Raw genomic sequence first — 56,273 nt, 5'->3', positions numbered from 1 at the left:
CGGACTTAAAAACCCGGAATGCCGCGAACCGCGCTCCCGGTGAGAGGCTGCGCATTCAGTACAGTAGCGGTGGCCGTTCTTCTGCCGATCCACGACCCCAGGCAATCGGTGGACACCGGCGTTAGTGCGAGCACTTGATTGTGTCAGCGAGACAGCAGTACGCCGACCTGGGTCCGGATGTCCTGAACAATCTCGTCGATGCTCAATGCGGCGTTCACGGTCGCTGCCATGCTGAGGAACATGATGGCGCTGACGATGCGGGCCGTCGTAGCGGCATCCTGCGCACGAGGCAGCTCCTGCCTGCCCAGGACGGCAGCGATGGCCTCCTCGGTCTGCGCGACGATGGAGAGGGCCTCAGCGTGACGGGGCTCCGCGGGATCACCGAAGACCATTTCCCGCAGGTACGTGCGTCCGTTGTCGACCTGGACGCGGTTGCATTCCACGATCGGCCGTACGATTGCCAGCACCGCATCGAGGATATCCGGGGTGGTTTCGGCATCAGCCCGACCTTGCTGAAGCGCTTCGGCGTAGTGTGCGTTCTGCACGAGGAGGAGGAGTTCGCCTTTGGTCTTCGCGTAAAGGAACAGGGTCCCGGTGCCGATGTCCGCCTTGTCGGCGATCTGCTGGGTCGTGACATCCTCGATGCCGTGCTCGGCCAGCAGTTCGCTTGCCGCGGCCGTGATGCGGTCCAGCTTCTGCTGCTTGTTCCGCTCGCGCCGTCCGACCGGCTGGGAGGCGAGAGACATGGTGATGGATCCTCCGGAATAGATTATGACTGCACTCAGTTATGAGTGTAGTCACTACTGTTTGTGGGTTTGAATGTTCCTTCGTTCATTCTCCCACGCAAGGGCCGAACCCCGGTGTTCCGTCCCGGCGGAGTGGTGGCGCTATTACCCCGCGACGAAAAGGACCGCACACATGACTTCCTCCCTCTGGCAACCCTTCACCCTCGGCAATGTGGAGCTGCCGCACCGGCTCGCGCTGGCCCCGCTGACCCGGAGCCGCGCAAACCCGGACGGCACCCCCGGGGAACTGGCCGCCGAGTACTACGGCCAACGCGCCTCGCTCGGGCTGATCATCACCGAGGGCACACAGCCGTCCGAGGACGGCCAGGGCTACCTGAACACCCCCGGCATCTACACTCCCGAACACATCGAGGGATGGCGAAGGATCGCCGACACGGTCCATGCCGGCGGCGGAGCCCTGTTCATCCAACTGATGCACGTCGGCCGGATGTCGCACCCGGATAACACCCCGCACCACCGTCAGCCCGTTGGCCCATCGGCGATCTCGGCCGAGCAGGACATGTTCACTCCAACGGGCCCGCAGAAGACGCCGGTGCCGCGTGAGCTGACTGCCGAAGACATCCAGGCCACCATCGCCGGGTTCCGCCACGCCGCAGCCTCCGTTATCGCAGCGGGAGCGGACGGCGTGGAGATCCACAGCGCGAACGGGTACCTGCTCCACCAGTTCCTCTCGCCCAACTCGAACCACCGCACGGACGAATACGGCGGATCCGTGGAGAACCGGTCCCGGTTCGTCGTCGCGGTCGCCCGCGCGGTGGCCGAGGAGATCGGGGCAGACCGGACCGGCATCCGCATCTCACCGGCGTTCCCGCTGGGCGGAATCAACGAAGGGGATCCCGCCGACGTCCGGACACAGTACCGCCACCTGGTCGGCGAACTCGCCACACTGGACCTTGCGTACCTGCACGTACACCACCTCGGTGACGACGAACTGCTGCGGTCCTTCCGCGACGCGTGGCCTGCAGCCATCCTCGTCGTCCGCTATGGGCGCGACCGTGAGCAGATTGCCGACGACATCGACGCCGGGCTCGCGGACATCGCGCCGCTGGGCCGCTTCGCCCTGGCGAACCCCGACATTGTTGAGCGACTGCGCACTGGTGCGCCACTGAATGAGGTGGACCCGGCAACCTTGTATGGCGGCGGCGCGGCCGGGTACACCGACTATCCGGCCCTGGCACACGCCTAATCGTCTGCCGCGGGCCGTCCGCCGCCGACCTTACATACCCCGTACCGATCAGAAAGAAGAAACAGCCATGCCCTCACTTAACGGAGCAGTCGTCCTCATCACCGGAGCCAACGGCGGAATCGGCACGCAGTTCGTGCACGAAGCCCTCGCCAGGGGAGCTTCAAAGGTTTATGCGTCCGCCCGCACCCCCCGCACTTGGAACGACGAGCGCATCGTTCCGCTCGCCCTGGACGTCACCGACCCGGCCTCCATCCAGGCAGCGGTCGAGGCGGCACCGGATGTGACCGTGCTGATCAACAACGCCGGCGCGTCGGTCTCCAGTGCCGGGATCCTCACCCACACGGACGAGGAGATCCGCAGGAACGTCGAGACGAACTTCCTCGGGCCGCTCTTCGTCGCCCGCGCGTTCGCTCCGGTCCTGTCGGTGAAGGACGGAGCGATGATCATCGACATGCACTCGGCCCTGAGCTGGTACGCCGTCGCCGGCATTTACAGCGCCACCAAAGCCGCCCTCTGGTCCGCGACCAACTCCCTCCGCCTCGAACTCGCTCCCGCCGGCGTGCACGTCGTCGGCGTCCACGTCGCATACGTTGACACCGCGATGGCCGCGCACGCCACCGGCCCGAAGCTCGACCCGGCCGTGCTGGTGCGGACCGTGTTCGACGCCACTGAGGCAGGGGAGTACGAGGTCCTCGCCGACGGCACGTCTGTCCAGCTCAAGGCCGGACTCAGCGCACCCCTCGAAGCGGTCTACCCGCAGTTGGTGGACACAGACGCGTAAGGGAACAACCGGTGCCACCGCGTTCACCAAAAGTGAGCGCGGTGGCACCGATGCTCTCACCCGAATCGATCGCCTGGTGCTTGGCCTTCACGTCACATGCCGGGATAGTCACGCTAATGGCTGTGCCCGCCCGTATTCACGGGCGGGCACAGCCACAGCGGCTCTCTGCTCTGTTGGCGGGATCTTGTCAGGTAGGTGCTGGTCAGTGGGCGAGGAATTCTACGGCGACGGGGGAGAACCTGTCGTGGAACTGGAAGATTCCGCCGTGGCCCGAGTCGGGGTAGATGATCAGCTCGGATCCCTTGATGCGCCGGCGCAGGTCCCCGGACAGGACCGACGGCACCATGCGGTCGTTGTCGCCGTTGGCGATGAGGGTGGGGTGGGTGAGCCTTGACAGGTCCGACGGCGCGGAGCGGCCGAACTTCCGGATTGCCTTCAGTTGAGTCTGGAAGGCTTTGGTGCTGATCGGCTTGTCGCGGTCGACAGTGCGCTCCTGAAGGCGCTTGATGAACGCCTTCGCGGCCAGCTTGCCGGTCGCGGTGCGGTTAAAGAACAGAAACTCCTTTGGGTCCGAGCGCGTCAGGGTCGCACGGAGGACGTCCCAGTAGGTGGTGCCGACGACCTTGTCGATGTCCTTGCCGCCCCGCGGCCCGGTACCGGCCAGCACGAGCTTGCGGACGAGGTCGGGATGCTTGAGGACCAGGTCCTGGGCGATCATGCCGCCCAGTGAGAAGGAGAAGACGTCGATCGTGTCGAACCCGAGGGCCTTGATGAAGGTGTAGGCGTCGTCGGCCATCGCCTCGATGGTGTCGGGAACCTGCCCGGTGGAGGCTCCGACACCGCGCTGGTCGAAGGTGATGACGTGGCGGTTCTGCGCGATGGGCTCGATGATGCGCGGGTCCCAGTTGTCCAGGGTCGCGGCAAGGTGCACGAAGAACACGACGGGGATGCCGGTCTTGGGCCCCAGCTCGCGGTAGGCGTAGGTAACGCCACCTGAAGTGATGGAACGTGTGGCGGCCTTCGCGTACGAGGTGGCGACGGAGCCATTCGGGGTGTCAAAGCTGCTCATGCTGGTAGTCCTCTAAGTGGTCTGTGAGGTGAATGGCTGCCGGCGGCTCAGGAGGGAAGGGTGACGACGGCTTTGCCGCGGAGGCCGCCCTTGGCCAGCGACTCGAGCGCCTGTGGGGTCTGCGCGAAGTCGAAGACCTGCCCTACGACCGGGCGCAGCACGCCGTCGTCAACCAGGGCGGTGATCTGGCGCAACTGGTCGCCGCTGGCACGCATGAAGAGGAACTCGTAGCTGACGCCGAGCTTCTTCGCCTGCCGCCGGATCCTGCTGCTGAGCCCCGCGATGGCCAGGCGCAGCACAGGGTTGAGACCGGCTTTGCGCGCGAACGTCGGGTCCGGCGGACCGGCGATTCCGATCGCCTTCCCGCCGGGCTTGAGGATGCGCAGTGACTTCACGAGGTTCTCCCCTCCGAGGCTGTCGAGCACCAGATCGTAGCCGGCGAGGAGCTGTTCGAAGTCCTGCGTACGGTAGTCGATCACAGTGTCCGCGCCGAGGTCGCGCACAAAGTCGGCGTTGGAGGCACTTGCGGTGGTCGCGACGGTCGCGCCGAGGTGCTTGGCGAGTTGGATCGCGATCGACCCGACCCCGCCGGCCCCGGCGTGAATGAGAACTTTCTGCCCCGGCCCTACTTTGCCTTGCTCAACGAGGGCCTGCCACGCCGTAAGTGCAACCAGCGGTAGTGAGCCGGCCTCCTGCATGCTGATCGATGCGGGTTTCAGTGCCAGGTCGGCCTCGGTGATGGCGATGCGCTCGGCGAACGTGCCGATGCGGTCTTTGTCGGGTCGGGCGTAGACCTCGTCACCGGGCTTGAAGCCGCGCACCTTCGCCCCGACACGGATGACTGTGCCGGCGACATCGTTGCCAAGGATCAACTGGAGCTTGTACGGGAGGATCTGCTTGAACTCACCCAGGCGGATCTTTTCGTCCAATTGGTTGAGGCCAGCTGCCTGGACCTGGACCAGCACATCGCGCTCGCCGACGGTGGGCTCAGGGACGTCCGCTGCGCGCAGCGGCTCCTTGTACTTGGTGACGACGAATGCCCTCATGGCGTGCTGCTCCTCTATGACGTAAGGCTTGGTGAAAAATGAGTCTAGTCAAGTTTGAGTTGACTCAGAAATATTGTCAAGTGAACCGTGAGGTGCGCGCGTTCATTTGAATGTTCCCAAAAACGTGGGATAGGAGGTTTCGGGTGAGCATCACACGGGCCGTCAACTCCCGTGCGCGGTGTAAGGTGACGTCGTGCTCGCGATGAAGCTGACGGTGCAGATAGGCTGGATCTGCCTCGCGATCGTTAGCTTGGCCATCCTCGTCTTTGGTGTCGTGGTCGCGGTCGTTCCGACGGGTGGGGACGCCGCCTTGTATCGTGCGGACGGTCTCGCCTCGACCGGACTCGGCCTTTTCGGGACCCTGATCGTGCTTGTGCCATATCGGCGCATCGAGCGGTGGGCGTGGTGCGCGCTCTGGTTCTACCCCGTTTTCTGGTGGCCCACCTGCTTGGAAACCTCCCACCCGGTACGGATCACATCCACCAGGTCGTCTATATTGCCCTCTCGTTGATCGGGCTCGTACTGCCTGTACGCGTCTTCTTCCCGCCGCGTCGCAACCCGGCCGCCCCCCTGAGTTCTTCCGTATCGTTACCGATCACTCTCCTAGGATGTGAAGGCACCCTTGGCTTCCGGGAGGAATCGTTCGAAGGGCAAGGTGGTTTTCGGTGACTCTTATCCGCGGATGCACCCATGTGCCACCGTTCGGCTCGACGGTTCGCCGAATACTTTGCACATGGGCGAATTGCTCGCCCGGTCAAGCAACCAACGAAACCGGGTTCAGTTTCGATGTTGGCCTTGCGCAGTCAGGAGTAACCTGTTATACGTCACCAGCAATGGTGCTGGTGTTGACCAAGGAGTCGTGCCATGAGTGTCGAGTCAAGCTCCGCGGCGGGGACCGTCCCGGCGGGAGGTGGTCGCAGGGCTGTAAATCCCGTACCAGCCCAAGACGCAGTTGTGTCTCCACAGGGGAGCGCCAGCCCACCCTTTGCCGATCCGGCAGCTTTAGGTCTGGGCGCTTTCGCAATGACCACGTTTGTCCTCAGTGTCATCAATGCCGGCCTGATCCCCAAAGCAGTCGAACCCGTTGTCCTGGGACTGGCACTGTTCTACGGCGGCATGGCGCAGTTCGCCGCCGGAATCTGGGAATTTGCCAACCGCAACGTTTTCGGTGCGACGGCGTTCTGCTCGTACGGAGCCTTCTGGCTGTCCTTCTGGTTCCTGAGCCAGTTCAGCGCGGGCAGTCTTCCGGCAGCGGACGCCGGCAAAGCTGTCGGCCTCTATCTTCTGGGCTGGGCAATCTTTACCGCCTACATGACCGTTTCAGCTTGGCGCGTCAGCATGGGTGTCTTTGCCGTTTTTGTCTTCTTGACCCTGACCTTCATTGCGCTGTTTCTCGGCGCCTTCTTCGGGGCAGCCGGGCTGTCGATGCTGGGCGGCTGGCTTGGCATCGTGACGGCGCTGATTGCCTGGTACTGCTCCCTCGCGGTGGTCGCCAACTCCACCTACAAACGGACTGTGCTTCCGGTGGGACGACGGTGACAGGCCATGGCAGCAGACCCAACAGAATCGGATGAGACCCTCGCAAGCCTATTGCACGAGCAGCGGCGCTTTCCTCCGGACGCCGGCTTCGCGGCGCAGGCCAACGCGACGTCGTCGGACTATGACGAAGCCGCCGGCGACAGGCTGGCGTTTTGGGCGCGGCAGGCGGAGCGGCTGGACTGGTCCAAAAAATGGAGTGAGGTCCTGGACTGGTCAAATCCGCCATTCGCCAAATGGTTCGTCGGGGGCAGGCTCAACGCTGCGTACAACTGCCTTGACCGGCATGTAGCTGCCGGACGCGGAGACAAGGTCGCCTATTACTTTGAAGGAGAAGCCGGGGACACCCGTGCCATCACCTATGCCCAGCTCACCCACATGGTCTGCCAGGCAGCGAACACGCTGACCGATCTGGGCGTCAAGCCGGGAGACCGGGTTGCCATTTACATGCCGATGATCCCGGAAACCGTCGTGGCGATGCTGGCCTGCGCACGAATTGGAGCACCGCACACCGTTGTGTTCGGCGGGTTCTCCGCGGACGCGCTCCGGACGCGGATCCACGACTGCGACGCGCGCATCGTCATAACCACCGACGGCGCCTACCGCCGCGGCAAGGCCAACGGGTTGAAGCCCGCCGTCGACGAGGCCCTGCTGGAGTGCCCGGACGTTCGCAACGTCCTGGTGGTCCGCCGTACAGGCCAGGAGGTCGACTGGACACCGGGCCGTGATATTTGGTGGCACGAATCGGTTGAGCTGGCTTCCCCCGAACACGTGGCCGAGACCTTCGACGCCGAACATCCCCTCTACGTGATGTACACCTCCGGCACCACGGGCAAGCCCAAGGGCATCCTGCACACCACAGGCGGCTACCTCACAGCATGCGCCTACACCCACTGGGCGGTGTTCGACCTAAAGGCCGAGACCGATATTTTCTGGACAGCCGCCGACATCGGCTGGGTCACCGGGCACAGCTACATCGTGTACGGTCCCTTGGCCAACGGTGCCACCTCCGTGCTGTACGAGGGCACGCCGGATACCCCGCACCAGGGCCGCTGGTGGGAAATCATCGACAAGTACAAAGTCTCGATTCTCTACTGTGCCCCGACCGCCATCCGTACGTTCATGAAATGGGGCGCCGAGATACCGGCCAAGTACAGTCTCAGGAGTTTGCGCGTAATCGGCACCGTGGGCGAACCGATCAACCCGGCGGCATACATCTGGTACCGCGAGAACATCGGGCACAACCAAACGCCCGTTGTGGACACTTGGTGGCAGACCGAGACCGGAGCCATCCTGATCAGTCCGCTCCCGGGAGTCACAGCGGGCAAACCGGGAGCCGCCATGAGAGCACTGCCCGGGGTCGTGGCCGACGTCGTCAATGACGCGGGCGCGCCGATTGCTAACGGCTCCGGCGGCTATCTGGTACTCAGGGAACCCTGGCCATCCATGTTGCGCACCATCTGGGGTGACAACGACCGGTACGTGGAGACGTATTGGTCACGGTTCCCGGGCCTCTACTTTGCGGGGGACGGCGCGAAGAGGGACGAGGACGGGGATATTTGGCTTCTCGGCCGGGTGGACGACGTGATGAACGTGGCCGGACACCGGCTCTCGACGACGGAGATCGAATCCGCGCTCGTCGCCCATCCGAAGGTGGCCGAAGCCGCCGTTGTCGGCGCCCTTGACGAGACCACCGGGCAGGCCATCGTCGCCTTCGTCATCCTGCGCAGCGATGCGGGCGACGGGGGACCGGAGGTCGTGCAGGAGCTGCGCGAACATGTAGCCAAGGAAATCGGCAAAATCGCCCGGCCCCGGCAGATCATGGTGGTAGCCGAGCTGCCTAAAACCCGGTCCGGCAAGATCATGCGACGGCTCCTCAAAGATGTGGCGCAGGACAGGCCCATCGGGGATGTCACCACGCTGGCGGACTCGTCAGTTATGGAGCTGATCAAGGCGGGCATGCCGGGCGGCGCCGGCGGGCTGCATTAGTTGGCAGTTTCCCAGCAGGGATCAGCTAGTCCTTGTCTCCGTCGATCGCCTCGGCCGGGAGTGGGCTGCGGCCTTGATGGCTGCCGGGCCGTTCGTCACCCACCCGACGGATCAACTGACCAACATGTTTGACGCCCTCGCCGGGGCGGACATCCCGGAGATGGCCGGCGTGCCGGGTTCCTGCGGGCTACCGCGGCCAGAGAAAGAATTGCCTAACGCGCCAACCGGCGCCCGGGACAGACACTTAATATTGGTGAGCCTTGGCGATCTTCGGGTCTACCGCGTCTGGGTTCCCTTGTGGAGAGCCGGGCTGTAGGCGATGTAGCCCTCGCGGAGCCGGACTGATTTCGGGCCGATTTGGCTGATATCTGCCCACAGAACGAGAAACGATCCGCGATGCCGCCAGAGTCGGCGAACCTCCACCACGTCACGACGTCTCTACGTTCGGGTCCGGGAGGGTGCCCTTCAGCTTCGGCCCATTTCCTTGGAGGGATCCTCGTCACCCTCTAATGGGTCAGCGCGGAGCACGTCCGGGTCCGGGCCGGGCAGGCCTGCCGGGCCCGGCACGTCCCGCGGAACCTCACGGACCGCACTGTCTGCATCCGAAACCTCGGGGTCGCCGGTTTTCGCCTCGCCGCCGGGGGCTGCGTTTTCGTCCGGTAGCTGCTGCTCGTCTTCGCTACGGCGGAGTGTCTCCTTGGCATCGTCCATGGCGTTGGACCCCTCGCTGATGGACGAATGAACCCGGATGTCCTCGTCGGGTGCGCCCGGCTCGGGCACATGCGCGTCATCGGTCGACCTGGAGGTCCCGGCCAGGTCCTCCATGGCGTTTTCCGCGGCTTTTTTGATGCTGTCACCAATTCCCATCGCTTTGCTCCTCACATCGCTTGACTGTTTCGGATTCCCCGCCCTTGACGGTTCCAGAATTATCAGCATGCTTACAAATAGTCCAGAGACGCCACACGAGGGAAAGGAAACAATCATGAGTACGTATCATCCCGAGAGTGACCCGGCCAACCCGGATCCGCTTCAGGAGGCGGATTACGGGGAACATGCAGCGCATCCGGACACGGGGGGTGATCCGGCCGTCGAGCCGGCTGCCTCGGCCAACCCGGATCCGCTCAGCGGAAAGATCACCGGGCTGGAGCCCGGCGGGGGAGTGCCTCCGGGAGAGACGCCCCCGGCCGAGGACCAGATGAGCCGGGACCAGGGCCACGACGAATAGGGGCCCGCTTGGTCATGGGGTGGTGCTGCCCCCGTTGACGTTGAGGGTTGCGCCCACGACGAAGCTGGATTCCGTGGAAGCCAGGAACGAGTAAGCCGGTGCCAGTTCCGCGGGCTGGCCGGCGCGGCCCAGCGGCGTGTCCTTGCCGAACTCGGGCAAAGCCTCCTTCGGCTGGCCGCTGCCGACCTGCAGTGGCGTCCGGATCGGCCCGGGCGCCACGGCCTTGACCCGAATGCCCTTGGGGACCAGCCGTTGGGCGAGCCCCTTTGTGAAGATGTTGATGCTGGCTTGGGTAGTGGCGTCGTCCACGAGTGTTACGACCGCCGGTCCAGCATTTCCAGCATGTGTGCCGACGTCGACGTCGTCGGCCGGAGCCTTGGCGGCATCCGCGCGCGGGCCTTGGAAGGTCGACGGAACATGCTCAGGCCGTCGCGGGGTAGCTGGCCAGGATGTAGTCTCTTGCGGCCTGTCCCGTAATCCGCCGATGGCTGTTGCGCAGATCGACGCCACAGCGCTGCATGGCTGACCGGAAGGTGACATCCTCCACGGGGGTGATGTTATGAAGCAGGCACCAACTTGTGTACAGGCCGTAGAGACAATCTGGCCCTAAGGGATGGTGCGTTTCGTCGGGGATGGTGGCTTCAAGGAGGAATCTTTCGAAGTGCGAGGTGGCCATGAGGGGCTCTTCTCCGCGGGTGCATTCTTATGCCGCCGTTCGGCTACAGCGGCTCTCTTTGCGGCCGTGCACCCGACGGCAAAGGGTCCCAACCCGGAAGGCCTGTCTAGGACTGTTCCGAATCTAACGGAGTTCCGGCGGCCCTGTCCAGAGCACGGGCCAAGCCCGATTCGACGAAACTCCGCGCGTCGGCGAGGTGAAAAGCGTTAAGGACTTTGGGGGGAGTGGTCGGCGAGGCAGCCACGGAAAGGGCCGGCACAAATTGACCTGCGTGCCAAAAGTTGGAACGGCAATTATGCGATGGTTTCTTGCTTAGGTCTCTGGAGGTGGGGTATCGCAATACTGGCTGCAGAAAGGCTCCGTTCCTCTTGAGGAAGGAGCCATTCCTGTCTCCCGGTACGAGCGCGGAGGAACAGGGCGCGTCGATCATCGAACAGCTGTCTTTCGTGGAGGGCCTGTTGCTGGTCGGGGGCTACTGACCAAGGAGGGAGACGGCGTGGGCGATGACGAGTGCGAGCAGCACGAACCCTCCGAAGGCCTCCACGCCCATCAGGGATTTTGCCCTTGGCGAAAGGGGCATCGTGTCGGTGGGGCTGAAAGCCATCGAGTTGGAAAGCGAAAAGTAGACGTAGTCGACAAAGGAAGCCGTCCAGTCCGTCTTCACGGAGGACCGGGCGGCAACTTCCTTCACTGCGTCGTGGTCTTCGTCCTGGGGGAACCGGAAGTCTGCCAGGGGCAGCTCATGGCGCGGGGCGTGGCGCCGGATGACTGGACCGCCCCGGTCAAGTTCCCAGTAGACCAAGGCGAAGGCGATGACGTTTGTAACCCAAACCTGGAGAGCCGCGAGCAGCAGCGTCGGCCCGTTGCTGTTGCCGGAGTTCGTCAGGAGAATGACGAGTTGGACGAGTGCTGCCTCGTTGGCCACGACAAGCAACAGGGCCTGGCCGACAGAAAGGTACCTAGACCAGCGGGTTTCACGGACCAGCCTGCGTGGATTCAGGACAATAAGCGGAATCAGCAGCGCCAGGCCGACGACGACAACGGAGTAGCGTACTGCCGGCAGGAACGTTGTGGGCAGCGTGGCGTACAGCGCCAAGGCGATGAGAAGGCCGATGACGGCGGGCCAACGGTGTTCCGCTCGGGCCCGCCGTTCGTTGTGGGTGGTCATGGTCAGGAGTGTAGGTCCTGACCCGGGACGGGAGCCGCAGAGTCAAGTTATGGTCCGCCCGGCGCGTCAGGCCAACGATAGATCCACCGCCGTGGCCTGCGGCGGCCGACGGGCGTCGGGAGCGCGCCGCTGCCGTCGGTCCAGGATGGACCAGTCCTGCCACGGCCAACGCACCAGGTGGGCGGGCGCCGCGGGACCAAAGCCGCTGCTATTGCACCCGCCCCGATTGTGTTCAGGCCGCTTGAAAACCGTCCTTACGCGTCAAAGTGCGTCCGGACCCTCGGGTCCTGAGAGACTGAAGCGACCACTGATGCGGCGATGTCCCGGAGTTTGACGTTCCGGGTGTTGGAAGCGATCCTCAGTATCTTCATGGCCGTGTCCTGGCTGCACCGGTTTTGCGCCATGATGGCGCCGCACGCCAGGTCGATGGTGGTCCGGGATTCCATAGCAGCAATGAGGTTGGTTTTCGCCTCGGCCAGCTGGCTGATCCGCACGGCCAGGCGAAGTGCTTTGGACACATGATAGGAATATGTTTCAACCGTGCTGATGTCCTCACCGGTGAATCCATGGGAGCGGGTGGAGTAGAGGTTAAGGCCCGCTTCCGCCTCGCCCTCAAGGATCAGCGGTATGGAGAGGCTGGATCCCACTCCGGCCTTCAGCGTGGCCGCGGTGTAGGTGGGCCAGCGGTATTCGTTTGTCAGATCAGGCACATGCACGACGACCTGCTGGCGGATCGCTGACAGGCAGGGCCCATCGCCAGAACTGTATCGAGTTTCATCCAGCCGGATGGCGCGTTCTTCGCTGCTGGCCACGGTCACTGGCTTCTTTCGCTGAATCAGCGTGATGCTGCAGAAGGCGATGGCGGGGTCGGCCAAGGTGACGGCGGAGAACTCGGCGAGTTCATCCAGCATCTCCTTCACGCCCTCAGTTTTCAGGACAAGATCCTGCAAGTGGTCGACGAGGAGATCCGGGAACAACAGATGTGGATCATCGGCCATGGGCACATTCCTCAATCGGCCCTGACAACGACCCTTGACAGGGGGCACCGGAGGACGGCAAATCAGCACGACCGGCAGTTCTTCGAGTATGCTCCGCTTCTGCTGCGATAACCAGTAGGTCCCGTCACACCCGCCTCGGGTCGCGGATGAGGCGAGTCCAGCGCGGAGAGCGGCATCGTCATCGCTGCGTCCAATGGTGCCGTGCAGCAGGCGGGACTGGATGAACTCACGCAGTTGTGCGCTTGCTTGGTCATTGACGATCGCACCACGGAGCATCGCCATCAGTGGTTGGGAATCGGTGGCAGGGCCCTCCCAAGCGTCGAGGTAGGCGCGGACGACGCGCTCCCCGCGATGCTCGTCCGGGCCCTCGAAAGCCGTGCTGAACCGTTCAAGGGCCGACGCCGGGACGGACATGACGGCCGCGAACAGCTTGTCTTTGGAGCGGAAGAACTGCATCACCTGGGACGCGTCCACGCCGGCATCGGCGGCGACGCGCCGGATCGTCGTCGCGACGAAACCGTCAGTGGCGAACCGGGCCGTGGCAGCGTCGAGCACCGCGGACGCGTTGTGCTGGTCGTCGGAGGGACCGGGGTGATCGGCGGCGGAGTGGTCGACCGTCTTCGTGCGGAGGGTGCCGTTGCGGTGGTTGCGTCGCGCAGCGGGAGCGGGGTTTCGTCCTCGATGCCCGCGACGATGCATCCGTCTCCGAGGGGGTCTCCACGCTGCTCGAACAACATGGTCGCCTGGACGGCGTCGTCGTCGCGGCGGGGCCAAGCGCGCAGACCCTCGATCCGGCGCGCAATTCTGACCCGAGGGAGGTGCTTGAAGCCCATGGATGCCAAGGTGCTCGGTTTTCTCAGAGTCGCGAACGCCGCGCTGGCGGTCACGACCGAGTCGGGCTATGGGCGCATCATCGGGGTCTCCGGTCAAAATGCTTTCGTCACCGGGAATGTGACGGGGGCGGTGCGAAATGCGGCGCTCATCATCACAGCGAAGAACCTTGCCGACTGCCTCGCCGGCACGGGTGTCACGGTCAACACCGTGAGGCCCGGCGTTGTCCGCGAGGACGCCGCTGCAAGGGGGGAGAGGTCCGGCCCTCCGACGTTGCTGCTTTGATCGCTTTCCTCGTGTCTCCGATCGCTGGAGCCATCTCTGGGGAGTCGATCGCCGTTGGCCACCGTGTACGCGGCGTCACCTCCATGTGATTGTCCGAACCCGCGGGCGAAGACATAGCCGCGTTCGATGACTGGATGTCGCTACGGCGTTCGTTCCCGTTCGGGGCCACCGCCTCCCGCGCGCGGTGTGCGGGACATGCGAGCCGCAGCCGCTACCCGGGAACTGCACCCTGGTACAGGGTGAACTGGTTGGCCTGCTCCATGAACGCGTGGCCGACAATCGGCCCGTCGACCGAGCCGGTACGGACCCACATCGCGGATTCAACAAAGCTGTAGGGATTGTTCCCGTAGGGCGGGTAGCCCCAAGGCATCTCGTAGTTGTCGAAGACGCTCGTGAGGTACCAGATCCCGAAGGTGCTGGTCAGTCGTACCTGAGTGGCGATGTTGCGCCCGCTCACCGGAGATTTCCAGGTCTTCAACGCTTTCCACTCCGCATTGTTCCCCACATGAAAGGTAAGGCTGCCCTGCGGTGTGCCGTTGGGCGTCCCAAACGAGTTGCGGCCGATCTCCAGAATCGGTTGGAGCGGAGCCGATCCGTTGGGCGCGCCGTACCACTGGCGCCAGGTGAAGACGGTGCCATCGTTGAACGTCAGCGCCCCCCAGGTATACGCAGTCGTCCACACCTGCTGCCCGGAGTTGAAGTTCCCCCACTGGTGCTCAAACCAGATCGTGCCGGTGAGATGGCGGGTCTTACCGCCGATGGTGACGGTGCCCTTACTCTTCGAAATCGGACCGGTGTAATAGTAGGACAGCGCGTACATGGTGGCGGGATCCAGGTTCTGCCCGTTCCAGGGGATGTTCTGGTTCTCAAAGCCGCCCAGCCCGACCGGCATGTAGCCGTACGGTGACTGGGCCGTGTTCTCCATGTCCATGGCGATGGGCGAGTCCCCGTTGTTTGCGGCGACACCCGTGAACTGGAAGCGCCACGTGTCCGGCTCGGCACGGTACACCGTGGTGATTTCCACGTTCTCGCCCTTGGCGCTGTACTGGAAGTCGTCCGGCGAGGTCGAGTCCGGCGGCTGTGTCGCGTGCAATGAGCCAACAGCGGTCGGCTGGTGCGCCCAGATCAACTCCTGCTTGGCGAAGTCCCCGAACGAGAAGCTGACGCCTTGCTGCCACAGCGAGGGCCCTCCGGGCGCACTCGGGTTGTTCGTGAGGTTATAGAAAATGCCGAACTTTTCCCCGGTGTCGTCATCGGTGAAGAAGCCGGTCCAGTAGTGCCACTCCTGGAAATGGCCGGTGTCGAAGATTCCGCCCGTGTGCCATTTGTGGTCCTGCGGCAAGAGGTACAGGGCATGGCCGCTGACTTCCTGGAACGGGCCAGCCTCCCCGGGGGCTGCCGCGCTGGCCCGAGGGGCGGCACCGGCCCCCAACAGACCCGCCGTGGCGGCCATCGCCAGACCCGATCCCAAGACCCTGCGGCGGTCAATTCCTGGTCCTGACGCGCGGGCGACGTCCGCACGTTCACCTCCGCCCTCGATCACCGGGCGCGATGGTTCTGCTCTTTACTCTCATACATGGCTAAACCTCCTGGTGGACCCCCACGGTTTTCGTCGTCTGCGGTCGACAAATCGAGGATCCGTCGCGGGTCTGCGGCGCTGGTTGGCCGGTTCGAACGCCGCGCATCAAACGCTCCGTACGAGAGAATGGCTGATCCGGCCCTCCGGTTCGAGCCTTTCCCGCGGAGGTTGGTGCGGCCACTGAGGGGTGGCCGCCGTTCACCATTCCGTACCGGCTTGGGATTGTGGTCAACGTCGGGGTCGCACTTAGGAATCCAAGCCTCAATCCTGCCTGGTGCGGCCGGGACCGGTGCGGCCACGCTCGCAACCGTCACGTGAGGGTTCGCCCCGACCACCATCAATCCAGTAATACTTGCGGCGACGAGCGGGCCAGCGCTTCGTGATTCACGTCGACCTCGGCTTCGCCACGCTTCCACTTGGCAATCTGCCGGGAACCCGTCAGTTCGAAGTCTGCTCGGATCCCTTCGTCCAGCATTACCCCGGATGATCTCGCAGGGCAAGACCCGCAAATTCAGAGTGGACCAGTCCGAGGACCAGACAGAGGCTCCGAGTCCGACGTCGAGGGCGTTAAGCCATTGCAACAGCCTCATCAACCGTGCTGTAACGGACGATCGGCAGGGCAGGGCCGAACTGCTCCTCGGCCACCAGGAGGTTGTTGTCGTCGATGTCGGCTATGAGCGTGGTGGGGTAGAAGTAGCCGGGCTGGTCGGTGTCCGGGTTGCCGCCGAGCAGGACACGGGCCCTGGAAGCCTTAGCCGCTTCCACCAGGTTGTCGACGACGTCGTACTGTCTGCTGCGCGGGAGGCCGGCAGCGTGTTCGGAGTCAGCCGACGCGGCGGTAACGGATGTGGGTGGCCAGCGGTGAGTGAAGCACCTCGGCGGGCTCGAAGCCGAAGGATTCAACGCCGTCGAAAATACGCTCGCCCGAACCGAGCAGGACCGGTGCGATGTCGAGGGTGAGCTCGTCGATGACGCCGGCGATCAGTGCCTGTCGGACGGTCGAGGCCCCACCGGCGATGTCCACGCCTTTGTCGCCGGCGGCTCGGCGCGCTGCTGAGTAGGCCCCGTCGAAGCCCTCGGTGACAAAGTGGAAGGTCGTCCCGCCCTCCAGCTGGATCGGGTCGTGTCCGTGGTGGGTCAGCACGAATACCGGCGCGTGGTACGGCGGTTCGGCTCCCCACCACCCGGTCCATTCCTCATCCCAGTCCCCGCGGATCGGGCCGAACATGTTTCGACCCATCACGTATGCGCCGCGCGGGCGCATGAGCCACTCGTTCGCGACCTTGTCGGCATCGTTGGCGCGCGGGTCGCCGATGTGCCAGCCGTGCAGTTCCAGCCCCCGCTTGCCCAGGGGGTTCTCGCGGCTCTGGTCCGGCCCGGCGACGAAGCCGTCCAGCGAGATCGACATGTGGCAGGTGGTGTCCGGCATCGCGAACCTCCTGAGTGATTGCGACCTGCGTGCGGTCGTGTGGGGGATTCTGGGGATCGTAGCAGGTGATGGCTTCCTCGACCACCGTCTCCGGCGAATGGTCGCCTCGTTCAGCTGGAGGAGGCAGGCCGGTCGGGGCGGGCCAAGTCGGCCTGGATCGTGCGGATGATCGAGGCGAGGATTCCGGATGCGAGAAGTCCTGGCCCCAGCGGACCGGCGGAATTCGCGCCCAGCGGTGGCAGGCGCCGGAGCGCGGACCGGGCTTCGGCACTCATGTGCTCGAGTTGCCAGTGGATCTCGTCGTCGATCGTCTGGGGTCGATCGGGCGCCGCGAGTCCGGCCGCTTTCGCGGCATACGCCGCTGCCCCCAGGGCGTGCGCTCCCATGTGGGCGACGGCGGCGGCTTGCGTGGCGGACCGGGCGGCAGCCACCGCAGCAGGGCTGGTAACCTCGCCTGCGGCACGGCCGGCCACAAACCGCCGGCGGATCTCGTCGGCGGCACCGAGCTCACCGCGAGCGAAGGCCCGGGCCCGGGAGATGGCGTCGCGGGGGCGACCATCTGCAGGAGCCTCGGCCTCAAATAAAGCCACCACCCGCTCAGCGCAGTCTGCGGCCCAGCCCGCGACGACGCGGCGCTCGGGCTCACTTAGCGTCTGCGGAGAAGCCATATCAGCACCATACACACGCCTTGCAGACCGATCGGCTTACGGGCATTGCGATGCACGCGAATCTCGGTCTCGATACTTGGGCATGTCTGGATTCCCGGCCGGAACCCTGGACATGACTTGGGTGGGCCGGAGCCGCCCCGGAACGCAATGCAGCCTGTTCCGGCTGGAGGCCTCTACCGGGTGGGGTCGCAGTCTGGGTTCCAAGCCCAGGGATTTCGCGCCGGGCGCCAGGGTAGTGGGGCTCGGTTATCTCCGAGCCCCACTCGTCCAGGTGCTGGCATTCGGAGCAGACCGTCCACTCCGGGTGATGTCAGTGCTGCCCCAAGCTGCCTCCAGCCGGCGGGATGGCGCCTGGTCCGCCTCCCGTGCCTCGCTCCCGCTCCCGGTCGGGCTCACTCAGGCCATCGCTCGCGGGGGTCCCGTCACCATCACCGTCGGTATCTATGAGGCCATTGGTCTGATCGAAAGGCTTCTCGGTGGGTCGGTCAACGACCGTGTCATTCGCCGCCCTGCTTGTGCCCTGGGCGGATCCCTCACCCGGGAAGACGCTTCCGGTGGTTCCTGTGGGCGGCACGGTTGAGGCTGCAGTGTCATTCCTGGGCGCCGATTCGCCGGCTGCTTCGTTTTGGCCGGTTGCTGCCGCAGCGACACCCGCGGCGGCCGCAGCAGCTAGTCCGGCCCCGGCAATCACCTTGCCGGATACGCCCGCTTTGCCGCTGTCCCCCCGCGAGCCGGCCGCCGCGTCGATGCCCGGAGTATCGGTCGAGGCCCCCTCGCTGACAGTTCCCCGCCAGGCTCCGGTGGCGTAGCCCTCGTCCTCGATAAAGGTTTTGAACCGGTTGAGGTCCGCCTCGGCCTGCTTGGCCACAACATCAAGTTTGTCGCCAACCTTTTCCACGATGCCTTCGGGCTCGTAGTCGAGGGTCAGCATGACCGACGTTTGGCCGCCGCCGACATCTTCAAACATCACCACGCCGGCATTGGTTGCGCCCTCTGTGGCTGCCCAGGCCACCTTTTGGTCAGGTATCTGCTCGAGGATTTTGGCCTGCCACTGCCGCCGTACCCCGGCGATTTCCGCAACCCACTCCAGGCGGTCGTCGCTAAGTTGTTTTACGCTCTTCACCGCACCCATGAAATGCGGGAAGTCTTCGAACTGGGTCCACTGGTTGTAGGCCACGCTCACGGGAACGTTGACCAGGACACGCTTTTCGACTCGAGTGCTCACGTTATCTCCTTCGGTTTCGTCCACACTTGCTGAGAGCGAATTGATCAGCATGCTTATTATATTCGCTGTTGTTCGCAACTGCCAGAGGCTCCGGTAGAGACCACCCAGAACGGGGTTTCCCATGAGCTTCTGCCAAACGCAAGGCGTCCCGGAGTTTCAGCCGGATTTCCGAGCGCCGAGCTGGTCACCTGCGGGGGCGTTGCGGCACTGGCATCCGCCTGGACCGGCATGAAAGCCATGCCGCCAGCAAAGAGGAACGAGACCACGGTGGCGCGCACGATTTTCGCCATTGCATTTTGTCTCTGTTGCATGATGTCTCCCTTTTGCGATTGAGAGAATATTCAGTTTTAGTCGGCGGGTCCGGGGGCGTCGGGCTGCGTGGACCGTTACCGCGGCGCGAGCGGGGGCGAAGTCTCCCGGCCTTTGCCGGACCCCAGGCCGTCCAGCATTTCGGTCAATGACTCGAGCGAGGACCGTCGTGGGGTCCATCCCAGGAGGTCGTGCGCCCGCGCGGTATCCATGACGGGTGCGCCGGACGCCATGTCAATCCACCCGCCGTCGGTCGCTTGCAGCCGCAAGCGCCAACTGACCTCGACGACGGCGCGCAGTACCGGAAGCGGTAACGGCATCACCCGGCGAGCATTGAAAACCCACCCCAGCGCATTGGGATCCAGGAAGGGTTCGGCCGCGATGTTGAAGGCACCGCGAGCCCGCCTCTGCAGCACGCGCCAGTAGGCGTCCGCGACGTCGGCGGCGTGCACCGCCTGGAAAACCAGCTCCTGCGGAATGGGCACCACGGGCAGCCGCGGCCTACGGGGAACGAGCCGTGCCAGGACACTGCCAAGAAAATAGCGGCCCACCTCGCTCCCGGCCTCTGCGCTGAACGTCAGCGCGGGTCGGAGCCGTGCCACGACGACGTCGGGGTTCTCCTTTGCGAAGCCGTCCAAGAGCTTCTCTTGCGCAGCCTTGTCCTCGCTGTAATGGGAGCCCTGGATGCCGCCGGCCGGCCAGCTCTCCTTGGTCCTCGGGGATTTGGGAGCGGGGGAGTAGGCGCCCACTGACGATGCGCACACGACCTGCCCGGTTCCGGCGGTACGGGCTGCCGCAAGGACCTGGGCAGTCCCCGCCACGTTGGTCCGGCGAAGGAGCTCCCGATCATGATTGGGCTGGATCAGCCACGCCAAGTGGACCAGGGCGTCGGCCCCGGCGAGGGCCGTCTCCAAGGCGGACTGGGCACTGGGGGTCCCGAGATCTATCGAATGCCACTCCACGTCGCGGTACGGGGCCGCGTCCTTCTCGGGTTCGCGGCGGGCAACACCGACGAGGTCAAGACTGGCGTCCTCCTCGGCGCGGGCTTCCTGGAGGCGCTGCAAGAGTGCCGTACCGACGTGTCCCGTGGCTCCGGTTATGACAATGCGCATGCGTTCTCCTCAGTGTGATTTGAGGGGGATAACTCACCCTTGCTCTGGAGAGCAGGGCCTGAGTACAACCGTGATGCAGCCATCTTGTTTCTTCTGGAACTTCTCATAGAGTTCTGCCGCCTCTTCCAGTGAACCCCTGTGGTGACTGGATGCATGACTCCCAGCGGATCACGGTCGGCTTCCACCGGGGGGAGCAGATCGTCGGTCCACCTGCGCACATTGCTGGGCCGCTCCACCTGCTGAGGGAACTCGTGGATACCACCCACCCAGTCGTCCTAGGGGCCGGGACCATCGGGGGCCATTTTTCTCCTCCTTATTGAGGCGTCGCCGACGTACCCTCGAGGAGTCGGACCCGTGCGCCGGGCATACCTATCAACGCTGCCGATGCCTTGTCGTCTGTCTCCAGGTCGAGGTGGACAAGCCGGTCCTGGCGGCGCTTGGCTACGACTGCGAAGTTGGCGCCGGCCAGGCATAGGACCTGCCCCTGAAGGACATCGCGGAGCCTGTACTTAACTGTGCCTGCGGCGTCTTCCGTTTTGGTCATCTACTCCTAAACCTCCCGTTTGGACGCGAGTGCGTGCCCCGTGTTGGGCAGAACCCGAATTGGTGGCCCTTTCCGTCGACGTCGAACCCGATCGTCACAAGTATTTAATCAGCATGCTTAGTAGTTCGCAAGGCGAAAAGGGAGCGCCGACTTCGGTCCAAGAAAGGGGCAGCCGGGTGCTGGAGTGAATGCCGCAAGCTGTGTTCTTCGGCGGCGGAGCCGAGCCTCGACACGCTGGGTGGGAAGGCCTAGCGTGGGGTCATGAGTGAGGTTCCTGAAAATGATGCGCCCGCACCGACGAAACGCGAATCTACTGAAGCCGACGGCGCTGGCATCGATGGTGAGGCGTTCTCTCCGGTGGTCGATCCGGACCATGCCCCGGCACCGACGCCCCGGGGCGGCGAGGCGGCCACAGGTGGAGAGCCGATCGTACCCGGCGCAATGAGTGTCGGCGGAAGCGGTGGAGGCCGTCACATCGCAAGGGACCCGAGGGAGGATCAAGGTACTGTCGCGGGTCCCGCGCCGGGACCTGAGGTGTCCCCGCAGCCCTGACGTGCAGGAATTCCTGACAGGGCTGGCAACGATGGCCGCAAGGCAGGTCTCCACCTCGCGAACGGAGAGCTGTGCGGCGCCGCCACGGGCCGGAGGGAACACCCCGCCGCGGTAGCCAGCAGCGATCCGCGTAGGTGAGCGGCCCAGCTGGGCCGGCGCAAGCAGAGGGGATCAGGCCGCGGACACGTCGACCAGGACCTTCCCGACGAAGCCTTGTTCTACGGCGTCGTGCGCTGCCGCGGTTTCCTCGAGTCGAAAGCGGGTGAGGGGCAGTCCGTGTTCATCGCCGACCCGCAATGCCCCCGCTTTCAGGGCCTCGGCGACGGCGGCAACGGCCGCCGCCTTCTGCTGCTCCGTCACGGTGTACGTGAGGATGAACTGGAATCGGACGTTCTTGCCCATGCTCTCGCGAATGGGAATGGCCAAGGATTCGCCGGGGTTGGCAGCATAAATGGAAATGGTTCCCCCCGGCTTCACCACCTTGAGGTCATTGCCGATGTTCGCCGGAGCATTGACGTCGACGATCGTATCAACGCCGCCAGGGGCTGCCTCATGCACGGCCCGCGGGACGTCGGCAGTGCGGTAGTTGATCACACTGTGCGCGCCGGCCCGGCGGGCAAGTTCACCTTTCCGCTCCCCGCTCACGGTCGCGATGACGGTTGCCCCGGCCCAGCGGGCGAGCTGAATGGCCGCGTGGCCCACCGCACCCGCGCCACCGGTGACCAGCACCACCCGCCCTCCCAGGGCGCCCGGCGAAAGCCTGGCCGGCCCGTCCTGGCTGGCGGTCAGTGCACGATGTGCCGTCAGTGCCGGGATCCCCAGGGATGCGCCCGTGTCGAAGGATTCCATGTCTGGAAGGGCAACCGCCTGCGCGGCCGGCACCGTCACGTACTCCTGGGCTGTGCCCTCGGTGCCGCCCCAGGCGACGTCCCAGAGCCAAACACGATCGCCGACGGACAGCCCCGGCACGCCGGATCCAAGCTCGTCGATAACGCCGGCACCATCTTGGTTGGGCACTTTTGGTGCCCCCAGCCTGCTTCCGCTCCCGCCGCCGGCCCTGGACTTCCAGTCGGTGGGATTGACGCCGGAGACCACCACCCGGACTCTGACCTGGCCCGGTCCGGGTGCCGGCAGTGGCCTGTCCTGAAGGGTCATCACGGACGAGGGTCCTGTCTTTTCGTACACGATGGCCTTCACTGTTACTCCGCTTCTTCGGCTTTCATAGGGGGACGGGATGGGTGCGCCGTAAGAACCCGGGGTCCTCCTGTCGCCATGATGGCTCGGATACCTCTGACGTCTATTGCGGCGCTTGATCCCACGCTAACGCAAAAGGGGAAATGGACTGATCAGGTCAAATGGTCGAAGTCGCCGCGCGCCCAAGCAGCGTGCCGTTGTGCGGAATCGTGCAGAATGGCCTTGGCGCCGGACGCGATTACATTGTTGAAGTTGCCATAGATTCGGTCGAACTTGAGCTCTCCCAGTTGTGCGGCGATTCGCACCGCCACCGCGCCGGATAACGGCACGTGGTTCGGGTAGCTGCGCATGAAGGCGATGGAGCGACGGTCTGGATTCGGATACACGCTGTCACCGGTCAGCAGAACTCCTTTGCCGCCGGCTCCTGCAGCCCAGTGCACCACCGCGCTGCCCGGGAAATGGCCCCCGGTCTGGTGCAGGGTCAACCCTTCTGCGATGGTTTGACTGCCGGACCAGTATTCGATGATCGGATCATTGCGCCCCAGCCATAGCCGGTCTGCGTCGGCCACGAGTACGGGGACGCCGCCGAGCCGATGCGACCATTCGACCTGCACGCCGAACATGTGCGGATGGCTGGCAGCGATCGCCAGGACCGGGCCCCGCTCGAGCACTGCCTTCACAGCTCTGTCGTCGACATATCCGACCGGATCCCACAACAGCGAACCCTCGTGTGTCGCCACAAGCTGGGCGGTCTGGCCGATCCCGACTCTTGGCTCCGTCCGGATCCCGACAAGGCCCGGCTCGTTCTCCTTCAACACCGTTTGCTGGCCCTCCTGCGCCAGCCCGTCCAGTGTGAGCCACTTTTGTCCGTCATCGGGCACATACTGCCGCTCATCGGCGCAGATCGGGCAAACCCCCGGGGCAGGTTCGTCGTGTTCCACGGCGCAAGTTGCGCAGATCAGCATGGTGGGTCCCTTCTAAGGCCTTGTGTCCTGCTCCTCTTGCCCACCGTAAGCGTGCCCGACGTCGTCGGGAAGCCTATGCCGCTATCAACCGCCCGCGATGGCAGCCGCAAAATGAATCCCGCAATCCGGGTGTGCGTCGAATTGGGTGTCAGCAGCGTCGAGGCGTATTCAACGCACCGACGGGGACAACAGGGCGGCTATGACGTTCACCGCATACCAGCCCAATGCCCCAAGTGCTCCCAGAACGGCAACGGAAACCACCCAAAATAGGGCAGAGAGTTTCCTTCTCGGTTTCTCATCCATAACAACCACCCCGCAATCAATTGGGATACTCTCGGACCGAATCTTGCCTGAACCCCCTTGCGGAAAGCTTGGAATCGGGACGAGGCCTCTGGCCCGCAGTTGGCCCGGGGCAGAAGTCACGCCAACCCTTGCAGCCACCACGAGGCACGCTTAGGATGGCGGGGCCGGGACGGCCTGGACGGCGATGGACGTATCCTGCCGTTGACGGACAGTGAGCCCTTTGGAGGTCCGACGTGAGTGAGCGGGATGACTTCATGGCCTGGGTTGGGTCGCGTCTCAAGGACGCCGAGACCGCCCTGCATAACGGCGACGCCGGGCCGCGGTTCGCCATCTGGTCCCGAAGGGAGCCCGTTACCGTGCTCGGCGCGTGGACGTCCGGCAGCGGTCCCGAGGACGTGGGGCGCATCTTCCATCAGCTGGAAGCATCCTTCTCGTATTGCACGTCATACACGCACGAGGTGATTGCTGCCGACGTGATCGGGGACATGGCCTACACCGTTGGGTACGAGCATACGAGCACCTCGGTAAACGGAGAGCCGAGGGACTACACACTGCGCGTGACCCAGGTCTACCGGCGCGAGGGTGGCGAATGGAAGGTCGCCCATCGCCACGCAGACACCCTGGCGCAGCCGGACAAGCCTCAGGACGCCTGAGCCCCGTCCTTGGTGTCAGGAGCCGGTGTCAGGACGGTGTTCAGGAGCCGGCGGTCAGGATCCAGGGCGCCCCGGCCACTCTTTGCCCGCCCAGGGGTCGTAGTCGGCGATGAGCTCCTCCTGCGGCGGACGCTCATTTTCCGGGACGTGCTGCAGGTTCACCCGGACCCGGTACCAGAGCGAACTCGATCCCCGCATTCCGTCGACGAGTACGTCGGCGGGATGCAGGGCTGACAAGAGGTCCGCATGCCGGGTCTTCCATTCCTCGAGCGCCGCGAGCGCCTCGGGCTTGGTCTTGGTCCGTGCCACCTCGATGAGCGGCATTACCGATTGCCGGCGGCCCAGGCCGTCGCTGCCGCGCGGCGGCTTTTCGGCGGGGCCGAGCCCGGCAGCCAGACTGATGAGCCTGTCGAGCGTCCCTACCGCGTCGTCGATCCCGGCGTGGGGGTCGCCCATCGCCGCGAAGCGCTCAAGCACAGTGGGCACCGTGAATTGTTCCGGCCGGGTGGAGGTAACCTCGTCCCAATTGAGCGGAGTCGAGACCCGGGCATCGGGCAGGGGCCGGATCGAGTACGCCGATGCCACGGTGCGGTCCTTGGCGTTCTGGTTGAAGTCGACGAACACACTCTCGCCGCGCTCCTCCTTCCACCACCGCGCGGTGGCGAGGCCCGGAGCGCGGTTCTCGACCTCGCGGGCGAGGGTCTCGGCGGCGAGCCGCACGTCGCGGTACGACCACTGAGGCGCGATGCGCACGAGGATGTGGAGTCCCCGCGAACCGCTCGTCTTCGGCCACCCCACCAGTCCGACGTCGTCGAGCACCTCCCGCGCGACATAGGCGACATCGACGATCTGCGCCCAGTCGACCCCCGGCATCGGGTCGAGGTCGACCCGGAGCTCGTCCGGGTGCTCGAGGTCCTCTGCACGCACGGGGTGAGGGTTGAGGTCCAGGCATCCAAGATTCACGACCCACGCCAAGCCCGCAGCATCCCGGATGACGGCCTCTTCGGCAGATGTTCCGGACGCGTAGTGCAGCGTTGCCGTGTCGATAAAGTCGGGGTGGTTTTCAGGCACGCGCTTCTGAAAGAACGGCTCAGCGCCGATCCCCTTCGGGAAGCGCTTGAGCACCATGGGCCGGCCGCCTGCGCCGCGCAGTGCACCGTCGGCGACGGTGAGGTAGTAGCGGACCAGGTCGAGCTTGGTCAGTCCGGGTTCGGGGAACACCACCTTGTCCGGACTCGAGATGCGAACCTCGTTGCCGGCAATGTTGAGGATCTCGGCGGGGGTCTTCGACGAGTTCATTCCGCCACGCTAGTTCCGGACGGCTGCGCTTGGGAATAGCATTCCGGCATGGACGCCAAGTTATTCGCCCTCGCTGCGGGCGGAACCTCAGTGATCGAGCCCGAAGACACCCAATGGGGCGCCCGGCGCTGCCGGGTGCTCGATCCCCAGGGACAGGAATGGAGCGCCGGCACCTACCAGCCCGGAATCGCCTCGTGATACGTCCTTGCTTGCCCACCCGGGCAGGCGCTCTAAGTGCCCTCCTCGCTGCCGGCGTCGAAGGGCTTGCCCGCGGCCGGCGGCTCGCCCGCCGCGAGTCGGTCCGACTCCCGGGCCCCAACCGCGGACTGGGCGCCACCGGATCCGGCTTCGGCGGGTGAGGGTCCCGGCGGTACAGATCCGGATGTCTCTGCGGAGTCCGTCACGGTCCGCTGCCCCTCGGTCATGGCGGGGTCGTTGAACACCTGCTCCACAGGCGCCTCGCCTGTCTTGGCCCGTTCCGGATGCGAGTGATCCCCCTGCGCCTTGGTACCCGCCTCCGCGATGTCGACCGCTTCGCGCACATCTGCACCGCTGCGGGAGTCATCGCTCTGGGCCGCGGCACCCGACGAGGCGTTCCGGGCCTGCGGTTCAGCGTCGTGGCCACCGTGCGCCTCGGTCATCGGCTTTTCGCCAGGCGTACCTGTTCCGGCCTTGCGCAGCGGATCTACAGTACCGTCCGCACCGTAGTCACCTTCGGTGTACTGGCCGATTTCCGACCCGGCCGTGCGTCCCGGAACCGTACCAGCGCCGCCGTAGTCGGCTGCCACGTAGCGCCCGGATTCCTTGGCTCGGTCTCCCAAGGGTTCGGGCAGGCCGCCCTCCCTGCCGCCCGCACCGTAGTCACCTTGGACGTATTGGCCCTCCTCGTCCTCGGCGTGCCGGCCTCTCTGCACGCCAGCCTTACCGTACGCTCCTTCGACGTACCGGCCCCGGAGCTCCTTGTCTTCTGGTTTCTCGTCCGCGGGCGCCTGATCCGCGGGCAATTCGGAGTCGCTGCGGTCTGTCATGATACTGCCCTCCAGAGACGAATCCATGCGTCTAATCCGGCGCAATTCAAGTCTAGTCAGGGCCACTGCACCACGACAGAGGGTAGCGGCCGCCGGCCCGCCTTGGGTGGCCGGGGGTGTCAGGTGTGGGCGGCGGGAGCGGTGGTGCTTCGAACGACGAGGCGCGGGGCCAGCACTTCGGTACGTGGCGGGAGGGAGGGGTCGGCGATGCGGGCAAGGAGAAACTCCGCAGCGCGGATGCCTACGTCCCGGCTGACGGGGTCGACGGTGGTCAGGGAGACGTGGCGGATCCCGGCGAGATAGGTGTTGTCGTATCCGACCAGTGAGAGTTGTGCCGGCACGCTGATGCCGTGCTCGTCCGCGGCCGAGAGCGCACCGACGGCGAGGACGTCGTTGGCGGCAAAGACCGCTGAGGGGGGCAGGCCGCCGTCGATAAGGCGGCTCATTGCCTCAAAGCCGGAATGTTCGCTCAAGTCTGTTGGTATCACTCGGATGTAGTTCTGCAAGCCGTGGCGGGTCATGGTGTCCCGGTAAGCGTCGGCCCGCACGGTAGCGGACCCGGTGGGAGCGGTGAGGAAGGCAATGTCGCTGTGGCCGAGACCAATCAGGTGTTCGACGGCCATCCGGGCGCCGGCGGCGTCGTCGTTGCTGACGCGGTCCGCTGCCGGGAGGTCGAAGGCGCGGGTGCCGGCGACGACGGCTGGCGTGAGCAGTGTGGCGCGGGTGAGGTCTTCATCGGCGGAGAAGTCTCCGGCGATGACGAGGCCGTCGACGCGCAATTCCAAGAAGGCGGACACCGGGCTTTCCCCTGGGCGGGCCAGATAGCGGGGATCGCCGAGGACCATCCGAAGGTTCTGCTCCCGGAAGATGTTCTGCATGCCGTCGAGCAGCTCCACGAACCAGGGATTGGAGAGGTCGTCCAGCAGCACTCCTACTGTTTGCGTCCGTCCGCTGGCGAGCGAGCGGGCCGCATTGCTGGGCCGGTAGTCGAGTGCGGCTATGGCGGTGGCAACAGCTTCTCTTCTTTGTTCACTCACCTTGGGTGAACCCCTCAGCACCAGGGAAACGAGTGCGCGAGAAACGCCGGCCTCGCGCGCCACATCCTCAATGGTGGCGCGTTTGGCCGCTCCATGCTGGTTCATTTCGCTCCTGGACTAATGGCCTCCTGCCGGCAAGCGTATCGCGGGAAACACAGCGGTTCCGGCCGCCGCCCCATGGGCAACCGCACCGGTTCCACTGCGTGACGCCGGCCGCATGTCTGTCCCGTGGGGGAGGCCCGGCGGCAATGGCTGCGGACGATCGATTCTCAGAGAGATACCGCCTTCTCGCCCGGTACCGTGGGAGGCACGATGATTGGAATGCCTCCGGTGCGGAAGTGCACCTCCAGCTCTTCCAGGGATTGCCCCTTCGTCTCCGGCACGAATTTCGCCACGAAGATCAGGGAAACAATGTTCACCAGCACGAACACGGTGAACGTGCCGGTTGAGCCCAGGGCGACGACCAGGATCGGGAACAGGAAGGAGATCGCCGCGTTCACGGTCCAGAGTGCGAACACCGCAATGCCCATCGCGAAGCCGCGGATGGCCAGCGGGAAGATCTCGGAGAGCAGTAGCCACACGCACGTGCCGATGAAGCACTGCACGAAGGCCACGAACAGCATCATCGCCGCCAGAATGGTGTAACTGACGAGGTCCGACTGGGGGAGCGTGAAGACGACGGCGAGGAGTGCCTGCGAAGCCACGACCCCGGAGAAGCCGATGACCAGCATGCGGCGGCGCCCGACGAAGCCCAGGAGCCAGATGCCCAGGACGGTCATCAGCACCGACGTCACACCGACGGCGATGGTTGCCACGAGCGATGCGCTCACCCCGAGGCCGCTGCGCTCGAGGATGGTGGGGGCGTAGTAGTTCACGGTATTGATGCCCGTTGCCTGCTGGGCTGCGGCGAGCCCAATGCCGACCCAGAGGAGCCGGCGCATCCAGGGATTGTTCTTCAGATCGCGCCAGGCGCTGGAGCGCTCGTTCCGGGCGGTATTCGCGGACTCAACGATTTCTTTGTACTCGAAATCGGCTTCCTCAGGGCTGCGGCTGAGGTTGAGGATGCGGCGGCTGTCGTCGAGCCTGTCGCGGATAGCGAACCAGCGCGGCGATTCGGGCAGGGCGAGCATGCCGATCAGGAGTGCGATGGCGGGGATGGAGGCAATACCAAGCATGATGCGCCAGACCTCGGAGTCGTGGATGACGGCGTCGAGGAGTGCGTTGATGGCAAAAGCGAGCATCTGGCCGGTCACGATCATCAGTTCGTTGATGGTGACCATGCGTCCGCGCAGGTGTGCAGGCGCCATTTCTGCAAGGTAGAGGGGGCACGTCACGGCGGCGGCGCCGACGCCAAGACCGAGGATGACGCGGGCCGCCACCATGAACCCGACGGTCGGCGCGATGGCGCAGCCTATCGCTCCGAGGAGGAAGAGCAGCGCACAGACGAGCAGCGTGCCGCGCCGCCCGAGCTTATCGGCGAGCCTGCCGCCGCTCAGCGCGCCCACCGCGGCACCAGGGAAGAGCAGTGCGCTGACGACGGTGGCCTCTTCTACGGGGCTCATGTTCAGGGAGTCCTGCATGTAGAGCAGCGCACCGGAGATGACACCGGTGTCGTAGCCGAACAGGAGTCCGCCGAGTGTGGAGATGACAGTGAGACGGGCGAGATATCCGCGATGTTTCGAGCCCGAGGCGGGCGAGCTTGCTGTGTGCAACGACATTGTTGACTTCCTCGATTCGGCCGACCTGAAGGGCGGACTTTGAATTCGGAGCGTTCTCCGGGAGTGCGCTGGATCACGTGCCTTCTACGTTAGAGCGCTCTAACGCCACAGTCAAGAGTTTGTCTTGACATGCGCTCAAAGGGTCGACGGGTGTCCTGGAGGCGGCCGGTTGGGGCAAGTCCGTGCGGGCGCGGCAGCAGGGAGGATGCCGGAAGCCTGGTGCGTGTGGCGCCGGGGTGGAGCGGGTATTTCTTCAGGCTTTTACCGATGAAGCGATTTGTTACTATGTCAGGACAAATCCAGGAAAGGGCGATGAGTCTTATGCGAATCGATGTCAACACAATGGAAGCCGGCACATGACCGGGAACTCCTCACTCCCGGTGTCCCGGGTCCCGGATTCCCGAACCGCACCACCACTCCGCTGGGGGATCATGGGTCCCGGCTGGATTGCGGAGCGCTTTACGGAATCCGTCCAGGCGCACACCTCGCAGATTATCGCCGCAATCGGGTCCCGCTCGCTGGACCGTTCCGAAGCCTTTGCTGGACGGCACGGCATCACCGCTGCCTTCGGCAGCTATGAGGAGCTGGCCGCCGCCGACGTCGACATCGTCTACGTGGCCACGCCGCACAACTTCCACTACGAGGCCGCCCTCATGGCGCTCGACGCCGGCAAGCACGTTCTGGTCGAAAAGCCGATAGGCATCAACCGCGCGCAGGCGGCCGGCATCGCCAGCCGGGCCGCCGACGCCGGCCGGTTCGCCGCCGAAGCCATGTGGACATTTTTCCTGCCCAAGTTCGACGTCATCCGACAAGTGCTCGACTCCGGAATGCTCGGGGACCTTACTACGGTCTTCGCCGAATACGGTGAGCACTTTGACCCCAGCCACCGGATCTTTGACCCGGCTCTGGCGGGCGGCCCGTTGCTGGACCTGGGGACCTATCCGCTCTCGCTCATCACGTCCGTCCTGGGCGAACCGGACCGCCTCCTGGCACTCGGTGAACCGCACGAATCCGGAGTCAATGCCCAGCTGTCGGCCGTCATGTCCTTTGCCGGCGGACGCCAGGCCATGATGAACACCCAATTGCACAACTTCACGCCGACGTCCGCCACCATTGTGGGCACCGAGGCTTCACTGTCAATTGACGGGCCCTTTAACATGCCAGGCAACTTCAGCGTCCACTTCCCGGACGGTACCCGGCTGGCCTACGAGGAGCCGGCCGGAGCGCACTTCGAGGGCCTGCACTTCGAGGCTGCCGCCGTCGCCAGCGCCATTGCGGCGGGGCGGCTGGAGGTTCCGCAGCGGCCGCTCGCCGAATCCATCCGGACCATGGCCGTCGCCGACGCCGTCAGGAACCAGCTCGGCATCGTTTTCCCCGGCGAAGCCATTGGAAGCCGCTGATCCAGGCCCTCCTTATCAGTGCTCGGAGGCCTTCGCGGCCTTGATGGCGGCCTTGGCAGCCTGCTTGCTGGCGCGCACTCTTTTCAGCGAATCGGGGTCCACGATGTCGGCGACGGAAAGAAATGCGCTCTCCTGGCCATAGGGGCCGGCGGCCTCACGCCAGCCTGGCGCCTGCAGGCCGCACTGCTTGCCGAGCAGTGCAAGGAAGATCTTGGCCTTTTGCTCCCCGAAGCCGGGCAAGCCTTTCAACCTGCGCAGCACTTCCTCACCGTCCGGGCCGTCCTGGTTCCAGATGGCAGTTGCGTCCCCATTCCAATCGCCTTGGACGGTCGCGGCGAGGTCCTGGACGCGGCCGGCCATGGAGCTGGGGAAGCGGTGGATGGATGGACGCTCCTTGAAGATCTCAACGAAGCCGGCCGGGTCGTATTCGGCGATTGCGGCAGGGGCCATGGACCCGATGCGTGTCCGGATCTTTTCGGGTCCGGCAAACGCAGACTCCATGGTCACCTGCTGGTCAAGCAGCATGCCAACGAGGAGTGCGAACGCGTCATTGCTGAGCAGTTGGTCGGCGGCGGGGTCGCCCGTGATGTGCAGTTCCATGCGCCCATCCTGCCACCAGCTCCGCGCCACGTCATGGCACCGGCCCGAATCTGCTCCGCCGCGACCAGCGGCATTGCTGACGCTGTGGCCGGTATCCTTGAAAGATGAGTGGCACAGCGCATTCAACCGTCACATTTGATGGCCGCTTCGCCCGGGAGTTCCAGGAGATGGCCATTCCCTGGCGCGCGGAGGAGGCGCCCGAGCCGCACCTTTTGGTGCTCAACGAGCACCTCGGCACTGAGCTGGGCCTCGATCCGGCCTTCCTCCGGAGTCCGGAGGGTCTGCGCCTGTTGACCGGCAACGCCGTCCCTGCCGATGCCAGTCCGGTGGCGCAGGCCTACGCCGGCCACCAGTTTGGCTGGTACGCCCCCCGCCTCGGCGACGGGCGCGCGCTCCTGCTGGGCGAGATCGGGCACGCGGACGGGCAGCTCCGCGACGTCCACCTCAAGGGATCAGGACGCACGCCGTTTGCCCGCAACGGGGACGGCCAGGCGGTGGTCGGTCCCATGCTGCGCGAATACATCGTGAGCGAGTCGATGCACGCGCTGCACATCCCCACGACCCGTTCCCTCGCCGTCGTCGCGACGGGACGTTCGGTGCAGCGCGAAACGCTCCTGCCGGGCGCCATTCTGACCCGGGTAGCCAGCAGCCACCTGCGCGTGGGCAGCTTCCAGTACGCCCGGTCCACGGGCGACATCGGCCTCCTTCGCCGCCTCGCCGACTACGCCCTGACCCGTCACCACCCCGCCGCCGCGGAGGCCGGGAACCGCTATCTAGCACTCTTCCAAGCGGTCATATCCGCCCAGGCTTCGCTGGTGGCCCAGTGGATGCTCGTCGGATTCGTTCACGGGGTCATGAACACCGACAACATGACGATTTCGGGCGAAACGATCGACTACGGGCCGTGTGCCTTCATGGAAGGCTTCGACCCGGCCGCCGTCTATAGTTCGATCGACGAGAGCGGGCGCTACGCCTACCGCAACCAGCCGGTGGTGGCGGAGTGGAATCTTGCCCGGCTCGCGGAGTCGCTTCTGCCCCTGCTCCACGATGACGAGGAGCAGGCGGTGGAGCTCGCGGTGGGAGCCCTCGGCGAGTTCCGCCGGCAGTACAGTGACGCCTGGTCGGCAGGCATGAAGGCCAAGCTGGGGTTCCGTGACGGGCTCGACGACGACGTGGCCTCGGCTCTCGTGGATGAAGTTGTGGCCTTAATGCAGGAGTCACGGGCCGACTACACCTCGTTTTTCCGGCACCTCGGCAAAGCCGCCCGCGGCCGTGCCGAAGCCGCGCGGGCCCAGGTCCTGGACACCGCAGCCTTCGATGCCTGGGTAGGGCGCTGGCGTGCCTTGGCGCCGGATGCTGACGCCATGGACCGGGTCAACCCGGTCTACATCCCGCGGAACCACCTGGTGGAGGAGGCCCTGGCGGCCGCTACCGGCGGAAACCTGGATCCGCTGGCACGGCTGCTGGACGCAGTCGCCGCACCTTTCGACGAGCGGTCCGGCCTCGAGCGCTACGCCGCTGCCGCCCCGGAAAGCTTTGGCCCGTACCGAACCTTCTGCGGAACCTGAGGGGAGCTGATCATGGATACCGAATTCGCCGAGGTCATCGATCATGACGTCACCACCATCACCTGCGTTTGCGGCAATACCGTCAGCAGCGAGGGATTGATTCAGGCCAACTCGGAGGGAATGCCCGTACACATTGGCGGAAACGTTCCCGTGCCCGCGGGGCTGGCTACCTGGCCTGAGGACGAGGATCTCTACACCCTGTGCTCCTCTTGCGGCCGCGTTTACCATGACGCCGTCATCGAGGAGACTGGGACCGCGCCCGTTGCTTTCCGGATTGATGTCACCGCTGGGCCGGTTGCCGAGGCGATCCGTGTCCACTGGGACCTCAACACGTAGCCACCTTCGGGGAAACTTCCGTTTCCCGGTCTTTCCCGGACCGGGTACCGTGCCGGGCAAGCCGCCGACCCTCTAACCCTCGTGGCTCGTCGGGATGTCCTGGGCGGCTGCCCATTCGCCCACGTCCTGGCGTTCAATGGCCGCGGCCATCAGATCCGGGAACAGGTCGGGCGTGCAGGCGAAGGCCGGGACGCCAATTCCGGCAAGTGCCCTGGCATGGTCTGAGTCGAACGACGGATGACCGCTGTCGCTTAACGCCAGGAGCGCGATCATGGTCGTCCCCGACCCGACGATCGTGGCCGCCCGTTGCAGCATCTCTTCCGCAATGCCGCCTTCGTAGAGGTCGCTGATGAGCACCAGAATCGTCTCGGTGGGCCGGGTGATCTGGTCCTGGCAGTATGCCAGGGCGCGGTTGATGTCCGTGCCGCCGCCGAGTTGCACACCAAAGAGCACATCAACCGGATCGTCCAACTCGTCCGTCAGGTCGACAACCTCCGTGTCGAAGACCACCAGGCGGGTCCGCACCGACCGCAGCGAGCTGAGCACCGCCCCGAACACGCTGGAGTAGACCACGGACTCGGCCATCGACCCGGACTGGTCGATACACAGGATGATTTCACGCTGGACCTCGGTGCTGCGCCGGGTGTGCCCGACCACACGCTCGGGCACGATCGTCCGGTATGCGGGCTGGTAGTGCCTAAGATTTGCGGCGATAGTTCTGTTCCAGTCAATGTCCCGATGCCGGGTCCGTCGTGTCCGTGCCGCCCGGTTCAATGCTCCGGAGAGCGCCTGTATCGTCTTGGAGCGCAGACGGTCCTCAAGCTCGTTCGTCACCTGACGGATGACTGTCCTGGCGGTCTCGCGTGACTGCTCGGGGATGACACGGCCGAGGCCGACGAGCGTGCTCACCAGCCCGACGTCGGGCTGCACGGTTCGCAGCATCTCCGGCTCGAGGAGCAATTGCCGAAGGCCGAGCCGGTCCATGGCGTCGGCCTGCATCACCTGGACCACCGTGGACGGGAAATAGCCCCGGATGTCGCCGAGCCAGCGGGCAACGCGAGGGCTGGACGCGCCCAGACCCCCGCGGCCCTTCTTTTCTTCGGCTCCGTACAAGTCCTCCAGGGCCCGGTCGCGCCGGGCGTCAGCGGTGGAGAGGACGACGCTGTGTCCCTCCGCTGTGGTGACGCCGTCGGCCTCATGGCCGCCGAGCACAAGGCGCCAGCGGCCCAACCGGCCGCGGTCGTCGGTATCTGCGTCGGTCACGCGATCGCCTCCCATCCGAGGTACCTGGCCATCGTCCGGACCGCGGGGCCCGCGGCGGTCAGGTCCAGGTCGGTCTGGCTGACGATGCCCACTTTGTCGCCAATGCGGCTGACTTGCTCTCCGATCTCGCGCCGCTCCGGCCGGCTGAATGCTGAAAATGTCCTGCGCAGGAGCGGCAGGACGTCGTCGAAGATGGCGTCGTCCACCCCGGCGACCCAGTCGTCCACGATCTGCAGGAGCCGCCGATCATGAATCAGCAGTGTTGCGTCTCCGGAGATGAGGCCGTCCAGCCAAGCGGCGGCTTGCCGTGAGGGAGTGGCGATCGAGAGCCGCCGGCTCAGCGTCGCCGCGACGTCGTTCCCGTCGACCAGGCCTGCGTCCAGAAGGAGCCTCGTGGCCCGACCTGCCACCGAGCCGTGGATGCCGTCCGAGCCTGCGACGGCGGCAAGCGCCCGGTGCCAGTCGTCCGGTGGCAGGTCGGGCAGCAAAATGAGGCCTTGTTGGGCCGAATCGACGGCGCGTCGCATGGTGTCGGCGGCCTCGTCGTCCAGCCCGGCGCAGGCAGTGGGCAGCCCCACGCACGCCCGCACAACCGTCGTGTCAAGAATCTTCCGTACGCCCGTGACGTTCACGCCGCGCACGTTGCCGTACCGGCAGGTCCGGGCAAGGGGGGCGATGGTTTCCAGCAGCGGCGCGACGTCTTGTTGCAAGGCGGTGCGCTCGGCAAGGACCGACACCACGCCGCCGATGCCGTCCGGCAGGTCAGCGAGCAGGGAGCTTGCGAGCAGTTCGCTGAGCGCCGTCAGGCTGCCTGCGTCCTGGGCGCGTTCGGCCACGCAGTTCGCGGCAGCGGAGGCGACCGTAGTGCCGTAGCGGCTGGCTTCCACCACGGCCACCGTTAGCTCCGGCTCCCAGTTCAGTGTCCACACCTCCTTGAACGTGCCCGTCGTCCGGCCGGATTCGCTCTGTGTGCCCCAATGCACTCCAAGCAGCGCCAGCCGGTGCAGCAGAACCGAGCGGGCCAGCTGGTTTGGCTTGCGCAGGTCAAGGGTAAGGACCTCTTCCATGGCGCTCGGTTTCCACCGGAGCTTGCGTTGAGTGGCTGCCAGATCGGCGGCCAGGGGGACTGTGGGCGCAGACTCCGGTACATTCCCCAGCTCGAGCCCAACGGTGAGTTCACGGTGGACCAGGGCCAGCGGCAGAGGTGAACCGTCGCACAAAACTGCCTGCGCGGCGTCGTCCAGTTCGGACAGTCCCGGGCTGGGCCGTCCACGGACGGCGGCAAGGGCATTCGCCATTCGGCTGGCGTCCACTACAGAGGCAGTCGATGCGTCGAGGTGTTCACGGCGCAGTGCATGGGCTACCCGGACGAGCCAGGTAGTGGACACGTCCGTGCCGGGCTCCTGCGCCATCCAGTGTGTGAAGAGGTGCTGGTACCAGCCGGGCGCAGTGACACCGGCCCCATAGCCGCTGCGCAAGCTGAGCCGGTCCGAGGTCCATGGCACCCAAGTCACCGCGACCTTGGCCTTGGGCAGCCCGGCCAGCACCTTGTTGTCGGCAGAGACCGGGGGAAAGCCTGAGGGCACGAGGGCAGGCGCATGGTACGCACCACACACCACGGCGATCCGCCCATGCCCTTCGCGAATGGCGGCACGCAGCAGGCGGCGCATCGCCGCTTCCCGACGGTTGTTCTCCATAACGTCGGGATGGCTGCTGGGCCTGTCGTCGGCCGCCCGGATCTCCGCGATGGCCTCGGTCAACGCCGCGAACCGCTCGACGGGGTCTGTATTCGGTTGCTCGATGGCGTCCTCCCACCACCGCTCCGGATCGGTGTAGCCGGCGGCGCCGGCCAGCATCCCAATCGCATCGGGGCGGTACGGCTGCTGCATCGGGGCGGGAGGTTCGGCGCCATCCACGGGGGGATCGCCGTCGTCGATGGCTGTTGTTGGCCCGTCCGGCGCGGGAGCCATGCGGAGGGCGAAGGTGTGCGCCGCGGGCAGGTCGATCGCCCGCACCTGGGTGCCGGTGGAAAGCGCCCAGCCAAACGCCACCCACTCCGGCGAGAAGCTCGCCATCGGGTAAAAGGAAGCGAGCCGAGGCTCATCGGCTGCGTAGATCAGCCCGGCGATGGGCGGCGTCATCTGCGGATCGGACAGCAGCGGAATCACCTGGTCAAGTTCCGGGGGACCTTCAACCAGCACCAGATCCGGCCGGAGGGATGCCAGCGCCTCGGCGACCGAATGCGCCGAACCGGGGCCGTGATGCCGGATCCCCAGGACGTAGACGTCTGTCATCGGTCAGTTCGATGATTCGAGGTCGCGGCAGGCCCGGTACAGGTCCTTCCACTCCGGCCTGTTCCGGACGACGGTTTCCAGGTACTCCTGCCAGATCACACGGTCCTGGACGGGGTCTTTGACCACTGCGCCCACCAGGCTGGCCGCCACATCCGGGGCCCGGACGGTGCCGTCACCGAAGTGGGCGGCGAGGGAGAGCCCGTTCGTCATCACCGAGATGGCCTCTGCCGTCGACAGGGTCGCTGAGGGCGATTTGATTGTTGTGCGATGGTCCTGCGTTACTCCGGCGCGCAGTTCCCGCATGACGGTGACCACCCGCCGGACTTCGGAGAGAGCTCCCAGATCAGCCGGAAGCTCCAGGGCAGTGCCCAGGCTGCGGACGCGGGTGGTGACGATCTCGATCTCCTGCTCGATGCTGTCCGGGAGCGGCAGCACCACGGTGTTGAAGCGGCGGCGCAATGCCGACGACAGATCGTTGACGCCCTTGTCCCGGTTGTTGGCCGTCGCGATGATGTTGAAGCCCTTGCGGGCCTGGACCTCTGCATTGAGTTCGGGGATCGGCAGGGTCTTCTCGCTGAGGATCGTGATCAGCGAGTCCTGCACGTCGGACGGGATCCTGGTCAGTTCCTCCACCCGTACCAGGCTCCCTGCCTCCATCGCGCGCATCACCGGTCCCGGGACCAGGGCCGCCCGGGACGGGCCGTCCGAGAGCAGCCGGGCATAGTTCCAGCCGTACCGCAGTGCCTCTTCCGGCGTGCCTGCGGTGCCCTGCACCACGAGGGTAGAGGCTCCCGAAATGGCCGCGGCCAGGTGCTCTCCCAGCCAGGTTTTCGCGGTGCCCGGCAGGCCAAGCAACAGCAGCGCGCGGTCTGTGGCAAGCGATGCGACGGCGATTTCGACCAGCCGCGCGGAACCCAGGTATTTTGGTGTGATCTGTACGCCGTTCGGCAGGGTGCCCCCGAGGATATAGGTGGTCACCGCCCACGGAGACAGCTGCCAACTGGGCGGCCGGTGCCGGTCGTCAACAGCCGTCAACGCGCTGAGCTCCTCAGCGTAGGCGTTTTCGGCATGGGCGCGGAGGACATCGGGGGCGGTCGGGGCGTCGTTCATTGAAAAGCCTCCGTCAGGGATTGTCGGAATGATTGGTATTGAACGGCATCACGAAGCACGCGGCGCCGGGCGGCGTCTGCGTCTGGATGCTCAAGCAGGCGCCGGGCTTGTTCGGCGGCCTCGGGCGGCAGCGCCGCAGGCAGGGTGTCGGCGAGCATGGTTGCCAGCTGGCCGCCGTTCTTGGCGTTGATCTGCTCAAGCACGGCTTCAGCCAGGGGGCGTCCCCATGGTCTTGGCATGTCGCGCAGCGGTTGAACGAGTGTCCAGGGGTTTGCCGTGCCGCCGCGCAGGTGCCGGACGAGCGTGTCCTCGCGCTCGGCGGCGGGCAGGCAATTCAGCAGCCGCAGGTCCGTGCGGACGTCGAGCAGCGCACGCACCCAGTCAAGGTCGGCCCGCAGCGCAGCGGTGGTGACGATCGTTTCGAGGGCGCGGGGTTCGCCCTTCAGCAGCGCCACGCTCGCCGCTGGCGTACGGCCGGCCGCCGTCGTCCAAACATCGAGGGGGGCACCCCTGATGATGGCGTCGAGCCGGCCCAGCCGGTCGGGTTCACCACTGCGTGGGGCCGGCGCGATCCCGTCGCGCAGTCCTGCCGCGTCCGGCTCAGGCGGGAGGTCGATCTCGAATTGCTTGCGCAACAATCCTTTGAAGCGAAGCAGCGGCCGCAGCCTGGCAGCCATGCGGACCGCGCGGGCGCTCTCAGGGAGCCGGTCCAGTAGGGCGGCGGCTACCTCCCGCACGCTCTTTGCGGTGTCGTCAAGGGCCCGCTCCAGCAACTCCTCGTCATCTGCCCGCAGGTTCGCGGCCAGGGTGGCCAGATGGGCGGCGCGCTCCCGGGCACCGAGCGTATCCCAATGCGTGACCAGCAGCTCGCGGGCGGCGGCCGGATTACTACGGCGACGCCGTTCCAGTTCCGTCGTGGCGTCAGCACTGTTCAACTCTGCCCAGTCGGTCGTCATCGCCGGACGCGGATCGGCGCCCCCGGCCGTTAGGTCCTGAAGCCAGCGGCCCCGGGTTCCGATCGCAGGATGTAAATGCTCCGCCACGCTGGATTTTGCCTCTGCCAACATCAGCAGGCTGGGCAGCAGCCGGTGCGGAACACGCCGTCCGGAAGCCTCGGCAAGCAGCAGCCAATCGACCACCAGCAGGCTTCGGAGTTCCAGCCCGACGGGCGGCTGGGTGAGCAGCAGGTCCAGCAGGCGGCAGGCCTCGCCCGGGGCCTCGGGCGCATCGTCCGGTGGGGCCGGACGAGGGACATCTGGAGCGTCCATAGAAGTGGAAGGCCGGGCAGCGCGGGTGACTGCATCGGCCATGGCTGCTTGGTCCAGCAGTGACTCCTCGCCGGAGACGCCATCCGGCGGGCGGACACCCAATTCCACAGGCGGAAACGGGGCCGGGTGGCGCGCGGTGCCAACGAGTGCCGCCGTTTGAAGCTCGGCCAGCCAAGTCATGGGGTTACCACCGCTCCACCGACGACTGCGGACAGAGGCCGGAAGCGGCCCTCCTCCAGTTCGCCGAACAGGTCCACAGGGTGGCCGCCGGTCAGGGCCAACAGGGAATCCAGGGGCGCGTCGACCAGGGGGAGTGCGTTGCCGGATCCGTCCCGGAGCCAGCCGTAATTGCCAGGGCAGATGCGCACCCCGCTCAACAGGACCGGGTGACGCTCACACCACGGGGAGAGTGCCACCGCCGCCGATTCAATTTCCAACGCTTGCGCAATGTTCCCACCCTCGCCGAGGCTGGCCGCCAGTCCTTGCGGGGCTACGGGCCCGGTGAACATTGCCCGCCGGGGCCCGGAGCCGGGATACCGCGCGACGGTGACATCCAGCATCGCACCCGCGAGCTGAGGCGTCGCCAGAGCGTCACTGTGGGCAGCAAAATCGAGTACCACGATGATCGTTCCGTCGGGGGCGCGAAGCCAGGTCCGCTGTTGCTGGAGCCGGCCGTCGTCGCTGCGGTGAGTGCCAAGCACCAGCCACGGACCGTGCAGCGCTTCGGTGCCCTCAACTTCGGCGGTGGGCACCGCCCAGCCGACGGCCACCCGGAGATCGGCGAGCTCGTCGGGAGTCAGGGTGTCCCGTTTGCGCCACGCCTTGGTCAGCGCCCACCAGCGCCCGGCCCGCAGAAGCAGGTGAACGCCCCAGTCGGTCCGTGCGTGCACATCTGATCCCATCGCCCGCACCTGGGCGGCTAAACCCGGAAGCTGGGCATCGACAAGGCGCCCCGCCACGCCGTCCCACCATGAATACGGCTGGGTGCGGGCCGACGCCAGGCCGGTCCGCACCAGGTCCGTCAGCCACCGGGCAAAGTCGTCAATCCCCGCATCCATCAATGCCAGCCGGTCGGCCAGTCGCTTGGCCTGTGCCGCCGGATCCACAACCGGCTCGGACTGGCGCCGCTCGCGCACGGCGGTCCGCTCTGCCCGCTGGGAGGCCCACTCCTGCGCGAAGGCGGCTGTCTCCGCGGCGGCGTCGGCCGCCTCGCCCCGCGTCCACATAAGCAGCAGCGCCAGGGCATGCTTGCAAGGGAACTTCCGGCTCGGGCAGGAGCATCGATAGGCAGGAGCGGCGACATCAATGCTCACTTGGTAGGGAGTCTTTCCGCTGCCTTGGCATTTGCCCCAGACCAGGACGTCGTTGCTCCCCGTGTCGGACCAGGGGCCGGGATGTGCCAGCTTGCGGGCGGCCGTCAGCGACGATGGGTCGGGCGCGGCGCTGATCACCCGCTCCTCGCTCCAACGCCCCATGAAGCACATTGTGCCCGATGTCACAGATACCGCAAGGGAGGCAGAACGGTGTGGCGGCGGCGCACCACGCCGGTAAACGGTCAGTGACGCCCTACACGGTGTCCGGCCGCTGATCTCCCTTGTGGCTCCGCAGATTCTCCTGCACCTTGCCGAACAAATCCTTGATGGTCGTCTCCGTATTGGTGAGCATGTCCGGCTGGACGTAGACCTGTTGGGCGGGAGGCAGGCTGTAGTGGGAGGCCAGGCCACCCGCGCTGTCCACCCCCGCCAGCGCGATGGTCACACCACCCTCTTTGCGCGCAATGGCGCCAATCCGGCCGAAGACCACTGTAAATTCGTCCGGCTGGAAGCTCACGGTCAGTCCGACATGTGTCCGGTTAAGGTCACTTGCCGTGACGGCCTTCTCGTTCCCGGTCCCTGCATAGTTCATGTCGATCTCCCGGATAGCTGGTGGCGTTGTAAGCGAGCAGTCTACGTCCGGGACCGGAGACGGGGTAGGGACCCGCCGGCTGCCCGATACCGGACCGGTCCCGGCGTGGGGGAGAATGCGTTCATGACCAAAGACGATCTCCGGCCTGTCTACTTCCTTTCGGACAGCACCGGCATCACCGCGGAAACGCTCGGCAACACCTTGCTGACGCAGTTCCCCGCGAACCACTTTGACCGCATAACGGTCCCCTTCATCACCACGGTCGAACAGGCCAGGACGGTGGTCGGGACGATCGACAAACTGGCCGCCGCGGGCCTGCAGCCGATCGTCTTTTCCACCGCGGTAAGCAGCGATATCCGCCAGGTCCTGGGTACGTGCCAGGGAATCATCGTGGATCTCATCGGGGCACATGTCGGACAGCTGGAGCAGGCCCTCGGTTCGCCGGCCAGCGGCGAACCCGGCAGGGCCCATGGCCTGGGCAATGCGGAGCGGTATCAATCCCGGATGGCCGCCGTCGAATACGCCATGGAACACGACGACGGCCAAAGCCTGCGGGCGCTCGAAAAGGCCCAAGTCATCCTGGTGGCGCCGTCCCGCTGCGGAAAAACGCCCACCACCATGTACCTGGCCCTACAGCACGGCATTTTCGCCGCCAACTTCCCGCTGGTGGACGAAGACTTTGAACGCGAAGGGCTCCCCAAGCCGCTGAGGCCTTTCGTTGAGAAGTGTTTCGGGCTCTCCTCCAACCCCCTGCGCCTGAGCCAGATCCGCACCGAACGGCGCCGGGGTTCACCCTACGCGTCGCTGCGGCAGTGCGGCTTCGAGCTGCGCAGCGCCGAGCAGCTGTACGTCTCCCATAGGATTCCGTACCTGAATTCGGCCACGGTGTCCGTCGAGGAAATGGCGGCAACCATCCTGCAGCGGATGAACCTCAAGCATTAGGGAAAAGTTTCACAAACTTAGTGTGGCGCACGTCATGTGGAAAGTGCGCTGGAGACCTGTCACTGTGGACAGGACTTGCGCCCATCAACCGGCCATCGCCGCAAGCGGGGCGGCGCACTTGCATGCCATCATCTGCAAAGGAGCAGTAACTATGACGACAGACATCCTGTGGTTCTCAGAACTCGGACTCAAGGACCTGGACCGGGTGGGCGGAAAGAACGCCTCCCTCGGTGAGATGGTGCAGAACCTGACCTCCGCCGGCGTCCAGGTTCCCGACGGCTTCGCCACCACCGCGGATGCCTACCGCAACTTCCTGGCGGATTCGGGCCTTGACCAGAAGATCGCCGACCGGCTGGTCGGCCTGGACACCGATGACGTCACCGCCCTGGCAGCCGCCGGGCAGGAGATCCGGGCCCTCATGCGCAAGACGCCCTTCCTGCCTGACTTCGAAGCGCAGATCCGGAACTCCTACCAGCAGCTGGTGGACAAGCACGGCGGGTCTGAGGACCTGTCCTGGGCCGTCCGTTCCAGCGCCACGGCCGAAGACCTCCCCGATGCCTCCTTCGCCGGGCAGCAGGAAACCTTCCTGAACGTCCGCGGCATCGAGAACATCCTACTCGCCATCAAGGACGTGTTCGCGTCCCTCTACAACGATCGGGCTATCGCCTACCGGGTGCACCACAAGTTCGAGCACGCCGAGGTGGCGCTCTCGGCCGGCATCCAGCGCATGGTGCGCTCCGACGTCGGCGCCTCCGGCGTCATGTTCACCATGGACACGGAGTCCGGGTTCCAGGACGCCGTGTTCGTCACGTCCTCCTACGGCCTCGGCGAGGCCGTCGTCCAGGGCGCCGTCAACCCCGACGAGTTCTACGTGTACAAGCCCGCGCTGCAGGCCGGCCGGCCCGCCATCCTCAAGCGAGGACTGGGCGAGAAGGCCCTGCAGATGACCTACACGAGCAGCCGCGAAATCGGCCGCACCATCGACTTCGTGCCGGTTGAGGCGTCCCTGCGGAACCGCTTCAGCCTCACTGACGACGACGTCGAGCAGCTCGCCCGGCACGCCGTCGCCATCGAGAACCACTACGGCCGCCCCATGGACATCGAATGGGGCAAGGACGGGATCGACGGCGGCCTGTACATCCTGCAGGCGCGCCCGGAGACCGTGCAGTCCCGCCGGGCCTCCGGCAGCCTGAGCCGGTTCCGGCTCAACGGGACCGGCCGGGTGCTGGTCGAGGGCCGCGCCATTGGCCAGCGCATCGGCGCCGGCAGCGTCCGCATCCTCACCGCGATCGACCAGATGGCCGCCTTCAAAACCGGTGATGTCCTCGTCGCCGACATGACCGACCCGGACTGGGAACCGATCATGAAGCGTGCCTCCGCCATCGTGACCAACCGCGGCGGGCGCACATGCCACGCGGCCATCATTGCCCGCGAACTGGGGATTCCCGCCGTCGTCGGGACCGGGGACGCCACCGACGCGCTCTCCGACGGACTCGACGTGACCGTGTCCTGCGCCGACGGTGAAACCGGCGTGATCTACGACGGGCTCCTGGACTTCAGCGTCGAGGAAACCGAGATCACCCAGCTGCCCGAGGCCCCCGTCAAGGTCATGATGAACGTCGGCACCCCGGAGCAGGCTTTCACGTTCGCGCAACTGCCCAACCACGGAGTGGGCCTGGCCCGGCTCGAATTCATCATCAACCGCCAGATCGGCATCCACCCCAAGGCACTGCTGAACCTCGACGAGCAGCCGGCGGACGTCGCCGCGGAAATCCGTGAGCGCATCGCCGCGTACGAGAGCCCGCGCGACTACTACATCAAGCGCCTGGCCGAGGGCGTGTCCACCATCGCGGCGGCCTTCGCGCCGGAACCCGTGATTGTGCGCATGTCCGACTTCAAGTCCAACGAGTACGCCAACCTGATCGGCGGACCCGCCTACGAGCCGCACGAAGAGAACCCGATGATCGGCTTCCGCGGCGCCTCACGCTACCTCGAGCCGTCCTTCCGGGACTGCTTCGACCTCGAGTGTGAGGCCCTGTCCTTTGTCCGCAACGAAATGGGCCTGACCAACGTCAAGCTGATGATCCCGTTCGTGCGGACCCTGGATGAGGCCCGCGGCGTTATTGAACTGCTGGGGGAGAACGGCCTCACCCGCGGCGAGAACGGCCTCGAGGTGATCATGATGTGCGAGATCCCATCCAACGCGCTGCTCGCCGACGAGTTCCTGGACTACTTCGACGGGTTCTCCATCGGCTCCAACGACATGACCCAGCTGGCCCTGGGCCTGGACCGGGACTCCGCGATTGTCTCGGGCGGCTTCGATGAACGCGATCCGGCCGTCAAGAAGCTCCTGAGCATGGCCATCGCGGCCTGCAAGGCGCGCGGCAAATATGTCGGCATCTGCGGCCAGGGTCCGAGCGACCACGCGGACTTCGCCGAGTGGCTGGTCGCGGAAGGCATCGATTCGGTCTCCTTGAATCCCGACACCGTGGTGGACACCTGGCTGCGCCTTGCCGGCTCCACAGCCGGCCCGGCCGTCGAGGCGGGCGTCGGCGCCGGGGCAAACTGACAGCCGCGGCGTCCAGGTAAGACAGGCAGGACACCCGCCGGGCAGCACGGACTGAGAATTCCAGACTGTGCTGCCCGGGCGGCCGTTCAGGCGTTGGATGCCAGGTTTTAGCGCGCTACAACGAGCGCCTGCGGGGCTGCCTGCTTCATCCGGGTCTGCAACCAGCGCAGCTGGACGGCTGTTTCGCCGTCGCAGCGGGACACGACGTCAAGGAGTTCCCGGTCGCGGAGCGCCGAGCCGGCCTGTTTGACCATGGCCCAGGTGACATCGACGAGGCTCGCCAGGAGATAGAGGTCCTGGAGGTCGCGCAGCAGGCCCACCGGACCCTGCCGCGTTGCGGACAGCCCTTCGGCATGAATCCGTTCGGGCTCGTTATCTGAGGGGTCCTCGCCGTAGCGCTGAACGACGGGGAGCAGCAGCCGGCTGTGCTCCTCACACTGCGTTGCCAGCGTATGGCACAGGAAGTGCACGTCGGGCTCGGCGGCGTGGCCGGCTGCCACTTGGCGGAAAGACTCCGCGAGGGTCTGTTCGGCCTTACGGAGCATTCCCAGATAGATTTTCAGGTTCATGGCGTTCCTCCCTGCGGGCCGCGCCGGACCGCATCGGGAAAGCGGGGCGGAGAGCCGCCGACCCGTTCTGTGGCTTCGGCGTCTTTGCCTCCAGCGGTCGGCCGTATGGATCGTGGCCCAGCGGCAGCAGCCGGGCGCGATGCCGTCGTGGTGGGTGCCGGGGCGGGGCCGGTGGCGTCACTGATCTTCTCGACACTCACGGCGGCATTCTTGAAGACGGGCTGTTTGGACACGGGATCCCACTCCGTGATCGTGAGTTCATTGGCAGCCGTCGGGTGTTCTGCGGGGGCACCGTCCTGGTCCCAATAGCCATAGTGAAACGGTGCGAAGACGGTGCCGTTTCGGATGTCGCTGACGCGGGCAGGGACCTCGATCCGGCCCCGCCGCGACGTCACCTTGACGAGGTCGCCTTCCCGGATTCCCAGCCGGCCGGCGTCGTCCGGGCTGATTTCCACCCACGCGGTTGGGGCCGCGCTTGTCAGTACCCGGGATCTTCCGGTTTTGGTCCTCGTGTGGAAGTGGTAGGCGGTCCGGCCGGTCGTATACCGGAACGGGTAGCGGCCGTCGGGCTCCTCATGCGGGGGACGGTAGTCCGCCGCTTTCAGGATGGCGCGCCCGCCCGGCGCCTGGGCTCGGAATGCTTCCGGACCGGCAGTGGCGCCGGTGAGGAGATCGTGGCCGTAGCTTTCGCAGTAGTCAGGGTCGGTGGGGAAGATGCCATCCTCGTAGAGCCGTTCCCTGCCCTCCGGATTCGCGGTGTTGCACGGCCACGGGATGCCGCTGCCGCCGCGGAGCCTGTCATAGGTGATGCCGGTATAGTCGCAGGGCCGGCCGCGGGAACATTCCTTCCACGCCTCGAAGGCCTCCTCAGGGCCCGCCCACGGCAACAGGGGTTCCCCGCGTAACGTGGTGAAGCCCATGCGGCGGGCGTAATCGAGGAAAATGTCCAGGTCGCTGCGTGCCTCCCCGGGCGGCTCCACGGCCTTGTCCGAGAGGTGGACGGTCCGGTTGGCGTTCGTGAAGGTACCGGTCTTTTCGCCCCACCCGGCGGCGGGAAGCACGACGTCGGCGAGCTGCGCCGTCTCTGTGAGGTACAGATCCTGGACCACGAGGAACAGCCCGGGCTTGGCCAGGATGTTCCGGATCCTAGGGAGTTCGGGCATGGACACGGCTGGGTTGGTTGCCGAAATCCAGAGGAATTCGATCGAGCCCTGTTCGGCGTAGCGGAAGATCTGCATGGCGTGGGTCGGGGGAGCCCAGTGCGGGATGGTCAGCGGGTCCACGTCCCACAGCGCCGCGAGTTCCGCGATGTGGTTCGGGTTTTCCCAGTTCCGGAAGCCGGGGAGATCGCCGTCTGCCCCGCATTCGCGGTTGTTCTGGGCCGTTGGCTGGCCGTTCATCTGCAGAATCCCGCACCCTGGCCGGCCCAGCAGCCCCCGCAGCAGGTGGAGGTTGTTGACCTGGCACGACGCCGCGGTGGCCTGGGCGGACTGGTAGAAACCCTGAAGGACAGTGGAGAGCACCCGCGATGAGGTGCCAAAGATCCTCGCAGCTTCCCTGATGCCGGCGGCGTCCACATCGCAGACCGCTGCGGCCGCTTCAGCCGTCCATGGCTCGACCGCGGCTCTGAGTTCGTCCAGGCCGAGAGTATGCGCCCGCACGTACTCCCGGTCGGCCCAGCCGTTGGCCAGGACTTCACGGACCAGTGCGTTCATCAGGGCGAGATTGGTACCGGGCCGGACAGCCAGATGAACGTCCGCGTACTTGGCAACCTCGGTGTCGCGGGGGTCGACGCAGACGAGCCTGGGCCGGTCCGGTCCCGCAATGCGGTCAAGCACACGCGACCACAGCACGGTCTGCGTTTCGGCCATGTTGTGCCCGTAAAGAAAGATCGCGTCGCAGCTGTCGATGTCCGCATAGGTTCCGGGCTGGCCATCCGCCCCGAAAGACTCCTTCAACGCTGCAGCCGCCGTCGCCGTGCAAAGGCGGGTATTGCCGTCCATGTGGGGAGTGCCAATCCCGCCCTTGCCGAGGACGGCAAGGGCGTAGTATTCCTCGAGGAACAGCTGGCCGCTGGTGTAGAAACCATGGCTGAGGGGTCCTCGTTCCTCCAGCAGCTGCCGGCTCCGCTGGGTGATCCGGTCCATCGCGGTATCCCAGTCGCATTCGATGAGCCGGCCGTTCTCGCGGATCAAAGGCCGTGTGAGCCGGTCTTTCCCGGACATCCCCTGCCAGCTTGCAAAGAGGCCCTTGGGCCCAAGCCGGCCATGGTTGACCAGATCCCCTGCGCGGCCGCGGATCCCGACCATGGCGCCGTCCTTTACGGCGATGTCGCACGCGCAGCCGTTGCTGCACAGCACGCAGGCTGATTGAACCCACCGGTCCACGTCGCCCTCGGTGACGGTCGCATCCAGAGCCTGGTCCACCCGCACCGGCCACAGGCCGTCCTTCGGATAGGGGGTTCGTGTGCCCCAAATCTCGGCAATCCGGTCAACCACTCTCATCCTCCTGTTCAGCTGCCCCGCACGTTAGGAGCGGTACCCCTGCAGTTGCCGGACCCGGCACAGCCAGCCGCCCCGGCTGGTGGCGAGACCACGCGGCCATTGAAGTGCGGGTCCCCATGTAGAAACATCGACCCGAGCACCAGATTTATCAGCATGCTTGGCAGCAGTCCAGTGTTTTCCGAAGAGCCCGTCCTGGCATCCCACTGCTGTGTTTCGCGCCTCGGGGGTTCCGAGAAAGGACTCGAGAAGGAAGGGGCATTGAATTATAAGTAGACTTATGTTTTCCTGCTTCTAAGTCCTGCCACGGGCTAGACCAGAATCCATGTTCAAAGGGACCACTGACATGGCTGACTCCAGGAAAATTCCGGCCCCGCACGGGCAGATCCGCCAGGCTTTCGAGAACCGGCTTGTCCTTGATTACTTGGATCTCGCTGAGTCCCTGGCGGCACGCTTCGCCGGCCGGGGCCACGAGCGGGAAGACCTGATCCAGGTGGCCTATCTGGGACTCGTCAAGGCGGCTAGGGCGTTCGACGAATCCAGAGGCACCACCTTCCCGGGTTTTGCCGCCCCCACCATCACCGGGGAATTGAAACGCTATCTGCGCGACCGCTGCTGGGTCGTCCGCCCCCCGCGGCGCATACAGCTCCTCCGTGCCGAACTCCTGCGCACTGAGCCGGCCCTGGCGCAGACCCTCGGCCGCACCCCCACTCCTGCGGAGCTGGCGCGGGAACTTGGTGTAACGGTCGAGTCCGTCCTGGAGGCAGCGGCAGCTGTTTCCAGCATGCGCCCCGATTCGCTCGATAGTTCCGACGGCCGCGGTGACGCACCGCCGGCCGCGGAAGAACCGGCGGTGCAGGAGCCGGGATTTGAGCGGCTTGAGGAGGTGATGTGCCTGACCCGGGTCATCGCCGAGCTCTCCGCCCCGGAGAGGGCGCTCTTGTACCGGCGCTATTTTTGCGGGGAGAGCCAAACGGAGTTGGGCAGGAGATTTGGAGTGTCGCAGATGCAAATCTCGCGCCGGCTCTCACGGGTGCTCGTGCAACTGCAGCGGCGGCTCACGGAAACGGAATCTCAGAGCAACCCCAGCCCACGGACCGCTTCGAGCACATCGTGAACAGAGACACCCAAAAGCGCAGGATCCGGGTCCCCGGCAAAGGGGTCGCCGCGCCGCAGTTCGGCTTTGGTCAAGGTGATGTGCGGCCCCGGCGGGGGGCCCCATTCCGCCGGCGTGGCTGGCCCGAAGAGCACAACGGAGGGCCGCCCGTAGGCCGACGCGAGGTGGGCCGCACCCGTGTCAGCCGAGATGACCAGGCGGGCGCCGGCAATCAGAGCCGCGAATTCCCCCAGCGGTTGGCGGCCTGCAAGGACGGCATCGGCCCGGAACCCGGCCCCGCTGGCAACTTCCGAGGCGCGGCCCCGCTCCGCGGCGCTGCCTGTGAAGAGCACGCTGTGCCCGGCGTCCCGCAGGAGTCCAGCAACCTCGGCGAACCGTCCGGCAGGCCACAACCGGCTGCCGTAGGCAGCGCCCACATGGACCACTGTGGCCCCCGGCTGCGGCGTCGGGACGGCCGGGGCGGCCAGGCGCAGATCCTCGGCGTCGGCGTCGATTCCATGCCATTGCAGTAGCCGCGTCCAGCGTTCGCGCTGGTGGATGCCCTCCACCCAAGCCGGCCCGGAACCAGCACCGGCGCCCGCTTCGTGGGCGATCACCCGGGTGGCCAGGAGCGCTTCAATCCGGGATTGGCTCTCGGGGCCGCGGCCGTGGAGGTTTACCGCAACGTCCACGCTCCCGGGTTTCAGTGCCAGTGGCTCATTTAGCCCTTCCGCCGTCAACAGTTCAAAACCCCCGACCAGCTCTACCGCCTCGCCGAGCCAGCTCGGTGCCGCGTACAGCCGGCGGTGGTTGGGGTACGCGCGGCTCAGGGCGTGCAGGGCCGGGACGGCAACCAGCAGATCGCCGAGCTGCAGCGCCCGTAGGACCAGCAGTACCGGCCTTCCATCTTCTCGAAATCCGCCCATCGTGGCCGCCCTTCCGAGTTCGCCTGATTTCGGATTTTAGTCCGGAGATGGACCCGCCGGGCGTTTAGCTGGACTGATATCGGGGAACAAGGCACTTATGGGACCTTTTGCCCGACCACCGCTGAGGGCCGTACTGTTCGATCGGGACGGCACCCTGATCCGTGACGTGCCATACAATGGCGATCCCAAGTTGGTGGAACCGATGCCTCACGCCAGGGACGTGCTGCAAACCCTTCGGTCCATGGGAATTGCCGTAGGCGTCGTGAGCAACCAATCGGGGATAGGCCGCGGGATCCTGACCACGGAGCAGGTTGCAGCGGTCAATCTTCGGGTTGAGCAGCTCCTGGGACGATTCGATGTCTGGGAACTGTGTCCGCACCGGCCCGAGGACGGCTGCTACTGCCGGAAGCCGGCACCCTTCATGATTTGCGGGGCGTGCCGCCGGTTGGGAATCACTACCGCCGAGGCCGCGTACATTGGCGACATTGGAGCTGACGTTGAGGCGGCCCGCGCGGCGGGTGCCCGCGGCGTCATGGTCCCCACGCCCCTGACACGACCGGCGGAAGTTGACGCTGCTCCAGAGGTCGCTGTGGATCTTCGTTCCGCGTTGTGCCTTTTGATGAAGGCACCATCCGGACGGGCCGCCTCGTGAGCCGCGTCCTGGTGGCTCGGCTGGACGGGGTCGGCGATGTCCTGCTGGCGGGGCCAGCGATCCGCGCAGTCGCGCACGGACGTCATCCGGATGGCGGGGCGCCGAACGATGTCATCCTGTTATGTGGCCCCCAAGGAGAACCAGCTGCGTCCCTCCTGCCTGGCGTGTCCGAGGTCTACAGCTGGAGTTGCCCGTGGATCGTGAAGCCTGCTCCACGAGTAGCTGGGCCCCATCTGGAAGCCCTGACATCGTTCGTGAGGGACTCCAGGGTCACCGAGGCCGTCATTTTGACTTCCTTCCATCAGTCTCCCTTGCCGCTGGCCTTGTTGCTGCGGCTTGCCGGAGTCGGACGGATCACGGGAGCTTCAGTGGATTATGCCGGCACTCTGATGGACGTTCGGCTCAGGCCCGGTGAGGATTTTCCCGAAGACCAGCCTGAAGCCGAACGTGCGCTCGGCATCGCCCAGGCAGCTGGCTTTACCTTGCCCCGCGGAGATTCCGGGAAGCTCCGGGTGCAGGATTATCCCGATGTCCGGGATCTGGTGGGGGAGGAGCCCTATGTCGTGGTCCACCCCGGGGCGTCCGCCTCCGCACGGGCGTGGCCCCCGTTGCATCACGCCGCGGCCGTAGAACTGCTCGAAGGGGCAGGACACCGGGTAGTGGTGACAGGAGGGCCCGGAGAAACGGGCCTGACGGCAACAGTCGCCGGCCCATCCGCCTTGGACCTGGGCGGCCGCACGGACCTGAGGGCCCTAGCCGGTGTGCTTGCCGGAGCCGAAGCCCTGGTTACCGGAAACACAGGGCCCGCTCACCTCGCCGCCGCTCTGGGTACACCGGTGGCATGCCTGTTCTCGCCCGTGGTGCCCGCGATCCGATGGGCCCCCTACGGCGCGCCCCTGGAGATCCTCGGCGACCAGAACGCACCTTGCAAACTCAGCCGTGCCACTGAGTGCCCGGTCCCGGGCCATCCTTGCCTGTCGACTGTGGCTCCCGAACAGCTCGTGGATGCAGTGGAACGACTGATCGGCGGCGTGTCCTCGCTATCCACCCGCCGAAAGGTGCGTCACCCATGAGAATCCTGCTCTGGCACGTACATGGATCCTGGACGGACGCGTTCGTCCGCGGCGCCCATGAGTACCTCCTGCCGGTCCTGCCCGAACGGGGGCCATGGGGTATGGGCCGGGCAGGCCGGCCCTGGCCGACCTCTGTCCGCGAAGTCCGGCTCGACGACCTTGATGCCGACAGTGTGGATGCTGTGGTGCTGCAACGGCCGGAGGAACTGGGCGAGGTGACCCGCGTCTTGGGCCGACGGCCCGGGAAAGACCTGCCGGCAGCCTATGTAGAGCACAACACACCCAAGGGGAACGTGCCGAATTCGGTGCATCCGCTGGCAGACCAGCAGTTCATCCCCATAGTCCACGTCACGCATTTCAATGAACTGTTCTGGGATAACGGCGCCGCGCCCACGCTCGTGATTGAGCACGGCATCCCTGATCCCGGGCATACCTACACCGGGGAGATTCCGGAGCTGGCAGCCGTCATCAACGAGCCCGTCCGGCGGTGGCGGGTGACCGGCTCGGACCTCCTGGACCGCTTTACTGCGGCGGCGCCCTTGCGGGTATTTGGCATGGGCGCCAACGGGTTGCGGGCCGCCGTCGCGTTGCCGCCCCAAAGGCTCACGATCTGCGGAGATCTGCCCACGCCCGAGCTGCACCGGGAAATGTCCCGTTGCCGCGTCTACCTCCACCCCTTCCGCTGGACCTCTCTTGGCCTGGCACTTCTCGAGGCCATGCACCTCGGCATGCCCGCAGTAGCGCTGGCGACGACAGAGGCGATACGCGCACTGCCGCCGGAAGCGGGAGCGATCTCAACCGACGTCGACGAACTCGTGCGCACCGCGAGGGTGCTCATCGAGGACCCGCAGGAAGCAAGACGGCGTGGTGACATTGCCCGCGAAGTGGCCTTGGACCGGTATGGCCTCCAGGCCTTCCTCGCTGCCTGGGATGTCCTGCTGGGGGATGTGACCGACCCGCGCTTCCGCACCGGCCGGCTCCTTAGTCCAACTCAAGAAGGGAAGAACCAGTGAAAGTTTCAATGGTTTCCGAGCACGCCAGCCCCCTGGCCGCCCTCGGCGGAGTTGATGCAGGTGGGCAGAACGTCCACGTGGCGGCCCTGTCGGCCGCCCTGGCGAGGCGCGGCCACAACGTCACGGTGTACACCAGGCGGGACTCAGCGGACCTGCCGGGCAGGGTCCGGATCTCCCCGCGGCTGGAAGTGGTCCACGTCCAGGCCGGCCCATCAATTCCGGTACCCAAGGACGAACTCCTTCCCTTCATGGGGGAGCTGGCGAACGGATTGGCACGCGATTGGGAGCGGCGCCCACCTGATCTGGTGCACGGGCACTTCTGGATGTCCGGCGTGGCAGCACTTGACGCGGCGCGGCGCAAGCCGGGCGGCAGCGCCCACCTCCCGGTGCTCCAGACCTTCCACGCCCTCGGCACAGTCAAACGCCGCCATCAGGGCCGAGCGGACACCAGCCCCGTTGAGAGGCAATGGCTGGAGCCGTCTGTCGGCCAAGGTGCGGACCGGATCATCGCCACGTGCTCCGACGAAGCCTTCGAGCTCAAAGCGATGGGGATTCCTCCGGAGAAGATCTCGATAGCCCCATGCGGGGTCGATCTGGATCTCTTTACCGGTTCCGGACCCGCCGACAAACGCAACAGGACCCACCGAATCCTGTCTGTCGGACGTCTTGTGCCCCGAAAGGGCGTCGACGTGGTCATCCGGGCACTGCCGCTGCTGATGGACGCCGGATTTGCCGACGTCGAACTCCTGATCGTTGGCGGCGGAGGCGATGCCACAGCGACTGAGTCAGACGCCGAAGCCCGCCGCCTGCTGGCCATCGCTGCGGAACTCGGTGTCCGGGAGCACGTCATCTTCCGTGGACAAGTGCCCCGGGAGGCCATGCCGGAGATCTTCCGCAGCGCAGACGCCGTCGCGTGTACGCCGTGGTACGAACCGTTCGGCATCGTGCCCCTCGAAGCCATGGCTTGCGGCGTCCCGGTGGTCGCCTCGGCCGTGGGCGGCCTCAGGGACACCGTAGTGGACGGCGGCACTGGCCTGCACGTTCCGCCTTTGGACCCCGGGGCCACCGCTGCTGCGCTCGCCCGGCTGCTGTCCGATAAGGGGCTGCGGGAGGAGCTGGGCCGCGCAGGCCAGCAGCGCGCACGGGCCCGCTACAGCTGGGACCGGGTGGCGGCCGAGACTGAGAAGGCCTATCTGCAGACCCTCACCGGAAACGCTACGGCCCGGCGGCTGGGCGCCGCCGGCCAAGTGCACGCCGCGGAAGGAGCAGTGCTGTGACTATCGAGCCGCCGCTTACGCAGGCACAAATCACATCCCGATCGGTCCCGTGGGCCGGCCTGGTGTCGTCAGCGGTTCATGGTGGCGAAAGCGCGGACACCAAGACTCGTCCTGACTCGGTCGCAGCAGTCCAGGCGCACCTGGGATGTGTGTTGCCGTCCCTGGAATCGTTACTGAGCCAGTCCCCGACACTGGCTGCCTGGGGCGAGGAACTTGCCCGGCGGCTGCTGGGCGGAAACCGCCTGCTTGCCGCCGGGAACGGCGGTTCCGCGGCGGAGGCCCAGCATCTCACGGCCGAGCTGGTGGGACGTTTCGACGCCGAAAGGGCGCCGTTCTCCGCCATTTCGCTGCACGCCGAGACCTCCGCGGTGACAGCCATCGCCAATGATTACGGCTTCGAGGAGCTGTACGCCCGGCAAGTGCGGGCGCACGGCCGCCCCCGGGACATCCTGATGCTGCTGTCTACAAGCGGAAAAAGCCCCAACCTCCTCCGCGCGGCCGAGGCTGCCGCCCGGGTGGGCGTCACGACGTGGGCTATGACCGGCCGGGGGCCGAACCCCCTGTCGCTCAGTTGCGATGAAGCGATTGCCATCGACGGGCCCGCAGCCAACGTCCAGGAGTGCCATCTGATCGCCTTGCACGCAATGTGTCGGGCGTTCGACGCCGAGATCCATCGACTGGACCGGCACGACCAGCAGCAACGGGGCAGGCGATGACGATCGCGGTGGTGGGTGACGTGCTGCTCGACGTTGACCTTGACGGTTCGGCGACCCGGCTCTGCCCGGACGGGCCGGTGCCCGTCGTGGACGTCGCGGCCGTCAGAGCGAGAGCCGGGGGTGCCGGGCTCGTGGCCCGGATGCTGAGCAATGACGGCCACCAGGTGTGCCTCGTGACCGCACTCGGCCGGGACGAACCAGGCCATCGGCTTCTGGAACAGCTGAGCGGCATCACCGTGGTCGCCGGCCCGTCAGGAGCGCCGACCCCGGTCAAGACCCGCCTTCGGGCAGGAGGGCACCCGGTGGCCCGGTTTGACGAAGGTTGCCAGTGCCGGCCCCTGCCGGAAGTGACGCCAGACATGCTCCAGGCACTGGAGGGAGCCGGGGCCGTGGTCGTGGCGGACTACGGCCGCGGCCTGACATCGAACCGTGCCCTGCGCACTGCACTCGAACGCCTCGCCCGGGACATCCCCGTCATCTGGGATCCGCACCCGGCCGGAGCCGATCCTGTTCCAGGGGTCGCCGTCGTGACACCAAACCACTCCGAGGCCTCCAACATCGCGGCCGCCCTGAGGGCCAGGGAGTCGGCGGCTCCGTTCCCGGAGGCAGGGACGGACTCGATGGCGGGGACCGGTGAACTCGCGGGCAAGCTGTTGCGGCATTGGCGCAGCAGGGCCGTCCTCGTCACACAGGGCGGACAGGGAGCGACCCTCGTACGGGAGTCGTCACCCGCGCCTGTTCAGCTCCCGGCGCCGCGGACCGCTGTGGCTGATGCTTGCGGTGCGGGCGACAAGCTCGCGGCCAGTCTGGCGGTCCACCTTATGGCCGGAGGGGGGCTCGAAGATTCCTGCCGTCGAGCGGTCAGCGAGGCCTCTTCATTCCTGGCTACAGGCGGCGTTGCCGCCCTGGCGTCGGCGCCTCCGCCACTTCCCTTCCCGGTACAGGAAACTGACCCGCTGGACTGGGTCCGCAGGGTGCGGCAAAACGGTGGAACCGTGGTTGCGACCGGCGGGTGCTTCGACATCCTGCACGCCGGACACGCCCGCACCCTCGCAGCAGCCAGAGCCCTGGGCGACTGCCTCGTCGTCTGCCTGAACTCAGATGCCTCGGCCCGCCGCATCAAGGGGGCAAGCCGTCCCATCATGGGCGAACACGACAGGTCCGAGCTGCTGCTTTCCCTCGAAAGCGTGGACGCCGTAGTGGTGTTTGACGAGGACACCCCGGAACGGTGCCTTGAACGGCTGCGCCCGGACATCTGGGTGAAGGGCGGTGACTACGACGCAGAACAACTGCCCGAGTCCGCCTTGGTGGAGAGCTGGGGAGGCCGGTGCCTTACCGTTCCCTACCACCCTGCCCGCTCCACGACCCTGCTCGCCGCGGCGCTCGCCCGCGTGGGCTGACCCAGCGGCAAATGGTCAGATCATCTGAATCCAATTCCCGTGAATCCAAACCGGCCAGGTATTGGCCGCTAATGAAAGGAACACCATGAAAAGGTTTAGCCCACCTGCCCCATCCACGCCCGGCAGGGTCGTGGTGAGCGGAGGGGGATCAGGACTTGGTGCCGCCGTCGTCAACGCCGTGCTCGACGCCGGCGGGACGCCGTTCGTCCTCGACCGCGATGTCCGGAACGTGTCCGCGGCGAAGGCCCTCGAAGTCGATGTTGCTGACCGGGCAGCGGTGACGGCCGCCATTGCGCAGGCCGCGGAGGCCCTGGGAGGATTGGACGCGGTGGTGACAGCGGCAGGAATTGACCGGTGCGGAAAGCTCGAGGACGTCCCGGCAGACGACTGGGAACAGGTCATCTTCGTCAATCTCCTCGGTACAGTCTCGGTGGTGCGGGCGGCCCTGCCGTACCTGAAATCCTCCCGCGGCCGGGTTGTCACGGTGGCCTCGACGTTGGGGTTGCGGGCGCTGCCGGAGGCTTCGGCATACTGCGCGTCCAAGTTCGGCGTCATCGGATTCAGCCAGGCGCTTGCCGCGGAGA

The 56,273-nt window shown here is 65.9% G+C and carries 53 protein-coding genes and 3 pseudogenes (2 of these 56 cut by a window edge); 22 read left to right on the top strand and 34 right to left on the bottom strand.

Annotation, left to right across the window (positions count from 1 at the left end):
- Positions 1-9 carry the 3' end of a response regulator gene (locus ARTB_RS04775; protein ID WP_243177938.1) on the top strand. It extends 885 nt beyond the left edge of the window, so 9 of the gene's 894 nt are visible here — the last part of the coding sequence; its start codon lies beyond the left edge, outside the window; its stop codon occupies positions 7-9.
- 134 nt (positions 10-143) lie between these two features.
- Here the strand turns inward: ARTB_RS04775 and ARTB_RS04770 are convergent, their stop codons facing one another.
- Positions 144-746, bottom strand: a complete 603-nt coding sequence (locus ARTB_RS04770) for a TetR/AcrR family transcriptional regulator (protein WP_028276654.1) — start codon at positions 744-746, stop codon at positions 144-146.
- 172 nt (positions 747-918) lie between these two features.
- Here ARTB_RS04770 and ARTB_RS04765 point away from each other — a divergent pair, with 172 nt between their 5' ends.
- Both ARTB_RS04765 and ARTB_RS04760 read left to right on the top strand, forming a co-directional pair.
- Complete coding sequence (locus tag ARTB_RS04765) at positions 919-1,992, top strand: alkene reductase (RefSeq protein WP_243177937.1); 1,074 nt, start codon at positions 919-921, stop codon at positions 1,990-1,992.
- 67 nt (positions 1,993-2,059) lie between these two features.
- The gene (locus tag ARTB_RS04760) at positions 2,060-2,773 is read left to right on the top strand and encodes an SDR family oxidoreductase (protein ID WP_243177936.1); all 714 of its coding nucleotides are present in this window, start codon (positions 2,060-2,062) and stop codon (positions 2,771-2,773) included.
- Positions 2,774-2,975: 202 nt separating this feature from the next.
- Here ARTB_RS04760 and ARTB_RS04755 read toward each other — a convergent pair whose 3' ends face one another.
- Positions 2,976-3,842: an alpha/beta fold hydrolase gene (locus tag ARTB_RS04755; RefSeq protein ID WP_243177935.1), complete on the bottom strand. Its 867-nt coding sequence runs from the start codon at positions 3,840-3,842 to the stop codon at positions 2,976-2,978.
- Between the two features lie 47 nt (positions 3,843-3,889).
- Positions 3,890-4,888: an NADP-dependent oxidoreductase gene (locus tag ARTB_RS04750; protein ID WP_243177934.1), complete on the bottom strand. Its 999-nt coding sequence runs from the start codon at positions 4,886-4,888 to the stop codon at positions 3,890-3,892.
- Between the two features lie 954 nt (positions 4,889-5,842).
- Between ARTB_RS04750 and ARTB_RS04745 the strand changes: the two genes are divergently transcribed.
- Both ARTB_RS04745 and acs read left to right on the top strand, forming a co-directional pair.
- Positions 5,843-6,427 (top strand): acetate uptake transporter, encoded by a 585-nt coding sequence (locus ARTB_RS04745; RefSeq protein ID WP_308197218.1) that lies wholly within the window; start codon positions 5,843-5,845, stop codon positions 6,425-6,427.
- 6 nt (positions 6,428-6,433) lie between these two features.
- Positions 6,434-8,413 (top strand): acetate--CoA ligase, encoded by a 1,980-nt coding sequence (gene acs / locus ARTB_RS04740; protein ID WP_243177932.1) that lies wholly within the window; start codon positions 6,434-6,436, stop codon positions 8,411-8,413.
- Positions 8,414-8,878: 465 nt separating this feature from the next.
- Here the strand turns inward: acs and ARTB_RS04735 are convergent, their stop codons facing one another.
- Positions 8,879-9,280 carry a hypothetical protein gene (locus ARTB_RS04735; RefSeq protein WP_243177931.1) on the bottom strand — a complete coding sequence of 134 codons (402 nt, stop codon included), beginning with the start codon at positions 9,278-9,280 and terminating at the stop codon, positions 8,879-8,881.
- A gap of 115 nt (positions 9,281-9,395) precedes the next feature.
- On the opposite strand from ARTB_RS04735, the gene ARTB_RS04730 reads away from it, so the two are divergent.
- Complete coding sequence (locus ARTB_RS04730; RefSeq protein WP_243177930.1) at positions 9,396-9,638, top strand: DUF6480 family protein; 243 nt, start codon at positions 9,396-9,398, stop codon at positions 9,636-9,638.
- 12 nt (positions 9,639-9,650) lie between these two features.
- Here the strand turns inward: ARTB_RS04730 and ARTB_RS04725 are convergent.
- From ARTB_RS04725 to ARTB_RS04710, 4 genes and pseudogenes are all read right to left on the bottom strand, one after another.
- Positions 9,651-9,956, bottom strand: a pseudogene (locus ARTB_RS04725) (SDR family oxidoreductase); the annotation flags it as partial.
- Between the two features lie 103 nt (positions 9,957-10,059).
- Positions 10,060-10,314 carry a hypothetical protein gene (locus ARTB_RS04720; protein WP_243177929.1) on the bottom strand — a complete coding sequence of 85 codons (255 nt, stop codon included), beginning with the start codon at positions 10,312-10,314 and terminating at the stop codon, positions 10,060-10,062.
- A gap of 472 nt (positions 10,315-10,786) precedes the next feature.
- Positions 10,787-11,482 (bottom strand): hypothetical protein, encoded by a 696-nt coding sequence (locus tag ARTB_RS04715; protein WP_243177928.1) that lies wholly within the window; start codon positions 11,480-11,482, stop codon positions 10,787-10,789.
- Positions 11,483-11,736: 254 nt separating this feature from the next.
- Complete coding sequence (locus tag ARTB_RS04710) at positions 11,737-13,179, bottom strand: GAF domain-containing protein (RefSeq protein ID WP_243177927.1); 1,443 nt, start codon at positions 13,177-13,179, stop codon at positions 11,737-11,739.
- 132 nt (positions 13,180-13,311) lie between these two features.
- Between ARTB_RS04710 and ARTB_RS04705 the strand changes: the two genes are divergently transcribed.
- Positions 13,312-13,596 (top strand): SDR family oxidoreductase, encoded by a 285-nt coding sequence (locus ARTB_RS04705; protein ID WP_243178002.1) that lies wholly within the window; start codon positions 13,312-13,314, stop codon positions 13,594-13,596.
- Positions 13,597-13,807: 211 nt separating this feature from the next.
- Here the strand turns inward: ARTB_RS04705 and ARTB_RS04700 are convergent, their stop codons facing one another.
- The 12 genes and pseudogenes from ARTB_RS04700 to ARTB_RS04645 form a co-directional block, all read right to left on the bottom strand.
- Entirely contained in the window at positions 13,808-15,049 is a 1,242-nt protein-coding gene (locus ARTB_RS04700; protein ID WP_243177926.1) for a lipocalin-like domain-containing protein, read from the bottom strand.
- A 463-nt stretch (positions 15,050-15,512) separates the two neighbouring features.
- Positions 15,513-15,650: a hypothetical protein gene (locus ARTB_RS04695; RefSeq protein WP_243178005.1), complete on the bottom strand. Its 138-nt coding sequence runs from the start codon at positions 15,648-15,650 to the stop codon at positions 15,513-15,515.
- Positions 15,651-15,699: 49 nt separating this feature from the next.
- Positions 15,700-15,979: pseudogene (locus ARTB_RS04690) on the bottom strand (aldehyde dehydrogenase family protein); the annotation flags it as partial.
- A 19-nt stretch (positions 15,980-15,998) separates the two neighbouring features.
- Positions 15,999-16,604, bottom strand: coding sequence for a dihydrofolate reductase family protein (locus tag ARTB_RS04685; protein WP_243177925.1), 606 nt, complete (start codon positions 16,602-16,604; stop codon positions 15,999-16,001).
- 110 nt (positions 16,605-16,714) lie between these two features.
- Positions 16,715-17,272, bottom strand: coding sequence for a putative immunity protein (locus ARTB_RS04680; RefSeq protein WP_243177924.1), 558 nt, complete (start codon positions 17,270-17,272; stop codon positions 16,715-16,717).
- A 310-nt stretch (positions 17,273-17,582) separates the two neighbouring features.
- Positions 17,583-18,497 carry an SRPBCC family protein gene (locus ARTB_RS04675; RefSeq protein ID WP_243177923.1) on the bottom strand — a complete coding sequence of 305 codons (915 nt, stop codon included), beginning with the start codon at positions 18,495-18,497 and terminating at the stop codon, positions 17,583-17,585.
- A 56-nt stretch (positions 18,498-18,553) separates the two neighbouring features.
- Complete coding sequence (locus ARTB_RS04670) at positions 18,554-18,808, bottom strand: hypothetical protein (protein ID WP_243177922.1); 255 nt, start codon at positions 18,806-18,808, stop codon at positions 18,554-18,556.
- Between the two features lie 75 nt (positions 18,809-18,883).
- Positions 18,884-19,918 (bottom strand): NAD-dependent epimerase/dehydratase family protein, encoded by a 1,035-nt coding sequence (locus tag ARTB_RS04665; RefSeq protein ID WP_243177921.1) that lies wholly within the window; start codon positions 19,916-19,918, stop codon positions 18,884-18,886.
- 33 nt (positions 19,919-19,951) lie between these two features.
- A pseudogene (locus ARTB_RS04660) lies at positions 19,952-20,139 on the bottom strand (glutathione-dependent formaldehyde dehydrogenase); the annotation flags it as partial.
- A 92-nt stretch (positions 20,140-20,231) separates the two neighbouring features.
- Positions 20,232-20,462, bottom strand: coding sequence for a hypothetical protein (locus ARTB_RS04655; protein WP_243177920.1), 231 nt, complete (start codon positions 20,460-20,462; stop codon positions 20,232-20,234).
- A 723-nt stretch (positions 20,463-21,185) separates the two neighbouring features.
- Positions 21,186-22,211, bottom strand: coding sequence for an NADPH:quinone reductase (locus tag ARTB_RS04650; protein ID WP_243177919.1), 1,026 nt, complete (start codon positions 22,209-22,211; stop codon positions 21,186-21,188).
- 149 nt (positions 22,212-22,360) lie between these two features.
- Positions 22,361-23,173: an MBL fold metallo-hydrolase gene (locus ARTB_RS04645; RefSeq protein WP_243177918.1), complete on the bottom strand. Its 813-nt coding sequence runs from the start codon at positions 23,171-23,173 to the stop codon at positions 22,361-22,363.
- 536 nt (positions 23,174-23,709) lie between these two features.
- Here ARTB_RS04645 and ARTB_RS04640 point away from each other — a divergent pair.
- The gene (locus tag ARTB_RS04640; protein WP_243177917.1) at positions 23,710-24,129 is read left to right on the top strand and encodes a nuclear transport factor 2 family protein; all 420 of its coding nucleotides are present in this window, start codon (positions 23,710-23,712) and stop codon (positions 24,127-24,129) included.
- Positions 24,130-24,183: 54 nt separating this feature from the next.
- On the opposite strand, the gene ligD is transcribed toward ARTB_RS04640, so the two are convergent.
- A complete protein-coding gene (ligD, locus tag ARTB_RS04635) occupies positions 24,184-25,428 on the bottom strand; it encodes a non-homologous end-joining DNA ligase (RefSeq protein ID WP_243177916.1) in 1,245 nt (414 codons plus the stop codon).
- Positions 25,429-25,476: 48 nt separating this feature from the next.
- On the opposite strand from ligD, the gene ARTB_RS04630 reads away from it, so the two are divergent.
- A complete protein-coding gene (locus ARTB_RS04630; protein ID WP_243177915.1) occupies positions 25,477-25,626 on the top strand; it encodes a hypothetical protein in 150 nt (49 codons plus the stop codon).
- A 32-nt stretch (positions 25,627-25,658) separates the two neighbouring features.
- Here the strand turns inward: ARTB_RS04630 and ARTB_RS04625 are convergent, their stop codons facing one another.
- The 3 genes from ARTB_RS04625 to ARTB_RS04615 form a co-directional block, all read right to left on the bottom strand.
- Complete coding sequence (locus tag ARTB_RS04625; protein ID WP_243177914.1) at positions 25,659-26,456, bottom strand: hypothetical protein; 798 nt, start codon at positions 26,454-26,456, stop codon at positions 25,659-25,661.
- A 119-nt stretch (positions 26,457-26,575) separates the two neighbouring features.
- Entirely contained in the window at positions 26,576-27,598 is a 1,023-nt protein-coding gene (locus ARTB_RS04620; protein WP_243177913.1) for a LacI family DNA-binding transcriptional regulator, read from the bottom strand.
- 164 nt (positions 27,599-27,762) lie between these two features.
- On the bottom strand, positions 27,763-29,211 hold the full coding sequence (locus ARTB_RS04615; protein WP_243177912.1) for a sugar porter family MFS transporter: 1,449 nt from the start codon (positions 29,209-29,211) through the stop codon (positions 27,763-27,765).
- Between the two features lie 356 nt (positions 29,212-29,567).
- On the opposite strand from ARTB_RS04615, the gene ARTB_RS04610 reads away from it, so the two are divergent.
- Entirely contained in the window at positions 29,568-30,611 is a 1,044-nt protein-coding gene (locus tag ARTB_RS04610; RefSeq protein ID WP_243177911.1) for a Gfo/Idh/MocA family protein, read from the top strand.
- Positions 30,612-30,626: 15 nt separating this feature from the next.
- On the opposite strand, the gene ARTB_RS04605 is transcribed toward ARTB_RS04610, so the two are convergent.
- Positions 30,627-31,211: an HhH-GPD-type base excision DNA repair protein gene (locus ARTB_RS04605; protein WP_028276625.1), complete on the bottom strand. Its 585-nt coding sequence runs from the start codon at positions 31,209-31,211 to the stop codon at positions 30,627-30,629.
- 104 nt (positions 31,212-31,315) lie between these two features.
- Here ARTB_RS04605 and ARTB_RS04600 point away from each other — a divergent pair, with 104 nt between their 5' ends.
- Together ARTB_RS04600 and ARTB_RS04595 are read left to right on the top strand one after the other, a co-directional pair.
- Positions 31,316-32,779 (top strand): protein adenylyltransferase SelO, encoded by a 1,464-nt coding sequence (locus ARTB_RS04600; RefSeq protein ID WP_028276624.1) that lies wholly within the window; start codon positions 31,316-31,318, stop codon positions 32,777-32,779.
- Positions 32,780-32,791: 12 nt separating this feature from the next.
- Positions 32,792-33,115: a hypothetical protein gene (locus ARTB_RS04595; protein ID WP_028276623.1), complete on the top strand. Its 324-nt coding sequence runs from the start codon at positions 32,792-32,794 to the stop codon at positions 33,113-33,115.
- A 72-nt stretch (positions 33,116-33,187) separates the two neighbouring features.
- Here ARTB_RS04595 and ARTB_RS04590 read toward each other — a convergent pair whose 3' ends face one another.
- From ARTB_RS04590 to ARTB_RS04565, 6 genes are all read right to left on the bottom strand, one after another.
- The gene (locus tag ARTB_RS04590; protein ID WP_243177910.1) at positions 33,188-34,378 is read right to left on the bottom strand and encodes a VWA domain-containing protein; all 1,191 of its coding nucleotides are present in this window, start codon (positions 34,376-34,378) and stop codon (positions 33,188-33,190) included.
- Entirely contained in the window at positions 34,375-36,672 is a 2,298-nt protein-coding gene (locus ARTB_RS04585) for a DUF5682 family protein (RefSeq protein ID WP_243177909.1), read from the bottom strand. Before ARTB_RS04585 ends, ARTB_RS04590 begins: the two co-directional genes overlap by 4 nt.
- A 3-nt stretch (positions 36,673-36,675) precedes the next feature.
- Entirely contained in the window at positions 36,676-37,782 is a 1,107-nt protein-coding gene (locus tag ARTB_RS04580) for an ATP-binding protein (protein ID WP_243177908.1), read from the bottom strand.
- A complete protein-coding gene (locus tag ARTB_RS04575; RefSeq protein WP_243177907.1) occupies positions 37,779-39,050 on the bottom strand; it encodes a DUF5691 domain-containing protein in 1,272 nt (423 codons plus the stop codon). The genes ARTB_RS04580 and ARTB_RS04575 overlap by 4 nt, the downstream gene beginning before the upstream one ends.
- Before the next feature lie 176 nt (positions 39,051-39,226).
- Positions 39,227-40,525: an SWIM zinc finger family protein gene (locus tag ARTB_RS04570; RefSeq protein WP_243177906.1), complete on the bottom strand. Its 1,299-nt coding sequence runs from the start codon at positions 40,523-40,525 to the stop codon at positions 39,227-39,229.
- 91 nt (positions 40,526-40,616) lie between these two features.
- A complete protein-coding gene (locus ARTB_RS04565) occupies positions 40,617-40,955 on the bottom strand; it encodes a hypothetical protein (protein ID WP_243177905.1) in 339 nt (112 codons plus the stop codon).
- 123 nt (positions 40,956-41,078) lie between these two features.
- Here ARTB_RS04565 and ARTB_RS04560 point away from each other — a divergent pair, with 123 nt between their 5' ends.
- Positions 41,079-41,897: a pyruvate, water dikinase regulatory protein gene (locus ARTB_RS04560; RefSeq protein ID WP_243177904.1), complete on the top strand. Its 819-nt coding sequence runs from the start codon at positions 41,079-41,081 to the stop codon at positions 41,895-41,897.
- Between the two features lie 151 nt (positions 41,898-42,048).
- Positions 42,049-44,466 (top strand): phosphoenolpyruvate synthase, encoded by a 2,418-nt coding sequence (ppsA, locus tag ARTB_RS04555; RefSeq protein WP_243177903.1) that lies wholly within the window; start codon positions 42,049-42,051, stop codon positions 44,464-44,466.
- A 107-nt stretch (positions 44,467-44,573) separates the two neighbouring features.
- Here ppsA and ARTB_RS04550 read toward each other — a convergent pair whose 3' ends face one another.
- Both ARTB_RS04550 and ARTB_RS04545 read right to left on the bottom strand, forming a co-directional pair.
- Complete coding sequence (locus ARTB_RS04550) at positions 44,574-45,035, bottom strand: hypothetical protein (RefSeq protein WP_243177902.1); 462 nt, start codon at positions 45,033-45,035, stop codon at positions 44,574-44,576.
- Positions 45,032-47,539 carry a molybdopterin oxidoreductase family protein gene (locus ARTB_RS04545; RefSeq protein WP_243177901.1) on the bottom strand — a complete coding sequence of 836 codons (2,508 nt, stop codon included), beginning with the start codon at positions 47,537-47,539 and terminating at the stop codon, positions 45,032-45,034. The genes ARTB_RS04550 and ARTB_RS04545 overlap by 4 nt, the downstream gene beginning before the upstream one ends.
- A 343-nt stretch (positions 47,540-47,882) precedes the next feature.
- On the opposite strand from ARTB_RS04545, the gene ARTB_RS04540 reads away from it, so the two are divergent.
- Positions 47,883-48,653, top strand: a complete 771-nt coding sequence (locus ARTB_RS04540; protein ID WP_243177900.1) for a sigma-70 family RNA polymerase sigma factor — start codon at positions 47,883-47,885, stop codon at positions 48,651-48,653.
- On the opposite strand, the gene ARTB_RS04535 is transcribed toward ARTB_RS04540, so the two are convergent.
- Complete coding sequence (locus tag ARTB_RS04535) at positions 48,611-49,558, bottom strand: glycosyltransferase family 9 protein (protein WP_243177899.1); 948 nt, start codon at positions 49,556-49,558, stop codon at positions 48,611-48,613. The two genes, ARTB_RS04540 and ARTB_RS04535, sit on opposite strands and share 43 nt — an antisense overlap.
- A gap of 97 nt (positions 49,559-49,655) precedes the next feature.
- Here ARTB_RS04535 and ARTB_RS04530 point away from each other — a divergent pair, with 97 nt between their 5' ends.
- The 7 genes from ARTB_RS04530 to ARTB_RS04500 form a co-directional block, all read left to right on the top strand.
- Entirely contained in the window at positions 49,656-50,210 is a 555-nt protein-coding gene (locus ARTB_RS04530) for a D-glycero-alpha-D-manno-heptose-1,7-bisphosphate 7-phosphatase (protein WP_243177898.1), read from the top strand.
- Positions 50,207-51,283 carry a glycosyltransferase family 9 protein gene (locus tag ARTB_RS04525; RefSeq protein ID WP_243178001.1) on the top strand — a complete coding sequence of 359 codons (1,077 nt, stop codon included), beginning with the start codon at positions 50,207-50,209 and terminating at the stop codon, positions 51,281-51,283. The genes ARTB_RS04530 and ARTB_RS04525 overlap by 4 nt, the downstream gene beginning before the upstream one ends.
- Positions 51,280-52,296, top strand: coding sequence for a glycosyltransferase (locus tag ARTB_RS04520; RefSeq protein WP_243177897.1), 1,017 nt, complete (start codon positions 51,280-51,282; stop codon positions 52,294-52,296). Before ARTB_RS04525 ends, ARTB_RS04520 begins: the two co-directional genes overlap by 4 nt.
- On the top strand, positions 52,293-53,573 hold the full coding sequence (locus ARTB_RS04515) for a glycosyltransferase (RefSeq protein ID WP_243177896.1): 1,281 nt from the start codon (positions 52,293-52,295) through the stop codon (positions 53,571-53,573). Before ARTB_RS04520 ends, ARTB_RS04515 begins: the two co-directional genes overlap by 4 nt.
- A 62-nt stretch (positions 53,574-53,635) precedes the next feature.
- Complete coding sequence (locus tag ARTB_RS04510) at positions 53,636-54,289, top strand: D-sedoheptulose-7-phosphate isomerase (protein ID WP_439954083.1); 654 nt, start codon at positions 53,636-53,638, stop codon at positions 54,287-54,289.
- Entirely contained in the window at positions 54,286-55,689 is a 1,404-nt protein-coding gene (locus ARTB_RS04505) for a PfkB family carbohydrate kinase (RefSeq protein ID WP_243177894.1), read from the top strand. The genes ARTB_RS04510 and ARTB_RS04505 overlap by 4 nt, the downstream gene beginning before the upstream one ends.
- Before the next feature lie 85 nt (positions 55,690-55,774).
- Positions 55,775-56,273: the 5' portion of an SDR family oxidoreductase gene (locus ARTB_RS04500; RefSeq protein ID WP_243177893.1), read on the top strand. 215 nt of this gene lie beyond the right edge of the window; 499 of the gene's 714 nt are visible here — the first part of the coding sequence; it begins with the start codon at positions 55,775-55,777; its stop codon lies beyond the right edge, outside the window.

Origin of the sequence: Arthrobacter humicola, assembly GCF_022803015.1 — a bacterium.
Classification (GTDB): Bacteria; Actinomycetota; Actinomycetes; order Actinomycetales; family Micrococcaceae; genus Arthrobacter; species Arthrobacter humicola_A.
This window is presented reverse-complemented; position numbering and strand designations above follow the sequence as displayed.

Coding starts and splice junctions, on each gene's coding strand:
- ARTB_RS04770 (WP_028276654.1), bottom strand. CDS start 746: ATGTCTCTCGCCTCCCAGCCGGTCGGACGGCGCGAGCGGAACAAGCAG.
- ARTB_RS04765 (WP_243177937.1), top strand. CDS start 919: ATGACTTCCTCCCTCTGGCAACCCTTCACCCTCGGCAATGTGGAGCTG.
- ARTB_RS04760 (WP_243177936.1), top strand. CDS start 2,060: ATGCCCTCACTTAACGGAGCAGTCGTCCTCATCACCGGAGCCAACGGC.
- ARTB_RS04755 (WP_243177935.1), bottom strand. CDS start 3,842: ATGAGCAGCTTTGACACCCCGAATGGCTCCGTCGCCACCTCGTACGCG.
- ARTB_RS04750 (WP_243177934.1), bottom strand. CDS start 4,888: ATGAGGGCATTCGTCGTCACCAAGTACAAGGAGCCGCTGCGCGCAGCG.
- acs (WP_243177932.1), top strand. CDS start 6,434: ATGGCAGCAGACCCAACAGAATCGGATGAGACCCTCGCAAGCCTATTG.
- ARTB_RS04735 (WP_243177931.1), bottom strand. CDS start 9,280: ATGGGAATTGGTGACAGCATCAAAAAAGCCGCGGAAAACGCCATGGAG.
- ARTB_RS04730 (WP_243177930.1), top strand. CDS start 9,396: ATGAGTACGTATCATCCCGAGAGTGACCCGGCCAACCCGGATCCGCTT.
- ARTB_RS04720 (WP_243177929.1), bottom strand. CDS start 10,314: ATGGCCACCTCGCACTTCGAAAGATTCCTCCTTGAAGCCACCATCCCC.
- ARTB_RS04715 (WP_243177928.1), bottom strand. CDS start 11,482: ATGACCACCCACAACGAACGGCGGGCCCGAGCGGAACACCGTTGGCCC.
- ARTB_RS04710 (WP_243177927.1), bottom strand. CDS start 13,179: ATGCATCGTCGCGGGCATCGAGGACGAAACCCCGCTCCCGCTGCGCGA.
- ARTB_RS04705 (WP_243178002.1), top strand. CDS start 13,312: ATGGATGCCAAGGTGCTCGGTTTTCTCAGAGTCGCGAACGCCGCGCTG.
- ARTB_RS04700 (WP_243177926.1), bottom strand. CDS start 15,049: ATGGCCGCCACGGCGGGTCTGTTGGGGGCCGGTGCCGCCCCTCGGGCC.
- ARTB_RS04695 (WP_243178005.1), bottom strand. CDS start 15,650: ATGCTGGACGAAGGGATCCGAGCAGACTTCGAACTGACGGGTTCCCGG.
- ARTB_RS04685 (WP_243177925.1), bottom strand. CDS start 16,604: ATGCCGGACACCACCTGCCACATGTCGATCTCGCTGGACGGCTTCGTC.
- ARTB_RS04680 (WP_243177924.1), bottom strand. CDS start 17,272: ATGGCTTCTCCGCAGACGCTAAGTGAGCCCGAGCGCCGCGTCGTCGCG.
- ARTB_RS04670 (WP_243177922.1), bottom strand. CDS start 18,808: ATGCAACAGAGACAAAATGCAATGGCGAAAATCGTGCGCGCCACCGTG.
- ARTB_RS04665 (WP_243177921.1), bottom strand. CDS start 19,918: ATGCGCATTGTCATAACCGGAGCCACGGGACACGTCGGTACGGCACTC.
- ARTB_RS04655 (WP_243177920.1), bottom strand. CDS start 20,462: ATGACCAAAACGGAAGACGCCGCAGGCACAGTTAAGTACAGGCTCCGC.
- ARTB_RS04645 (WP_243177918.1), bottom strand. CDS start 23,173: ATGCTGATCTGCGCAACTTGCGCCGTGGAACACGACGAACCTGCCCCG.
- ligD (WP_243177916.1), bottom strand. CDS start 25,428: ATGAACTCGTCGAAGACCCCCGCCGAGATCCTCAACATTGCCGGCAAC.
- ARTB_RS04630 (WP_243177915.1), top strand. CDS start 25,477: ATGGACGCCAAGTTATTCGCCCTCGCTGCGGGCGGAACCTCAGTGATC.
- ARTB_RS04625 (WP_243177914.1), bottom strand. CDS start 26,456: ATGACAGACCGCAGCGACTCCGAATTGCCCGCGGATCAGGCGCCCGCG.
- ARTB_RS04620 (WP_243177913.1), bottom strand. CDS start 27,598: ATGAACCAGCATGGAGCGGCCAAACGCGCCACCATTGAGGATGTGGCG.
- ARTB_RS04615 (WP_243177912.1), bottom strand. CDS start 29,211: ATGTCGTTGCACACAGCAAGCTCGCCCGCCTCGGGCTCGAAACATCGC.
- ARTB_RS04610 (WP_243177911.1), top strand. CDS start 29,568: ATGACCGGGAACTCCTCACTCCCGGTGTCCCGGGTCCCGGATTCCCGA.
- ARTB_RS04605 (WP_028276625.1), bottom strand. CDS start 31,211: ATGGAACTGCACATCACGGGCGACCCCGCCGCCGACCAACTGCTCAGC.
- ARTB_RS04600 (WP_028276624.1), top strand. CDS start 31,316: ATGAGTGGCACAGCGCATTCAACCGTCACATTTGATGGCCGCTTCGCC.
- ARTB_RS04595 (WP_028276623.1), top strand. CDS start 32,792: ATGGATACCGAATTCGCCGAGGTCATCGATCATGACGTCACCACCATC.
- ARTB_RS04585 (WP_243177909.1), bottom strand. CDS start 36,672: ATGACAGACGTCTACGTCCTGGGGATCCGGCATCACGGCCCCGGTTCG.
- ARTB_RS04580 (WP_243177908.1), bottom strand. CDS start 37,782: ATGAACGACGCCCCGACCGCCCCCGATGTCCTCCGCGCCCATGCCGAA.
- ARTB_RS04575 (WP_243177907.1), bottom strand. CDS start 39,050: ATGGACGCTCCAGATGTCCCTCGTCCGGCCCCACCGGACGATGCGCCC.
- ARTB_RS04570 (WP_243177906.1), bottom strand. CDS start 40,525: ATGGGGCGTTGGAGCGAGGAGCGGGTGATCAGCGCCGCGCCCGACCCA.
- ARTB_RS04565 (WP_243177905.1), bottom strand. CDS start 40,955: ATGAACTATGCAGGGACCGGGAACGAGAAGGCCGTCACGGCAAGTGAC.
- ARTB_RS04560 (WP_243177904.1), top strand. CDS start 41,079: ATGACCAAAGACGATCTCCGGCCTGTCTACTTCCTTTCGGACAGCACC.
- ppsA (WP_243177903.1), top strand. CDS start 42,049: ATGACGACAGACATCCTGTGGTTCTCAGAACTCGGACTCAAGGACCTG.
- ARTB_RS04550 (WP_243177902.1), bottom strand. CDS start 45,035: ATGAACCTGAAAATCTATCTGGGAATGCTCCGTAAGGCCGAACAGACC.
- ARTB_RS04545 (WP_243177901.1), bottom strand. CDS start 47,539: ATGAGAGTGGTTGACCGGATTGCCGAGATTTGGGGCACACGAACCCCC.
- ARTB_RS04540 (WP_243177900.1), top strand. CDS start 47,883: ATGGCTGACTCCAGGAAAATTCCGGCCCCGCACGGGCAGATCCGCCAG.
- ARTB_RS04535 (WP_243177899.1), bottom strand. CDS start 49,558: ATGGGCGGATTTCGAGAAGATGGAAGGCCGGTACTGCTGGTCCTACGG.
- ARTB_RS04530 (WP_243177898.1), top strand. CDS start 49,656: ATGGGACCTTTTGCCCGACCACCGCTGAGGGCCGTACTGTTCGATCGG.
- ARTB_RS04520 (WP_243177897.1), top strand. CDS start 51,280: ATGAGAATCCTGCTCTGGCACGTACATGGATCCTGGACGGACGCGTTC.
- ARTB_RS04505 (WP_243177894.1), top strand. CDS start 54,286: ATGACGATCGCGGTGGTGGGTGACGTGCTGCTCGACGTTGACCTTGAC.